The sequence below is a fragment of the Saccharopolyspora shandongensis genome, from assembly GCF_900106995.1.
Taxonomy (GTDB): Bacteria; Actinomycetota; Actinomycetes; order Mycobacteriales; family Pseudonocardiaceae; genus Saccharopolyspora; species Saccharopolyspora shandongensis.
Genome location: NZ_FNOK01000067.1, coordinates 1 through 48,447 on the forward strand (window position 1 = coordinate 1; position 48,447 = coordinate 48,447).

The 48,447-nt window shown below is 70.0% G+C and carries 49 protein-coding genes; 16 read left to right on the plus strand and 33 right to left on the minus strand.

Going from position 1 to position 48,447, the window contains the following annotated elements; genetic code table 11:
- Positions 1–291, plus strand: a 291-nt coding sequence (locus BLW84_RS39915) for a transposase (protein WP_143061270.1), incomplete at its 5' end; no start/stop codon positions are given.
- A 50-nt stretch (positions 292–341) separates the two neighbouring features.
- Here the strand turns inward: BLW84_RS39915 and BLW84_RS39920 are convergent.
- The 4 genes from BLW84_RS39920 to def all read right to left on the minus strand — a co-directional run bounded on the left by BLW84_RS39920 (position 342) and on the right by def (position 3,885).
- Entirely contained in the window at positions 342–800 is a 459-nt protein-coding gene (locus BLW84_RS39920; RefSeq protein ID WP_093276771.1) for a nucleoside deaminase, read from the minus strand.
- 205 nt (positions 801–1,005) lie between these two features.
- Complete coding sequence (locus BLW84_RS39925; protein WP_093276773.1) at positions 1,006–2,418, minus strand: RsmB/NOP family class I SAM-dependent RNA methyltransferase; 1,413 nt, start codon at positions 2,416–2,418, stop codon at positions 1,006–1,008.
- A complete protein-coding gene (gene fmt / locus BLW84_RS39930) occupies positions 2,415–3,338 on the minus strand; it encodes a methionyl-tRNA formyltransferase (protein ID WP_093276776.1) in 924 nt (307 codons plus the stop codon). Before fmt ends, BLW84_RS39925 begins: the two co-directional genes overlap by 4 nt.
- Position 3,339: 1 nt before the next feature.
- Positions 3,340–3,885: a peptide deformylase gene (def, locus tag BLW84_RS39935; RefSeq protein ID WP_093276777.1), complete on the minus strand. Its 546-nt coding sequence runs from the start codon at positions 3,883–3,885 to the stop codon at positions 3,340–3,342.
- A 150-nt stretch (positions 3,886–4,035) separates the two neighbouring features.
- Here def and BLW84_RS39940 point away from each other — a divergent pair, with 150 nt between their 5' ends.
- Together BLW84_RS39940 and BLW84_RS39945 are read left to right on the plus strand one after the other, a co-directional pair.
- The gene (locus tag BLW84_RS39940) at positions 4,036–4,929 is read left to right on the plus strand and encodes a DUF4231 domain-containing protein (RefSeq protein ID WP_177226956.1); all 894 of its coding nucleotides are present in this window, start codon (positions 4,036–4,038) and stop codon (positions 4,927–4,929) included.
- A 45-nt stretch (positions 4,930–4,974) separates the two neighbouring features.
- Positions 4,975–7,749, plus strand: coding sequence for a toll/interleukin-1 receptor domain-containing protein (locus BLW84_RS39945; RefSeq protein WP_093276782.1), 2,775 nt, complete (start codon positions 4,975–4,977; stop codon positions 7,747–7,749).
- Between the two features lie 121 nt (positions 7,750–7,870).
- On the opposite strand, the gene ggt is transcribed toward BLW84_RS39945, so the two are convergent.
- Positions 7,871–9,664: a gamma-glutamyltransferase gene (ggt, locus tag BLW84_RS39950; protein ID WP_093276860.1), complete on the minus strand. Its 1,794-nt coding sequence runs from the start codon at positions 9,662–9,664 to the stop codon at positions 7,871–7,873.
- Positions 9,665–9,840: 176 nt separating this feature from the next.
- Entirely contained in the window at positions 9,841–11,436 is a 1,596-nt protein-coding gene (locus BLW84_RS39955; protein ID WP_093276784.1) for a putative glycoside hydrolase, read from the minus strand.
- A gap of 172 nt (positions 11,437–11,608) precedes the next feature.
- Here BLW84_RS39955 and BLW84_RS39960 point away from each other — a divergent pair, with 172 nt between their 5' ends.
- Positions 11,609–12,640 (plus strand): polysaccharide deacetylase family protein, encoded by a 1,032-nt coding sequence (locus BLW84_RS39960; protein ID WP_093276863.1) that lies wholly within the window; start codon positions 11,609–11,611, stop codon positions 12,638–12,640.
- A 7-nt stretch (positions 12,641–12,647) separates the two neighbouring features.
- On the opposite strand, the gene BLW84_RS39965 is transcribed toward BLW84_RS39960, so the two are convergent.
- Together BLW84_RS39965 and BLW84_RS39970 are read right to left on the minus strand one after the other, a co-directional pair.
- Positions 12,648–13,085 (minus strand): iron chaperone, encoded by a 438-nt coding sequence (locus BLW84_RS39965; protein WP_218157661.1) that lies wholly within the window; start codon positions 13,083–13,085, stop codon positions 12,648–12,650.
- 16 nt (positions 13,086–13,101) lie between these two features.
- Positions 13,102–13,671, minus strand: coding sequence for a GNAT family N-acetyltransferase (locus BLW84_RS39970; protein WP_093276789.1), 570 nt, complete (start codon positions 13,669–13,671; stop codon positions 13,102–13,104).
- A 111-nt stretch (positions 13,672–13,782) separates the two neighbouring features.
- Between BLW84_RS39970 and BLW84_RS39975 the strand changes: the two genes are divergently transcribed.
- A complete protein-coding gene (locus tag BLW84_RS39975) occupies positions 13,783–14,265 on the plus strand; it encodes a GNAT family N-acetyltransferase (protein WP_093276790.1) in 483 nt (160 codons plus the stop codon).
- A 290-nt stretch (positions 14,266–14,555) separates the two neighbouring features.
- Positions 14,556–15,122 (plus strand): hypothetical protein, encoded by a 567-nt coding sequence (locus tag BLW84_RS46845; RefSeq protein WP_143061271.1) that lies wholly within the window; start codon positions 14,556–14,558, stop codon positions 15,120–15,122.
- 5 nt (positions 15,123–15,127) lie between these two features.
- Here the strand turns inward: BLW84_RS46845 and BLW84_RS39985 are convergent, their stop codons facing one another.
- Positions 15,128–17,155, minus strand: a complete 2,028-nt coding sequence (locus tag BLW84_RS39985) for a primosomal protein N' (RefSeq protein WP_245761714.1) — start codon at positions 17,153–17,155, stop codon at positions 15,128–15,130.
- Between the two features lie 289 nt (positions 17,156–17,444).
- On the opposite strand from BLW84_RS39985, the gene lysA reads away from it, so the two are divergent.
- From lysA to BLW84_RS40000, 3 genes are all read left to right on the plus strand, one after another.
- Positions 17,445–18,764 carry a diaminopimelate decarboxylase gene (gene lysA, locus BLW84_RS39990; protein ID WP_425441818.1) on the plus strand — a complete coding sequence of 440 codons (1,320 nt, stop codon included), beginning with the start codon at positions 17,445–17,447 and terminating at the stop codon, positions 18,762–18,764.
- Between the two features lie 87 nt (positions 18,765–18,851).
- Positions 18,852–19,934 (plus strand): substrate-binding domain-containing protein, encoded by a 1,083-nt coding sequence (locus tag BLW84_RS39995; RefSeq protein ID WP_093276800.1) that lies wholly within the window; start codon positions 18,852–18,854, stop codon positions 19,932–19,934.
- 151 nt (positions 19,935–20,085) lie between these two features.
- Complete coding sequence (locus BLW84_RS40000; RefSeq protein ID WP_245761715.1) at positions 20,086–21,171, plus strand: LacI family DNA-binding transcriptional regulator; 1,086 nt, start codon at positions 20,086–20,088, stop codon at positions 21,169–21,171.
- Here BLW84_RS40000 and BLW84_RS40005 read toward each other — a convergent pair.
- The 4 genes from BLW84_RS40005 to BLW84_RS40020 all read right to left on the minus strand — a co-directional run bounded on the left by BLW84_RS40005 (position 21,115) and on the right by BLW84_RS40020 (position 26,104).
- The gene (locus BLW84_RS40005) at positions 21,115–21,825 is read right to left on the minus strand and encodes a sulfite exporter TauE/SafE family protein (RefSeq protein ID WP_093276802.1); all 711 of its coding nucleotides are present in this window, start codon (positions 21,823–21,825) and stop codon (positions 21,115–21,117) included. The genes BLW84_RS40000 and BLW84_RS40005 overlap by 57 nt on opposite strands.
- A gap of 136 nt (positions 21,826–21,961) precedes the next feature.
- The gene (locus BLW84_RS40010) at positions 21,962–23,323 is read right to left on the minus strand and encodes an amidohydrolase family protein (protein ID WP_245761716.1); all 1,362 of its coding nucleotides are present in this window, start codon (positions 23,321–23,323) and stop codon (positions 21,962–21,964) included.
- 4 nt (positions 23,324–23,327) lie between these two features.
- Positions 23,328–24,647, minus strand: a complete 1,320-nt coding sequence (locus BLW84_RS40015; RefSeq protein ID WP_093276806.1) for a uracil-xanthine permease family protein — start codon at positions 24,645–24,647, stop codon at positions 23,328–23,330.
- Between the two features lie 497 nt (positions 24,648–25,144).
- A complete protein-coding gene (locus BLW84_RS40020; RefSeq protein WP_177226957.1) occupies positions 25,145–26,104 on the minus strand; it encodes a helix-turn-helix transcriptional regulator in 960 nt (319 codons plus the stop codon).
- Between the two features lie 61 nt (positions 26,105–26,165).
- On the opposite strand from BLW84_RS40020, the gene BLW84_RS40030 reads away from it, so the two are divergent.
- Positions 26,166–26,876, plus strand: a complete 711-nt coding sequence (locus tag BLW84_RS40030; protein ID WP_093276808.1) for an SDR family oxidoreductase — start codon at positions 26,166–26,168, stop codon at positions 26,874–26,876.
- 60 nt (positions 26,877–26,936) lie between these two features.
- Entirely contained in the window at positions 26,937–27,395 is a 459-nt protein-coding gene (locus BLW84_RS40035) for a tRNA (cytidine(34)-2'-O)-methyltransferase (RefSeq protein WP_093276811.1), read from the plus strand.
- Between the two features lie 7 nt (positions 27,396–27,402).
- On the opposite strand, the gene BLW84_RS40040 is transcribed toward BLW84_RS40035, so the two are convergent.
- From BLW84_RS40040 to BLW84_RS40100, 13 genes are all read right to left on the minus strand, one after another.
- On the minus strand, positions 27,403–28,101 hold the full coding sequence (locus BLW84_RS40040) for a YwaF family protein (protein WP_093276813.1): 699 nt from the start codon (positions 28,099–28,101) through the stop codon (positions 27,403–27,405).
- Between the two features lie 125 nt (positions 28,102–28,226).
- Positions 28,227–29,408 carry a methionine adenosyltransferase gene (gene metK / locus BLW84_RS40045; protein ID WP_093276873.1) on the minus strand — a complete coding sequence of 394 codons (1,182 nt, stop codon included), beginning with the start codon at positions 29,406–29,408 and terminating at the stop codon, positions 28,227–28,229.
- Between the two features lie 95 nt (positions 29,409–29,503).
- Positions 29,504–30,769 carry a bifunctional phosphopantothenoylcysteine decarboxylase/phosphopantothenate--cysteine ligase CoaBC gene (gene coaBC / locus BLW84_RS40050; protein WP_177226958.1) on the minus strand — a complete coding sequence of 422 codons (1,266 nt, stop codon included), beginning with the start codon at positions 30,767–30,769 and terminating at the stop codon, positions 29,504–29,506.
- Entirely contained in the window at positions 30,766–31,059 is a 294-nt protein-coding gene (gene rpoZ / locus BLW84_RS40055) for a DNA-directed RNA polymerase subunit omega (protein WP_010310991.1), read from the minus strand. Before rpoZ ends, coaBC begins: the two co-directional genes overlap by 4 nt.
- Positions 31,060–31,153: 94 nt before the next feature.
- Positions 31,154–31,756 carry a guanylate kinase gene (gene gmk / locus BLW84_RS40060; protein ID WP_093276816.1) on the minus strand — a complete coding sequence of 201 codons (603 nt, stop codon included), beginning with the start codon at positions 31,754–31,756 and terminating at the stop codon, positions 31,154–31,156.
- A complete protein-coding gene (mihF, locus tag BLW84_RS40065; protein WP_029535742.1) occupies positions 31,753–32,070 on the minus strand; it encodes an integration host factor, actinobacterial type in 318 nt (105 codons plus the stop codon). Before mihF ends, gmk begins: the two co-directional genes overlap by 4 nt.
- A 356-nt stretch (positions 32,071–32,426) precedes the next feature.
- On the minus strand, positions 32,427–33,428 hold the full coding sequence (locus BLW84_RS40070; protein ID WP_093276819.1) for an ABC-2 transporter permease: 1,002 nt from the start codon (positions 33,426–33,428) through the stop codon (positions 32,427–32,429).
- A gap of 73 nt (positions 33,429–33,501) precedes the next feature.
- On the minus strand, positions 33,502–34,278 hold the full coding sequence (locus BLW84_RS40075) for an ESX secretion-associated protein EspG (protein WP_093276821.1): 777 nt from the start codon (positions 34,276–34,278) through the stop codon (positions 33,502–33,504).
- Between the two features lie 87 nt (positions 34,279–34,365).
- Positions 34,366–35,538, minus strand: a complete 1,173-nt coding sequence (locus BLW84_RS40080; protein ID WP_245761717.1) for a hypothetical protein — start codon at positions 35,536–35,538, stop codon at positions 34,366–34,368.
- Positions 35,539–35,606: 68 nt separating this feature from the next.
- Positions 35,607–36,194, minus strand: a complete 588-nt coding sequence (locus BLW84_RS40085) for a DUF3558 domain-containing protein (RefSeq protein ID WP_245761718.1) — start codon at positions 36,192–36,194, stop codon at positions 35,607–35,609.
- A complete protein-coding gene (locus BLW84_RS40090) occupies positions 36,151–36,636 on the minus strand; it encodes a hypothetical protein (RefSeq protein WP_093276826.1) in 486 nt (161 codons plus the stop codon). The genes BLW84_RS40085 and BLW84_RS40090 overlap by 44 nt, the downstream gene beginning before the upstream one ends.
- A gap of 177 nt (positions 36,637–36,813) precedes the next feature.
- Complete coding sequence (locus tag BLW84_RS40095; protein WP_177226959.1) at positions 36,814–37,017, minus strand: DUF397 domain-containing protein; 204 nt, start codon at positions 37,015–37,017, stop codon at positions 36,814–36,816.
- Positions 37,018–37,038: 21 nt separating this feature from the next.
- Entirely contained in the window at positions 37,039–37,890 is an 852-nt protein-coding gene (locus BLW84_RS40100) for a helix-turn-helix domain-containing protein (RefSeq protein WP_093276828.1), read from the minus strand.
- A 97-nt stretch (positions 37,891–37,987) separates the two neighbouring features.
- Between BLW84_RS40100 and BLW84_RS40105 the strand changes: the two genes are divergently transcribed.
- Both BLW84_RS40105 and BLW84_RS46850 read left to right on the plus strand, forming a co-directional pair.
- Positions 37,988–38,269 (plus strand): hypothetical protein, encoded by a 282-nt coding sequence (locus BLW84_RS40105; protein ID WP_143061272.1) that lies wholly within the window; start codon positions 37,988–37,990, stop codon positions 38,267–38,269.
- A gap of 251 nt (positions 38,270–38,520) precedes the next feature.
- Complete coding sequence (locus tag BLW84_RS46850) at positions 38,521–39,252, plus strand: hypothetical protein (RefSeq protein WP_143061273.1); 732 nt, start codon at positions 38,521–38,523, stop codon at positions 39,250–39,252.
- 13 nt (positions 39,253–39,265) lie between these two features.
- Here the strand turns inward: BLW84_RS46850 and BLW84_RS40115 are convergent, their stop codons facing one another.
- From BLW84_RS40115 to BLW84_RS40125, 3 genes are all read right to left on the minus strand, one after another.
- Positions 39,266–39,796, minus strand: a complete 531-nt coding sequence (locus BLW84_RS40115) for a DUF3558 domain-containing protein (RefSeq protein WP_177226960.1) — start codon at positions 39,794–39,796, stop codon at positions 39,266–39,268.
- 118 nt (positions 39,797–39,914) lie between these two features.
- A complete protein-coding gene (locus tag BLW84_RS40120; protein WP_093276839.1) occupies positions 39,915–40,385 on the minus strand; it encodes a hypothetical protein in 471 nt (156 codons plus the stop codon).
- On the minus strand, positions 40,382–41,470 hold the full coding sequence (locus BLW84_RS40125) for a serine/threonine-protein kinase (protein WP_177226961.1): 1,089 nt from the start codon (positions 41,468–41,470) through the stop codon (positions 40,382–40,384). Before BLW84_RS40125 ends, BLW84_RS40120 begins: the two co-directional genes overlap by 4 nt.
- A 532-nt stretch (positions 41,471–42,002) precedes the next feature.
- Here BLW84_RS40125 and BLW84_RS40130 point away from each other — a divergent pair.
- Together BLW84_RS40130 and BLW84_RS40135 are read left to right on the plus strand one after the other, a co-directional pair.
- Positions 42,003–43,859 (plus strand): ABC transporter ATP-binding protein, encoded by a 1,857-nt coding sequence (locus BLW84_RS40130; RefSeq protein WP_093276843.1) that lies wholly within the window; start codon positions 42,003–42,005, stop codon positions 43,857–43,859.
- A 46-nt stretch (positions 43,860–43,905) separates the two neighbouring features.
- Positions 43,906–44,814, plus strand: a complete 909-nt coding sequence (locus BLW84_RS40135; RefSeq protein WP_245761719.1) for a serine/threonine-protein kinase — start codon at positions 43,906–43,908, stop codon at positions 44,812–44,814.
- Between the two features lie 95 nt (positions 44,815–44,909).
- On the opposite strand, the gene BLW84_RS40140 is transcribed toward BLW84_RS40135, so the two are convergent.
- From BLW84_RS40140 to BLW84_RS40155, 4 genes are read right to left on the minus strand one after another with little or no spacing between them, the layout of a single operon-like run.
- Positions 44,910–45,605 carry a hypothetical protein gene (locus BLW84_RS40140; RefSeq protein WP_143061274.1) on the minus strand — a complete coding sequence of 232 codons (696 nt, stop codon included), beginning with the start codon at positions 45,603–45,605 and terminating at the stop codon, positions 44,910–44,912.
- An 11-nt stretch (positions 45,606–45,616) separates the two neighbouring features.
- Positions 45,617–46,318 carry a hypothetical protein gene (locus BLW84_RS40145; RefSeq protein WP_093276852.1) on the minus strand — a complete coding sequence of 234 codons (702 nt, stop codon included), beginning with the start codon at positions 46,316–46,318 and terminating at the stop codon, positions 45,617–45,619.
- Entirely contained in the window at positions 46,315–47,478 is a 1,164-nt protein-coding gene (locus BLW84_RS40150) for a WXG100 family type VII secretion target (protein ID WP_093276855.1), read from the minus strand. The genes BLW84_RS40145 and BLW84_RS40150 overlap by 4 nt, the downstream gene beginning before the upstream one ends.
- Positions 47,475–47,798 (minus strand): WXG100 family type VII secretion target, encoded by a 324-nt coding sequence (locus tag BLW84_RS40155; RefSeq protein ID WP_245761720.1) that lies wholly within the window; start codon positions 47,796–47,798, stop codon positions 47,475–47,477. Before BLW84_RS40155 ends, BLW84_RS40150 begins: the two co-directional genes overlap by 4 nt.
- A gap of 398 nt (positions 47,799–48,196) precedes the next feature.
- Between BLW84_RS40155 and BLW84_RS46855 the strand changes: the two genes are divergently transcribed.
- The coding region (locus BLW84_RS46855; protein WP_218157650.1) for a transposase domain-containing protein at positions 48,197–48,447 on the plus strand (251 nt) is incomplete at its 3' end.

A 48,447-nucleotide genomic window follows, 5' to 3' on the forward strand; every position in this document is an offset into this window, starting at 1 on the left:
CAAGGCTACGAAGGCCCTCTGACCGGCCGCGACACCAAAACCATCCTCGGCCTGACGGTGGAGATCGTCTACCGCCAACCCGGCCAGAAAGGCTTCCAAGTCCTGCCCCGACGCTGGGTCATCGAACGCACCCTCACCTGGATCAGCCGACGCCGACGCTGCGCCCGCGACTACGAACGCCTCCCCCAACACCACGCCACCATGGTCCACTGGGCCGCCATCATCCACATGACCCGCCGCCTCGCACATCTACCACAACACCAACCACAAGATCCAAAACAGCCTCTATAGCAGCACAAAGCACGCACAGGCGGTCAGCGGCGGAAATGGGGCGAGCCCCGTCAGTCCGCGTCCTCGCCGATGTCCTCGTACCAGAGGCGCGGGTTGGCCTCGATGAAGTCGGCCATCAAGCGGGTGCACTCCGGGTCGTCGAGGAGCACGATCTCGACGCCGTTCTCGGCGAGCCAGTCGTGGCCGCCGTGGAAGTTCCGGGCCTCGCCGACGACGACCCGGCCGATCCCGAACTGGCGCACCAGTCCGCTGCAGTACCAGCACGGCGACAGCGTCGTCACCATCGTCGTCCCGGCGTAGGAGCGCTGCCGCCCCGCGTTGCGGAAGGCCGCGGTCTCGCCGTGCACCGACGGATCGTCGTCCTGCACCCTGCGGTTGTGCCCGCTGCCCAGCACCTGCCCATCGGCGCCGATCAGCGCCGCGCCGATGGGGATCCCGCCCTCGGCGAGCCCGGCCTTGGCCTCCGCGACCGCGACGGCCAGCCACCGCCGGTAGTCCTCTTCGGACACAACGCACCCCTCCTCGAAAACCCGCTCTCGGGATCTCCCCAATTTTAGGCAAAATCGGGGAGCCCCACCTCCACGCGGCCGGGGCAGAACGTTTCCAATTTTAGGCAAAATCGGGAACTCACTGGCCTCGCGCACCGGGCGCCGAGGGCGAAATGCTCCCAATTTTAGGCAAAATCGGGAGAGCCCCCCGGGTGCGGCGACGTTGTCACACCCGCAGCAGGGCGCAGAACATCGCGTCTGTGCCGTGGCGGTGCGGCCACAGCTGCACGCCCGGCCCGTCGCCCAGGTCCGGCACGTCCGGGAAGTACTCGCGCGCGTCCAGCTGCGTGACGCCGGTGCGGCGCACGACGTCGGACACCACGCCCTCGGTCTCCGGCAGGTGCGGCGAGCACACGACGTACGCCACCACGCCGCCCGGGCGGGTCAGCTTGATCGCCGACAGCAGCAGCTCGCGCTGCAGCTTCGTCAGCTCGCCGACGTCCGACGGCTGCCGCCGCCACCGCGCCTCCGGGCGGCGGCGCAGCGCGCCCAGCCCGGTGCACGGCGCGTCCACCAGCACGCGGTCGAAGCCCGGTTCCAGGCCCGGGTCGCGGCCGTCGGCGACGTGCACCGATACCGACAGCCCCTCGGTGGCCTTGCGCACCAGGTCCGCGCGGTGCGGCGCCTGCTCGACGGCGTCGAGCGAACCGCCGTCGAGGGTGATCAGCGATCCGAGCAGGTTCGCCTTGCCGCCCGGGCCCGCGCACAGGTCCAGCCAGCGCAGGTCCGGCCCCTCGATCTCCGGCCGGGTCACCGCGAGCGCCACCAGCTGGCTGCCCTCGTCCTGCACGGCGGCGAAGCCTTCCCGCACCGGCTCCAGGTCGCCGGGGTCGCCGGCGCCCGCCTCCAGCCGCACGCCGTAGGGCGAGTACGGCGCCGGGTCGCCGCCGGTGATCGCGGCGAGCTCGTCGGCGCTGATCTCGCCCGGGCGGGCGGTCAGGTGCACCGCGGGCCGGGCGTCGTCGGCGGCCAGCGCCGCCTCCAGCTCGTCGGGGCCGAGCGCGTCGGCGAAGGCCTGCGCGATCCACCTCGGGTGCGCGTAGCGCATCGCGAGGTGGCCGACCGGGTCCTCCGCACGTGCCGGGGCGAGCTTGTCGACCCAGCCCTGCTCGTCGAGCTCGGCGGCGCGGCGCATCACGGCGTTGGCGAAACCGGCCAGCTTGGAACCGTTTTCGAACCGCACGATGTCCACAGTGGAGGCCACGGCGGCGTGCGCCGGGATCCGGGTGCGCAGCAGCTGGTAGACGCCGAGGCGCAGCGCGTCGAGCATCTTCGGGTCCAGCTCGGCCAGCGGCCGGTTGCTGCAGTCGTCGATGACGGCGTCCAGCAGGCCCTGCGCGCGGCAGGCGCCGTAGGTCAGCTCGGTGGCCAGCGCGGCGTCCCGGCCGCTGATGCGGCGCTGCTTGAGCAGCGGCGGCAGCGCCAGGTTCGCGTACGCGTCGCGCTCCCGCACCGCGCGGAGCGTCTCCACCGCGGCGAGGCGGGCCGGGTCGACGTCCACCGGCCGGGCCGGGCCGGACTTGCGCTGCGGCGGGCGGGCCTTGGCCGGCCTCGACGGCCGGTGGCGGCGATCGTTCACTTGAGCCGTTCTCCTTGCTCGATGCGGGTCCCGCGGGCCCAGTCGGTGGCGGCCATCCGCTTCTTGCCCGCCGCCTGCACTTCGCCCAGCGCGACCGCGGACGTCCCGGTGCCGACCAGCACCCGCCGCCGCTCCACCCGGATCTCCCCGGGCGGCAGCTCGTCCTCGATGATGGACACCGGGCCGAGCTTGAACCGCTCGTCGCGCAGCAGCGCCCAGGCGCCCGGGTCCGGGGTGACCGACCGGATCAGCCGGTCCACGGCGGCGGCCGGCGCGGCGAAGTCGACCTTGGCGTCCTCGACGGTCACCTTCGGCGCGTAGCTGATGCCGTCGCCGGGCTGCTCCTCGGCGCGGAGCGTGTCGTCCTCGATGCCGTCCAAGGTGGCGGCCAGCAGCCCGGCGCCGGAGACCGCCAGCCGGTCCAGCAGCTCACCGGCGGTGTCGGTGGCGCGCACCTCCTCGGTGACCACGCCGTAGACCGGGCCGGCGTCCAGCTCGCGCACCAGCCGGAAGGTGCTGGCCCCGGTGATCTCGTCGCCGTGCCGGATGGCCGCCTGCACCGGGGCTGCACCGCGCCACGCGGGCAGCAGCGAGAAGTGCAGGTTCACCCAGCCGAACTTCGGGACGGCCAGCGCCTTCTCCCGTAGCAGCGCGCCGTAGGCCACCACCGGGCAGCAGTCCGGGGCCAGCTCCGCGAGCCGCGCCAGGAAGTCCGGGTCGGACGCGCGCGCGGGCGTGAGCACCTCGATGCCGTGCTCGTCGGCGAGCGCGCCGACCGGGGAACGCAGCAGCTTTCGACCGCGGCCGGCGGGAGCGTCCGGCCTGGTGATCACCGCGGCGACCTCGTGGCGGCCGGAGTCCAGCAACGCCTGCAGCGCGGGCACGGCGGGGGCGGGGGTGCCGGCGAAGACCACGCGCATGTCAGCGACCCCCGAACAGCGGGTGCGGGCTTTCCTTGATCACCGGCGCGTTGCCGTCGAACCACTCGGCCTTGCGGATCTCGCGCATCGCGGCCTTGCGGGTCTGCTCGTCGAGCCGGTCGACGAACAGCACGCCGTCCAGGTGATCGGTTTCGTGCTGGATGCACCGGGCGAGCAGGTCGGTGCCCTCGACCTCGACCGGTTCGCCGTGCATGTTCCAGCCGCGGGCCACCACGTTGCGGGCGCGCAGGCAGTCCCAGTACATGCCGGGGATGGACAGGCAGCCCTCCTGGCCGAACTGCTCCTCGTCGTCGATCGCGGTCCAGGTGGGGTTGATCAGGTGCCCGGCGAACCCGTCGCAGTGGTAGGTGAAGACCCGCAGGCCGACGCCCAGCTGCGGCGCAGCCAGCCCGGCGCCGCCCTGGTCCTCCATGGTGTCCCACAGGTCCTGGACGAGGATGCGCAGCTCCTTGTCGAAGTCGACCACCTCGTCGGCTTTGGTGCGCAACACGGGGTCGCCGAAGAGTCTGATCGGCTGGACGGTCACATGGGCTCCCGGAACGTCTACTACTGACGGACCCGACGAGTCTAGTCGTCACCCGGCCCGGGTCGGCGGTGCGGGAGTTCCGCTGGAATGGCCGCTTTCGGAGCGGTCCTCCGCCACGATTCACTGGGAGACCCGAGTCACGGAGCGTGCATGTCCAGTACCGATCAGCTTCAAACCCTGACCCCGGCCGACTACCCGGGGCTGTTCCAGGCGGCCGACGGCGCCTCGGTGCACCAGCAGCGCACCTTCCTGCGGGCCGTCCGCTCCCGGTTGGTGCTGACCGTTTCGGCCGCGACGTTCGCCGCGTTCGCGCTGCGCATCGGCGACTCCCAGATCGATCTGTTCGCGGTGGGCACCGCGCTGGCGTTCGTCGGCGCGATGGTGATCGAGCTGGCCATCGTGGGCACCCGGCCGGACAAGGTCTGGTACGAGGGTCGCGCGCTCGCGGAATCGGTCAAGACCCTGACCTGGCGCTACGTCTCGGGCGCCGCGCCGTTCCCGGCGGACGCCGAGCAGGCCGACGACGAGTTCATGGATCGCATCCGCATCCTGCAGCACGACATGCCGAAGGTTCCGCTGCTGCCGAGCACGGCGTCGACGATCACCGCCAAGATGCGGGCGATGCGCGCGACGCCGCTGGCCGAGCGCAAGGAGGCGTACCTGGTCGGCCGGGTGCTGGACCAGCAGGACTGGTACGCGAACAAGGCGCGCTTCCACCAGCGCAGCGCACGGGTCTTCCGGACCACGATGCTGGTCATGGAGGTGGTGGGCGTCGCGGGCGCGCTGGCGAAGGCGTTCGGGGTGGTCGACTTCGACCTGGCGGGCATCGTGGCCGCGGCGGTCTCGGCGTTCGCGGCGTGGACGGCCACCCGCCAGCACAGCGCGACGGCGACGGCGTACGTGGTGGCGTCCCACGAGCTGGCGGTGGTCCGCAACCTGCTCGACCGGGACCTGGACGAGCAGCAGTGGTCGGCGGCGGTGGTCGACGCCGAGTCGGTGATCAGCCGCGAGCACACCATGTGGCACGCCAACCGGTCCCAGTGACCGCGAACGTCCTCTTCCCGTGATCGACATCGATAAGGTCGCCATGTGACTCACATCTCAGTCGATGCGCCCGGGCACGACGCGTTCATCTCCTACAGCCACGCGGACAAGGACGTGGCAGCCGCGTTGTACAAGGGCCTGACGAGGCTCGCCAGGCCCAATTTCCGGCGCAGGGCGATGCGCGTCTTCCGCGACGCGGAAAGCCTCTCGGCGGGTTCGCTGCCGAAGTCGATCGAGCGGGGGCTGCTGGATTCGCGGTACTTCATCCTCCTGGCCTCGCCGAACGCGGCGCGTTCGGAATGGGTGCGGCGGGAGGTCGGCCTCTGGCAGGAACATCGGTCGCCGGCGAACTTCCTGATCGCGGTGGCCGGCGGCGAGGTCAACTGGGGTGACGGCGACTTCGACTGGTCGCGAACCAATGCCCTGCCGCCGGGGCTCAGCGGCTGGTTTGACAGCGAACCGCTGTGCGTGCCGTTGGCGACTGCTCGTCGGCGGGACGCATTGTCGTTGCGCCACGCCGAATTCCGCAGTGCGGTGTGCAAGCTCGTCGCGCCGGTCCGCGATGTGCCGCCCGACGAGCTGGACAGCGAGGACATCCGGCTGCACCGCCGCCGGAAGTACGTTGCGCGATCCTTGGTCGCGCTGCTGTGCCTTCTCACCCTGATCGCGGGGGTGGCTTCTATCCTGGCGGTGCAGCAACGAAATCGCGCCGAGGACCAGGCTCGGGTCGCGCTCTCCCGCGCGCTGGCGGCCGAGTCCCTGGCACAGCCGAACGCACGGCTCGCCGCCCAATTGGCGGGCGTGGCTTACAGTTCCGCTCCCACCACGCAGGCGCGCGGCGCTTTGATGGCGGTGCTGAACCGCAACCGGCGCGTGGTGTCCTTCGTCCGGCCGCCGGAGAAGGAGGTCCATGCGAACCGCCCCGCGGCCTCGCCACCGCAGTCGCACGTCAGCTTGAGCCCGGACGACTCGCTGCTCGCATTCGCGGCCGGCGAAGACGCGCGGATCTCGTTGTGGGACACCCGGCAGCGTCGGGTCATCGGCGAATTGCGACAGCCGCAGCCAGGTGTGCAGGCGCTTCAGTTCACGCCCGACGGGCGCACGCTGATCGCCCACGACGGCGGCGGGTTCCAGATCTGGGATGTCGCGACGCGCCGGCAGGTGGGCGACCTCGTCCACGAGTCGCCTTTCCCCCGCATCGCGGTGTCCCCGGACAGCTCCCTGCTCGCCGCGATCGACGGAGACGCGGGAGCGAGCACCCGGCCTCCGCAGGTGTGGGACCTGCGAACCGGTGAAGAAACCCTGCTGGCTGAGGCACCGGTCGAGGTGTCGGCACCGCTGGTCTTCACCCCGGACGGCCGGCGGTTGCTGGTCGGGCACGCGGGGTCCGGCCTCGCCGGGTCGACCATGTCCGCGCTGCTCCCGGTAGATGTCGCGACCGGGTCGTGGCTGCCGCAGGAAGCCCTCCCGGCCACCGGAGGCGAAGCCGCGGCCGGTGGCGGACTGCTGGTGGTTTCCGACGGCGAGCAGGTGCAGCTCTGGGATCTCGCGAACCGGGCGCAGGTCGCCTCGATGCACCACCCCGGCGGTGTCGACAGCGTCGCGATCTCGGCGGACGGGTCGACGGTGGCCATCGCCGACCGCTCGTTCCGCATGATCGCGTTGGACCGGAACCTGCGCAATCCGGTCCAGCTCACCGAGGAGACGACGCCGGTGCTGGGCCTGGCGCTGTCGGCGAACGGCGACCTGGTCGGGGTCGCCGCCACCGACAACGGCGTCAGCCTGCTGTCGGCGCGTTCCGATGCGCGCGTGATCTCCCAGCCGACGCAGCTCGGCGATCTCGAGCTCGAAGCGCTCGCCGTGGGCGGTCGCCGGGCGGTGGTGGCAGGTGCGGGCGGTGCGCAGGTGTGGGATCTGGCCAGCGGCACCGTCGAGCGCACGCTGCCGACCACCACCGCCCCCGGTGATATCTCCTCGTGGGAGATCCGGGTCGCGCTGAACTCGGCCGGGACTCGGCTGGCACTGCAGGTCGGCGGCCAGGCCGGGATCTGGGATCTCGACACCGGCCGGGAACTCCAGCGGTTCAGCGGCACGTACGACGCGCAGAACAGCATCTACGGGTCGGCCGGAATCCGCTTCCTGTCCGGGGACCACGCGGTCCTGGTCGACCGCGACGGCGGGCCGGAGATCGTCGACGTGAGGAGTGGCGACGTCATCGGCAAGGTCGAGGTACCCGGATTGGAAGGCGGTTTCGCCACCGACCGGGAGGGCCGCACGGTCGCCGTGGTGGAGGACGGCGTGCTGGGGATCATCGGGGTGTACCGGTGGGATGGCCAGGAGCTGAGCCGGGTGGGCGAAGTCGGCGGCGGCTTCCGGGTCCGGGATCTGGCGATCAGTCCGGACGGTGGCCGCATCGCGTTCACCGACATCGACAACCGGATCTTCCTGCGCGATCTCGACGGCACGCTCGCGACCGAGATGCAGCCGCCGGAGCTGTCCGGCGCGGGCCTGCTCACCTTCAGCCCGGACGGCGGCACCCTCATCGACGGCGACGACGCGATCCGGTTCTGGGACGTGTCGACCGGTGCCCTGATCGGGACGTGGGCGGTGGATGGTGCGAACCACGTCCACAGCACCCGGCCCGCGCTGACCGACGACGGCGACCTCGTCGTCGCCGCAACCGGCGCACCGCACCGATGGGCGGTCCGGCCGGACCAGTGGAGGACTGCCCTTTGCGCTCTCGGCGCGGGAGAATTGCAAGGCCCGGAGCGGGCTCAGCACCTCGGAGGCATCGAGGTATCACCAGCCTGCACGCCCTGAACCACGTTGTGACCACCACCGCGCCGCCACCGGAAGGCCGGATCGCAGGCCCGGGGCCGTGATCGTTTTGGGGTGCTCTAGAACCCCGAAACGATCACGGCCCCGTTCACCAGTCGCGGTGTCAGCGGACCGGGACCACCACTGCCGCCGCTCCGCCGCCGCGGCGTTCGCGTTCCGCCGCCGCGATCCAGCGGCCGTCGGGCAGTCGCTCCACCCCGGTCGCCGAGCCGATCTCAGCGGTCGTCTTGAACTGGTGGCCGATGGCCTTCAGCTTCTCCGCCTCCGACTGGGCCAGGAAGCCCGGCTCCGCCTCGGTCTGCGCCGAGTTGCGCTGCGACGCCCTGGGCTCCGCGATGGCGTCCACCAGGGACAGGCCGCGGTCCAGGCGGCCGGTGAGCACCTGCAGGACGGTGGTGATGATCGTCGCGCCGCCCGGGCTGCCCGCCGCCAGCAGCGGCTTTCCGTCCTGCAGCACGATCGTCGGGCTCATCGAGCTGCGCGGGCGCTTGCCCGGGCCCGGCAGGTTCGGGTCCGGCTGGCCCGGGGTGACCGGCGAGAAGTTGAAGTCGGTCAGCTCGTTGTTCAGCAGGAATCCACGGCCGGGCACCACGATGCCGCTGCCGCCGGTCTGCTCGATGGTCAGCGTGTAGGCCACCACGTTGCCCCAGGCGTCGGCCACGGTCAGGTGCGTGGTGTTCGGGCCCTCGTAGGGCTCGGCGCCTGCGGCGGTGCCCGCCTGGCAGCCCTGCGGGTTGTGCGGGTCGCCGGCCGCGACCGGGGTCGCCAGCACGGCGTCGTCGCTGATCAGGCAGGCCCGGGAGGCGGCGAAGTCCGCGCTGAGCAGCTCCTCGGTGGGCACGTCGTTGAACTCCGGGTCGCCCACCCAGCGGTTGCGGTCGGCGAAGCCGATCTTGCTGGCTTCCAGGAAGCGGTGCAGGTACGCGGTCTTGTCCCCGTCGGAGAGGTCGGTGCGCTCCAGGATCTTCAGCGCCTCGCCGACGGTCGTGCCGCCCGAGCTGACCGGCGCCATGCCGTAGACGTCGAGGCCGCGGTAGTTCACGTGGGTCGGCGCCTGCTCGTTCACGCCGTAGTCGCCGAGGTCGTCGGCGGTCATGCCGCCGGGGCGCACCTTGCGGTTCGCGGCCGGGTCGGCCGGCGGCTGGTTCACCGTCTTGACGACGTCCTCGCCGATCTCGCCGTGGTACAGCGCGTCGATGCCCCTGGTGCCCAGGGTGCGGTAGGTGTTGGCGAGGTCGGGGTTGCGCAGCACGCTGCCGACCTCGGGGAGCTTCCCACCGGGCAGGAACAGGTCGCGGGTCGCGGGGAACGCGCTGAAGCGCTCCTGGTTCTCGGCGGTCTGCTGGCGGAACGTCTCGTCGACGACGAAGCCCTTGCGGGCCAGCTGCTCCGCCGGGCGCAGCACCTCGGCGAGGTCCTTGGTGCCCCAGCGGTCCAGCGCCGCCTGCCAGGTCATCGGGGTGCCCGGCACGCCGACGCCGAGCCCGCTGGTGACGGCCTCGCCGAACGGGATCGGCTTGCCGTTCTCCAGGAACGAGTCCTCGCGGAGGCTGGCGGGCGCGGTTTCGCGCCCGTCGATGGTCTCGACCGCGCCGGTCTTCGCGTCGTAGTGCACGAAGAAGCCACCGCCGCCGACGCCGGCCGAATACGGCTCGGTGACGCCCAGCGCCGCCGCGACCGCGACCGCCGCGTCGGTGGCCGTGCCGCCGCGCCGGAGCACCTCGATCCCGGCCTGCGTCGCGTACGGGTCGACGCTGGACACGGCGCCTCCGTAGCCGACCGCCTCGGCCTGCTTGGGCGGTGCCGGCGGCCCGCCGGGCGCCGCCTGCGCCACCGGCGCGACCAGGGCGCACGACGTGATCGCGGCCAGGGTGAGTCGAACGGGCCTCACGGACATCGCCACCTCCAACATCGACAATGCCGCATACTCTGCACAGTCTGCGCCGCCGATACAACTGCCCCACGGCAAGCTTCTGCCGTGCTGGAGGGATATTTCGCGAGAGGTTCGCGGGCCCGGCTGCCGCCGGTGCCGGACGCCCGCACGCTGAGTGACGGTTTCGCGCGGAACCGGCGCTAGCCCGCCGGGCCCAGGGCCGCGTCGTGGTAGCGGCAGTTGGCCGCCCACAGCAGGAACGAGTTCATGCCGTTGGCCCGCGCCCCGTCGATCTGCGCCGCCACCTCCGCCGGGCCGTAGGAGACGCCGAGGCTGAAGTCCTGCAGCCACGGGATGATCTGCACGTCGGTGCCCTCGACCGCCTTGGCGAACGCCGCCAGCGAGCGCGCCACGATGTCGTAGGGCTGGGCGTTGGGGTTGCCGACGCCGAACTCGCCCGGTCCCCAGTGCGACGGGTAGACCATCGGCGAGATGTAGTCGACGAATCGCGAGATCTGCCTGATGTCCTGGGCGATCTCGGTGGGCCGGTCGACCGAGATGCCGAACACCGACGCGCCCAGCAGCGCGCCCCGCGACCGGACCTCCGGCTGGGTCTGCCGCAGGAAGTCGGCGATCGCGGCCTCCGGCGTGGTGGTCAGGCCGGGGATGCGCATCTGCTCGATGTGCCCGTCGGGCCGTCGCACGTAGTCGTAGAGGACGTCGTCGAAGCCCAGCGCGGCGGCCTCGGCGGCGATGTCGATGTTGTACCGGGTGACCACGGGGTCGGCGAAGTTGGTGAACGCGTAGCTGCCGTAGACGCCGCTGGTCCAGGGCCGCCCGTCGGCGGTCTGCACCACCCGCTCGGGGTGCCCGCCGTTCCAGGACGCCGCGCCCAGCACGGGATCCTTGAAGGCGACCAGCCTGCCGACCACCCGCACGCCCATGCCGTGCAGCTGGTCCAGCACCTGCCGGGCCTGGTAGTAGCCCTTGACGGCGCCGATCTGGTGCGCCATCGGCACCGCCGAGTCGTAGACGACCTCGCCGCTCTCGTCCTTGAGGTCCAGTTCGATTGTGTCGATCTTGCCCTGCCGGGCCATCGCGAGGACGGGTTCGCGCAGCGAGTCGCTGGTCCAGGCCAGTCCGGTCAGGTGCACCGCGCGCATCCCGGGATGTCTGATGTGGACGGTCATCGTCTTCTCTGCGCGGTTGCCCGCCGCGTCGGTCGCGACCACCTGGACCTCGCGATCGGGCCGGTCGACGACCGCGCTGAACCCGCCCTGCGGATCCGGCACCACGAGCCGCCCGGCCACGGTGACCTGCGCGGCGCCCTGCACCGTGCCGACGACCGTTACCGGCCGGTTCGGCCCGTCCGGCCGCAGCGAGTCCTCGACCTGCAGCGCCGGCGGCGAACCGTCCACTGTGAACGTCCGAGTGGTGGTGTCCGAGCCGAACCAGGACGGGCTGCGCGGCACCACGACGCGCAGCTCGTGCGGCCCGTCCGGCAGGCCCGCGGCCTGCACCGCGAGGGCACCCTGCCGGTCCGCTGCGGCGACCTCGCGGCCGTCCAGCAGCACCCGCACGCCATCGGCCGCACCGGAGCGGATCTGGATCGAACCCACCTCGGCGGGCGCGATCGGCCGGTCCGGCAGACCGGATATCTCCACGTCCTCTGTGGACATGGATCTCACCAGCAGGAAGCCCAGGAACAGCAGCGCAATGGCGCCCGCCCCGAACAACGCGAATCTGTCGGCCCGCACCGCCTTGGCGCGGGCCGCACCGGAATCAGCATCCGACATCGCTTTCGCCTCCCCGACTCCAGGCGAACTCGCGCGGCTGCACGAAATTCGTGCGTGATCAAATTGGAGCCGGCCGACGACCGGCCGCTCCACCTTCGCAGCCATGGCCCGGAAGATCAATGACCACTTGGAGTATCCCCAGCGGGAAAGCCGGTCTCTACCGTTGGAGGAGATGCGATCAGCAGTGCGGAAAGCGCGCGCCGGCGTCGTGGTGACGGCGGCGGCCCTGCTCGCGGCCTGCGGCTCCGGCCAAGGCGGCGAGATCGTCCAGCCCCAGCCCAACGCGGTCGTCCGGCCGCCGGATCCCGTCCCCCGCCCGACGCCGGAATCGGTGCGGGCGAACGAGCTCGGCGACGTCCCGGTGCTCATGTACCACCGGATCACGCCGACGCCGCGCAGCGTCTACGACCGCAGCCCGGATGACTTCCGCGCGGAGCTGGAGCGGCTCGCCGCCGAGGACTACGTGCCGGTGACGGCGACCGAGTACGCCACGGGGCGGTTCGACATCCCGGCCGGGAAGCACCCGGTGGTGCTCACCTTCGACGACGGCTCGATCAGCCAGTTCACATTGGACGGTGCCGGGGAACCGGCGGCGGGCACCGGGATCCGCATCCTGCTGGACGTCGCCGCAGCGCATCCCGGGTTCCGCCCGGTGGCGACCTGCTACGTGAACAACCCGCCGTTCGAGGAGCCCGGCGGCCGGCGCAGCCTCGGCTGGTTGCAGGAGCACGGCTTCGAGATCGGCAACCACACGCTCGACCACGAGAACCTGGGCCGGGCTTCGGATGCCGAGGTGCGGCACCAGATCGCCGGGATGCAACGGCTCATCGCGGACGCCGTCCCGGGCGCGCAGGTCCGGTCGATCGCGCTGCCGCTGGGCGTGCACCCGGACGACGAGCGCCTCGCGGGCGACGGCTCGGCGGAGGGCGTCGACTACCACTTCGACAGCGTCATGCTGGTCGGCTCGAATCCCGCGCCGTCGCCGTGGTCGGCGGATTTCGACCCGGCGAACGTGCCCCGAATCCGCTCCCAGGGCCCGGCCGGGCAGGACGCGCAGTACGGCTCGACGGCGTGGCTGGACAAGCTCGCCGCGGACCCGGGCCGCCGCTACACCTCGGACGGCGACCCGGACCGGATCTCCGCCCCGGCGGGCGGGAGCACCGGGCCTTCGGCGGCGGTCGGCGACCGGCTCTACCGGTACTGAGGGCGGTTCAGCAGATCTGACCCCGGGTCGCCGCCGTCGCGCGCAGCAGGTCGCGGAGCAGGTCGAAGTCGATCGCATCGGCCCTGCGGAAGCGCAGGCACCCCTTGCCCATGTCGTGCCCGGCGAGCCGCCGCGCGAAGGCGTCCCGAACATCGGTGCGCACGAGGTAGACGGAGATGTACTGCTTCTGACAGGCAAAAGCGATCTCGGCGGTGCCGTCGCGCTGGTACGCGGGCATCCCGTAAGCCATGACCTCGTCGAACCCGGCCAACTCGGCCTGGCACAGGGCCCGGATCTCGGACAACGCTTCCCGGCGTGCCACCGGAGCCTCGGCCAGGTAGCCGTCCACGTCGGCAGCCGAACTGCGCACCACGCCGGAAAGCCCAACCGCGAACGCGGCGGCTCGTGAGCACTTCGCGTCGCTGTGGCGATCCAGAGCACTCACCCGGCCGCACGAACGGCTACGGGTGCCGAGCCAGCCATTCCTCGCGGGTCGCGGCGTATTCGACGTCGCCGTGCTCGGCGCCCTCGATGGGGCCGTCGGGCCAGTCGTAGTCGAACGTCCGCACGTAGCGCAGGCCGACCTTCTCCATCACCCGCCACGATCCCCGGTTCACGGTCATCGCCTGCGAGAACACCCGCCGCACCCCGAGGTCGGTGAACGCCTTGCGCAGCAACGCGAAAGCGCCTTCGGTCGCGTAGCCCCGGCCCCACGCGGACCGGTGGAACCGGTACCCGAGCTCGACGTCGTCGAGCGGCCCGTCGGGAGCGGGGTGCAGCATGAGGATGCCCACGAACCGGCCGGTGGCCTTCTCGACGACCGCCCACTTCCCGAGCCCGCCGAACCGCTCGTAGTACCCGAGGTACGAGGGCAGGACCTCGTCGGCGGTCTCGGCCCGGGTGACGGGAGCGCCGCCGTTGATGTACCGCATGACCTCGGCATCGCTGTTGAGGGCGAAGACGTCGTCGACGTCGTCGAGCCCGAACTCCCGCAGCACGAGCCGCTCGGTCTCCAGCAGAACGCGCCCCATCAAGGCTCCTCTCAACCCGCGAATCCCAGCACACCCCCGAATCCCCGGCCACCGATTTTCCGGAACCCGCCGGGGGTTGCGCGGGGTCGGGGTGGTTGCCGACGATGGGGCGTGGTCGCGTTCCGGGAGGCACGGTTGCCGGACGTCGCCGCGCTGGAGGATCTCGCGCGGTCGGCGTACTCGCTCTACGCCCGGCGCATGGACCGGCCTCCGGCCCCGGTGGTCGCGGACTACTCCGCCGCGGTTCGCGAGCACCAGGTCTGGGTCGCCGAGGAAGGCGACCGAGTCCTGGGGATGCTGGTGCTCGTGCCCGAAGACGACGTGATGCTGCTGGAGAACGTCGCGGTGCATCCCGACGCCCAGGGCCGGGGACTGGGGCGCGACCTGCTGGCGCTGGCCGAGCGGGAGGCGGCGCGGCAGCGGATGACCGAGATCCGGCTGTACACCAACGAAGTCATGGCGGAGAACCTCGCCTACTACCCGCGGCACGGCTACGTGGAAACGGGCCGCGCCGAACAGGACGGCTACCACCGGGTCTTCTTCCGCAAGCCGGTGGTCGAGCGCTCCGACACCACATTCCGGGGACCTACTTGAGCCATCATGTTGGCGATGCGGCAGAATCTGCGCTCAGCCATCAACCACCCAAGAATAATTACCGTTCGAATACGCAACATTAGGCCAATCGAGTTAGATTCTTTGATCCATTCGAATGACACCCCTTTCAAGTAGACACCGACTGTAATTGAATCTGGTCCCACTTGCCGCCTGACGGCAACACAGGAATGGGGGACCAGATGGCCCGGGAGCATGTAAGCGGGTACACGACACGCAGCGGAAAGGAGGTTGGCAGCTACACCCGCCGCAAAAGATCCACGGGTGTGGTCATGGCAGGCGTTGTCGGCGGAACGATCGCGTTGGGCGGTGGTGGCACAGCATCCGTGGATGCACTGTCCGCACTACGCAGTCGGCCTACGCAAACCTCGAAAGGCACCGCCCGCAGCGTCGAAGTTCGAACGTTCGCCAGGCTGAAGGCCAAGGGGTATCAGGTCAAGTACAACTCGAGATCACAGTTCGGATCCTGCAAGAACAAGTCGTACGGTCAGGTCAAGGGCTTCTTCTCCACCCATCCTTGCCGATCGCTACATCGTTTCATGGCCGAGCTGGTTTCCCCGAGCGGCGCCTCGGTACTGGTGGCTGTTTCCGTGGTCGACATGCCCAATGCCGAGAATGCCGCCGAATTCAAGGATCTCGTGGACGTCCACGGCACCGGCAACATCCTCGAGTTGCCGAAGGAGGTGCGACGTTACCGGGCTGTGGAGTTCACCGGCTACCGCTACGGATCGCGGCAGGACGGCACGCTGGTGACCAACGTACAAGTCGAACCATTCGGCAGAAGCCGCAATGCTGTCATCGCCGCCGAGGTCCTGAGCCTGGCACTGGAAGCGGAATGATGGCCTTACAGCATTTCCAGCGGGTCCAGGCGGACCTGTAGTTCCGTGGCCTTGCGGGCCGCCCGGACCGCTTGGGCCGCGTGGAGGGAGCCCGCCAGGGCTCGGCCTTCGGCCCGGTCCACCCGGACGATCAGGCGTTCCCGCTCGGAATTGCCGTCCTCGTCGACCTGGCCCAGCGGCACCGGGCCGAGCACTTCCGCCGTCGGCGGCAGATCCGCCGAGTCCAGCAGCGCCTCGATCGCCTCCGGCGTGCCGTCCACGGCCGCGACGCGGCGGGCCGGCGGGAAGCCGAGCTCGGCGCGCTCGGCGAGTTCCAGCGAGGCGTACCACGCCGGATCCCAGCGCACCAGCGCCTGCACGGGCTGCAGCGACGAGTCAGCCATGACCACCACTCGCCCACCGTCGCGGGCGGGCCGGACCAGCGCGGCGGCCGCGAACCACAACCGGAGCGCCGTCTCGGCGGAGCGGAGCTCTGGGCGGCCCAGCAGGGTCCGGCCGTCCAGCAGCAGCGCGGCGCCGTAGCCGCCTTCGGCGACCGGCTCGGCGCCGGGAGTGCACACCACCAGCCCCGGCTTCGCGGGCACCGAGGCCAGGATCTCGCCGGCTCCGGAGGTCCGCACCGACACGTTGCTGAACGCCCGCCCGAGCTCCTCCGCGGTGCGGCTGGCGCCGACCGCTACGGCGCGCAGCCGCCGCGAACCGCACGAGGCGCACTTGAACGCCGCTTCCGCGGCTCCGCACCAGCTGCACGCCGCCGGCTTCGGCGCTCCGCCTTCGCTGCCTCCCGGCAGCGCCAGCGGCCCCGCGCACCGGCGGCACCTCGCCCGCTCGCGGCAGTCGCCGCACGCGAGCGCCGGCACGTAGCCGCGCCGCGGCACCTGGACCAGCACCGGCGCTCCCGCGGTGAGCGCGGCTCGCGCCGCTTCGAACGCCACCGAGGGCAGCCGCGCTGCGCGCGCCGCCGGGTCCCGCGCCAGCTGGGTGTCGTCCTCGCCGATCGCGGTCACCCGCGGCGCCGCTGCCCGCACGTCCGTGCGGTGCGCGACGAGTTCGTGCGCCCAGCCCGATTCGGCCAGCAGCGCCGCTTCGGCGGTGCGGGCGAAGGCTCCGACGATCAGCGCCGCGCCCGCCGCGTGCGCGCGCTGGGTGAGCACGTCGCGGGTGTGCGGGTAGGGCACCTGCGGGTAGCTGTGCAGGTCGTCGCCGTCGTCCCACACCGCCGCGAAGCCCAGGTCGTGGACCGGCGCGAACATCGCCGCGCGGGTGCCGATCACGACGCGCGCCGCGCCGCGCAGCACCGCCAGCCAGCGGCGGTAGCGCATCGACGGGGCGAGGTCGGCGGCGAGGGCGACGACGCCGTCCTCGCCGAGTAGCGCGGTGCAGGCGTCTTGCAGCCGCTGGAGGTCCCGGTGGTCGGGGACGACGATCAGCGCGCCGCGCCCGGCCGCCGCTGCCGTGGCGGCCGCTTCGGCCAGCCGGGCGGGCCAGTCCTCGCCGGGCAGCGCCTGCCAGACCGCTCGGGCCGACCGCCCCGCGTGCATTGCGTCTAAAAAGGACGGTCCGTGCTGGTAGCGGGCCCACGCCCCGGCATCGGGTCGCGGCGGTGGCGGGCCGGGTTCGCGGGGCGCCGATTTCTCGGCCCCGGCGTGCCGGGGCGGGATCGCCAGGCGCACCACGTCCGCGAGCATGCCGCCGTAGCGGGTGGCCACCGCGCGGGCGACCTCCAGCAGCTCCGGGGTCAGCACCGGCTCCGGCGACGGGATCCGCTCGACCCAGGACAGGGTGCCCTGGAAGTCGGTCGTCTCGTTTCGCTCCAGCAGGTAGCCGTCGACGAGCTTGCCCCGGAAGCGCACCCGCACCCGGCAGCCCGGGACCGCGTCGGCGTCCAGCCGGTCGGGCACCAGGTAGTCGAACGGCCGGTCTAGGTGCACCGGCAGCGGGACGTCGACGAGCACGCGGGCCACCGGGCGGGTCTCCGCCGCGGTCCGCTCTGCCGTCTCCCCCTTCCGCTTCCGGGGTTGTGCACCTGCCATGCCTCTTCTCTACCAGAGCCCCCGGACGCGCCTGTCAACAGCGCGTCAGAACGGGCGAGCCGGGCGTCAGGACCGCGCCCGGAACCACCTCGGCCCCGGTCGACCGGGCGTAGGCATGAGTAGCCCTGTGCAACCCGAGTCCTCCTCAACCGCACCTCAGGGGAACGTGACGCAAACCAGCCACAAGAAACCGCGAAACGCGGGATTGAGCTGGACGCAACCACAACTGTGAAACGCGGAGAGGCGGAACTGCATGAGCCATCCACCCCCGAGCGCCGAGGAAATCGCCGTGACTCTCGCCGAACTCCTGCCCACCTTCCGCCACAGCCTGCCCAGGAAGCTGCCCGATTCGATCTGGCCGGAGAGCGCCGTGGCGCTGCCCTCCGGCGACGTGACGGTCGGTGGCGTCTCGCTCACCGAGCTCGCCGAACGGTTCGGCACCCCCGGCTACGTGCTGGACGTGCAGGCGGTCCGCGCCCGGTGCCGCGCGTACCGCTCGATGGACGCCGAGATCGCCTTCGCGGGCAAGGCGTTCCTGTGCCGCCGGATGGCCCGGCTGCTCGCCGAGGAAGGCATGTCGCTGGACGTCTGCTCCGCGGGCGAGCTCGCCACCGCGCTCGCCGCGGGCTTCCCGGCGGAGCGGATCTTGTTGCACGGCAACGCGAAGACCGACCGGGAACTGCGGACCGCGGCGAACGCCGGGGTCGGGCGCGTGGTGGTGGACTCGCCGGCGGAGATCGACCGGATCGTCGGCGCGCAGGACGTGCTGGTCCGGGTCACGCCGGGCATCGACGGACACACCCACCGCGCGGTCGCCACCGGCGTGGAGGACCAGAAGTTCGGGCTCTCGCTGGCCGGCGGGCAGGCCGCCGCGGCGGTGGCGAAGGTCCTGCAGCGGCCCGAGCTGCGGCTGGTGGGCCTGCACTGCCACCTGGGCTCGCAGATCTCCGAGGTGGCGGGCTATGAGGAGGCGGTGCGGCGGTTGACGGCGTTCCTGGCCGAGATCGCGGTGCGCCACGGCATCACGTTGCCGCAGCTCAACATCGGCGGCGGGCACGCGGTGGCGTACCGGCCCGGCGACGCGGAGTTCGACCTGCCCGGCTTCGCCGCCCGCATCCCGCGGGTGCTGCACTACGAGTGCCGCAAGCACGGCCTCGTCGTGCCGCGGCTGACGCTGGAGCCGGGCCGGGCGATCGTGGCGCGCGCCGGGATCACGCTGTACCGGGTCGTGACGGTGAAGCACGGCAGCAGCCGGACGTTCGTCGCCGTCGACGGCGGGTTCAGCGACAACCCGCGCCCGGAGCTCTACGGCTCGCGCTACGCCGCGCGGCTGATCGGCCGGGTCGGCGCGGCCCGGGAGCGCGCGATGAGCGTCGTCGGCCGCCACTGCGAGGCCGGTGACGTGCTGATCCCGGACGCGGTGCTGCCCGTCGACATCCGCGCCGGCGACCTGCTGGCGGTGCCGTGCACCGGCGCCTACCACCACTCGATGGCCTCGACCTACAACCTGGTGTGCCGGCCCCCGGTGGTCGCGGTGGACGACGGCGCGGCCGAGCCGTGGGTCCGCCGCGAGACCGAGACCGACCTGCTGCGCCGCGACGTGGCCTGAGGCGCGAATTTTGCCCGACCAGGACCAATGACCCGGCAAAACGCCCGCCCGATGCGGCAAGGTCGCAGCCGAGGGTGAGGAGATGCGATGCCGGGACCGGTGCGGCCGGCGATCGCCGACGTGGCGCGGGTCGCCGGGGTGTCCAGGACGACGGTGTCCCACGCGCTGAACGAGATCGGCAAGGTCGAACCGCGGGAGCGGGTGGCGGACGCCGCCGCCGAACTCGGCCACCGCCCGAGCCTGCGCGCCCGGTCCCGGACCATCGGCCTGGTGTCGTCGATGCCGATCGCGGTCGCCGGCGGCCCGTCCCGGCTGGGTTTCTTCATGGAGGTCGCCGCGGCCGCCTCCGAAGCCGCGCTGGTGCACGGGTACGCGCTGGTCGTGGTCCCGCCGGTGGCAGCCGATCCGCCGCTGGACTCGCTGGACATCGATGGCGCGATCGTCGTCGAACCCGACCAGGACGACCCGGCGACGAGGCGGCTGCGGGCCAGGGGCGTGCCGGTCGTGACGCTGGGCAAGCAGCAGAGCTCCGACATCCCGCACGTCGACCTGCGGGCGCCGCTGGCCGGGCGGCTGCTGCTGGACCACCTGCGCGAGCAGGGCGCCCGCCGGATCGCCCTGATCGTCGGCGGCGGCCGCCGCAACTCGTACGTGGACATCACCGCCGTCTACCGGGAATTCGCCGACCGGCACCGGATGGAACCGGTGGTCGTCACCGCCGACGAGTCCGGCGGCGAAGCGGCCGGGTACGCCGCCTGCGCCGAGCTGCTGAACGGGCACCCGGACATCGACGCGATCTGCGCCACCGTCGACGCGTTCGCGGTGGGCGTGCTGCGGGCGCTGACCGAACACGGACTGCGCGTCCCGGCGGACGTCCTGGTCGCGACCCGCTACGACGGACTGCGCGCCCGCACCAGCACCCCGGCGCTGACCGCCGTCGACCTGCACCTCGGCCAAGCAGCGGCGAGCGCCGTCGAACTGCTGCTGGCGGGCCTGAAGCGGGAGACCGGGCCGCAGGTGATCGCCAACCCGGATCCGGTGCTGGTGGCCCGCCGCTCGACGATGCGCTCACCCGGCGAACAGCAGCGCGACGCCGGAGACGATCGCGAACAGTGGACGACTGCGCAACCGAGCAGTGGGTCCGCCGCGAGACCGAAGCGGACCTCCTGAGCCGCGACGTGCCCTGACCCACTCGGAACAATGGGAGCTCGGGTTTCCCCTGGTCAGGACCCGTGAGTACTTTTGGGTGCGATAGCGACCGAAAATACTCACGGGTCCTGACCTGGCCGGACGCAGACCCGGTCGGGCAAGATCCGCCGGGGTGCCCGAGCGTGAGGAGATGGTGATGCCGGGAGCGGCGCGGCCGACGATCGCCGACGTGGCACGGGCGGCCGGGGTGTCCCGGACGACGGTGTCCCACGCGCTCAACGGGATCGGCAAGGTCGATCCGCGGACGCGGGAGCGGGTGGCGAAGGTCGCCGCTGAGCTCGGGTACCACCCGAGCCTGCGCGCGCAGCGGTTGCGCCACGGCCAGTCCCGGACCATCGGCCTGGTGTCGTCGATGCCGGTCGCGGTGGCCGGCGGCCCGTCCCGGCTGGGTTTCTTCATGGAGGTCGCCGCGGCCGCCGCCGAGACCTCGCTGCTGCACGGGTACGCGCTGGTCCTAGTCCCGCCGGTGGAGTCCGGCACGCCGCTGGACTCCCTGGACATCGACGGCGCGATCGTCGTCGAACCCGACCAGGACGACCCGACGACCAAGCGCCTGCAGGCCCGCGGCGTGCCGATCGTGACGCTGGCCAGGCAGCCGGGCACCGACCTCCCCCACGTCGACCTGCGGGCCCGGCTGGTGGGGCGGCTGCTGCTGGACCACCTGCGCGAGCAGGGCGCCCGCCACATCGCCCTGCTCGTCGGCAGCAGCCACCGCAACTCGTACGTGGACGCGATCGACGCCTACCGGGAGTTCGCCGACCGCCACGGGATCGCACCGCTGATCGTCACGGCCGACGAATCCGGCGGCGAGGAGGCCGGGTGCGCTGCCGCCTCGGCGCTCCTGGACGAGCACCCGGAGGTCGACGCGATCTGCGCCACCGTCGACGCGTTCGCCGTGGGCGTGGTGCGGGCTCTGACCGACCGCGGGCTCCGCGTCCCGGCGGACATCATGGTGGCGACCCGCTACGACGGTCTGCGCGCCCGCACCTGCACGCCCCCGCTCACCGCCATCGACCTGCACCTCGGGCAAGCCGCAGCCGGCGCCGTCGAACTCCTGCTGGCCAATCTCAAGCAGGAGACCACGCCGCAGGTGATCACCAACCCGAAGCCCGTCCTGATCGCGCGCCGCTCGACGATGCGCTCACCCGGCGAACAGCAGCGCGACGCCGGAGACGATCGCGAACAGCTGCACCAGTAGCCGCATCAGCCGGCCGTCGAGGCGGTGGTGCACGAACCGGCTCAGGCCCGCACCCAGCGCCAGCGCGGGCAGCAGCACCGCGGCGGGCCACAGCTGGTCGGCGCCGACCTTTCCGGTGATCAGCAGCACGGCCAGCGAGATGACCTCGCCGGCGATGAAGCAGACCGCGACCGTCGAGCGCAGCACGGCGGCGGGCCGGTGCTGGTACACCAGCGCCAGCGGCGGCCCGCCCACGCCGGTGGCCGTCTCGGTGACACCGGTGATCGCCCCGGCGGCGAGGAACGCGCCCCGGCCGGGCGTGAACTTCGGCGCGAGCAGCGTGACGACGGCCGCCAGCACGGTCGAGCCGCCGACGAGCAGGTTCAGCTGGCCCACCGGGACCGCCACCAGCACCCACAGCCCGCCGAAGGTCCCGGCGAACCGGCCGGCGATGATCCACCCGGCGCCGGCCCGGTCCAGGCTGCCGCGTTCGCGCCCGGCGATGTAGAGGTTGAGCGGAATCATCAGCACCAGCAGGAAGACCGGCAGCAGCGACGGCTCCACCAGCCCGACCACCGGCGCGACGATGAGCGCGAACCCGACTCCGGTGGCGCCTTGCACGAACGCCGCCACGGCGACGGCGAGCGCCATCAGCGCCAGCACCGCGACGCTCATGCCGGTTCCGCCTCTCCGCGATTCACAGTTGTGGCTGCGTCCCGCTCAATCTCGCGTTTCGCAGTTCCTTGTGGCTGGTTCGCGTCACGTTCCCCTGAGGTGCGGTTGAGGAGGACTCGGGTTGACACAGGGCTGCTCATGCCCGCCCTCCGATTCCCGTCGACACGCGCGAGCGGTGCTCGACCGACACCGGGTGGATCCGCCGCAACGGCGCCCGCTCCACCACCTCGCGCGCCATCTTCGCAGCCTGCGCAACGAGTTCCGGGCCGTCCCAGTCGATCGGCAAGCCGCGCCACAACCGCAGCCTGCCGCCGACGAACACGGCGGCGATCTGATCGCGGTTGGCCAGCCGGACCAGCTCCCAGCTCAGGTCCCAGGACGGGCACAGCTCCGGGACCTGCAGGTCCACCACGAGGAAGTCCGCGGCCCGGCCTGCGGCGATCTCGCCGGTGAACCCGCCCAGCCCCACCGCGTCGGCACCGAGCGACGTCGCGTGCTCCAGCCAGGTCCAGCCGCCACCGCACGAGGAATCGCCGCTGGCCAAGCCGAATCCCAGCCGCTGCGCCAGCTCCGCTGCGTCCACCAGCCGGAAGGCGTCGCCGCGGGTGCCGTCGGTGCCGAGCCCGAAGCGGACCCCGAACACCGACAGCAGCTCGGCGGGCGCGACCGCGTTCCCCTTCCACCCGCTCGCAACCGGGTTGTAGCTGATCGCCGCGCCGGTGTCGGCGAGCAGCCGCACCTCGGTCGGGGTCAGCAGCGTGGCGTGCGCCGCGAGGACCTGCGGCCCCAGCGCTCCGATCTCGTGCAAGTGCTCCAGCGGCCGACGCCCGTGCGCCTCGAGCGACCGCTCGACGGAAGCCAGGTGCTCGTTGACGTGTATCTGGAACACCGCGCCCGCCTCGGCGCACAGCCGCGACACGTCCCGCAGCACGCCGTCGGGCGCGGCCTCCGGGATCGGGATCGCCAGCGACGGGTGGACCAGCGGCGAATCCGCCCAGCGCGCGAGGTGCTCCTCGTCCGGACCGTCGCACACCCGCCCGAGCACGCAGCGGATCCCGGCGTCCTGAGTCGCCGCGGCGACCACCCCGACGTCGACCGGCGCTCGGGTGCCCGCCTCGGCGATGGTGGTGAACCCGCCGCGAAGTGCTTCCAGCGCGGCGAGTTTCGCCGCGACGTAGGCGTTCTCCTCGGTCAGCGCGCCCTCCAGCGGCACCCAGATCCGGCGGAAGATCTCCGACGGCTCGCCGAAGGCCAGCGACTTGCCGAAGCTCTGCGTCAGGTGGTGGTGGGCGTCGACGAAGCCCGGCATCAGCAACCGGCCGTCCAGCCGGACCGGGTCGAGTTCCCGGTGCGCCGCAACGACTTCCGCCGCGGGGCCGACCGCGCGGAACACGCCGTCGGCGACGACCACGGCATGGTCGCGGACCGGGCCGTCGGGCAGCAGCAGGAACTCCGGCAGCAACAGGACTTCGGCGGCATCGAGCAGTTCTCGGTTCACGATCTCACTTCTCCGTTGTGGTGGACGTGGTCGAGCGGCGGAGGTAGTGGAACGCGATGTTCAGCCCCACCGCCACGAAGGCCCCGACGGCGACGCCGCTGTCGAGGAAGGTGCTCAGGCTCGACGGCAGCCGGTCGTACACGCCCGGCACGAGGATCGGCAGCAGCCCGAAGGCGAGCGCCACCGCGCAGATCACCGAGTTGGCGTGGTCGGCGAGGTCGACCTGGCGCAGCAGCTGGATCCCGAGCACGGTGATGACCGCGAACACGACGATCGCGGTGCCGCCGACCACGGCGGCCGGAATCCCGTTGATCACCTCGGCGATCGGGGTGACCACGCCGATGACCACCAGCACCACCCCGGCGACCGCCGTCACGTAGCGGCTGCGCACCCCGGTCATCCGGACGATGCCGATGTTCTCGCCGCTGGTCACCATCAGCGAGGTGCCGAAGAAGCCGCCCAGCAGCGAGATCAGCGCGTCGCCGCGGATCGTCCTGGGCACGTCGCGGCGGGGGTCTATCTCCTTGCCGACGATCTCGCCGTTGAGCACGGTCTGACCGGTCGCCTCGGCCATCGACACCAGCGCGAAGACCATCAGCGGCAGGGCGGCGAACAGGCTGAACTCCGGCGCACCGAACGGAAGGGGGTCGGGCAGGTTGAACACGCCGCCCGCGCCCACCTCGCCGAAGCTGGTGGCGCCGAGCAGCACCGCCATGCCGGTACCGGCCACGAGCCCGAGCACGACCGCCAGCTGCCGCAGCATCCCGGTCAGGAAACGCAGGAACAGCACCGTGAACGCCACGGTGGCGAAGCCGAGCAGCAGGTCGCGGGGGTTGCCGAAGTCCGGGCTGCCGGGCTTGCCGGTGACCAGCAGGCCGCCGACCTTCACCAGGTTCACCCCGACGATGACGATCATGGTGCCGATGACGACGGTCGGGAAGAACCGCAGCAGCCGGGTGAACAGCGGCAGCGCGACGAAGTAGAAGACGCCGGTGAGGATCACGGCGCCGGAAGCCGTGGGCAGGCCGTGTTCCTGGGCGATCGCCAGGAAGAGCACGACCGGTGCGCCGCCGGGCAGCATCACGAACGGCAGCCGGACGCCGAAGCGCCACGGGCCGAACGACTGCAGGAGCGTGCCCAGCCCGGCGAGCACGAACGTCGCGGACAGCAGCTTGATCGTCAGCTCGGGCGTCATGCCGAGCGTCTTGCTGACGAGGAAAACGCTGGAGATGGGGGTCGCGGCCATCACGAGCACGTGCTGCAGGCCGAACGGGAGCAGCTTGGCCAGGGGTAGGCGTTGATCGACGGGATGCGGTGTGGACACTGCGGAGCCTCCTCGCGCTGAGTCCGGGCGCTCGCCGACCGCTCCGGCGGTCGGCGCGGGACTGCCCCGGAGGCTTGAGGCGCTGTGAACGCCACGCCCACCACCAGGGCCAAACCGATTTGGCCAATCGATGCGGGAGAGTATTTGCGACACCCTCCGGCGCTGTCAAGACCACCCGCCGGGCAACTCATCACGACAAGGCACGTTCCTGCTGCTCAAGCACCCGCGAGCATTTCTTGCCGCCATAGAGCCTGTTTCCGAACTTGCTCTGCGTGGCGGTGCCGGGTAGCGGAACCTCAGGCGCCTTCTCACTGTGGGATCCGCGACTCATGAATGCGCCAATTCACCACGTCAGGGCTGTCCTCGCGAGAAAACACCTGAGAACCCGCGGCGGTGCAAGCTGCGTAGGTGGGCTAACCGCTTCAAAGACAACAACCCCGCGCTACCACACCTCACACCACGACATCCAAAACAGCCTCTCTAGCAACGAAAAGCGCTCACGGCTCCGTGACTGCGCGGGCGTAGCGGTCGGCGAGGCGGCGGGTCGCCGCGGCGAGTTCGGGTGCGTCGAGCACGTCGAAGTCGAGATCGAGGGCTCCGAGGTAGACCGCGAGCAGTTGCGGCGTGTCCGCGCCCGCGTCCAGCAGGCAGGTCCGGTCGTCGATCGGCGCGACGATCCACGTCGTCGGCGGCACCCGCTGCACGACGACCTCCGCGGGCGCATGCACGCGCACCTGGGCGCGATACGCCCACAACACCGCCGTGACACCGCGCGCGACGTACGCGGCGAAGCCGCCCTCCGGCGGCTCGCGCGGCGTGAAGCGGGGACCGGTCGGGATGCGGGGCGACAGGCGGTCGACGCGGAAGCTCCGCCAGTCCTCGCGGTCGCGGTCCCAGCCGACCAGGTACCAGCGACGACCGGTGCTGACGAGTCGATACGGCTCGACGGTGCGCAGGCTCGCGACGTCGTCGTGCGCGCGGTAGTCGAACCGCAGCTGCTCGCGGTCCCGGCACGCCCGCGCGATCGCCGTCAGCACGTCGGCGTCGACCACCGGCCCGCCGCCGGGCACCGGCACGGTGTAGGTCTGCAGCGCGTTGACGCGCTGACGCAGCCGCGACGGCAGCACCTGCTCCAGCTTGGCCAGTGCGCGAACCGACGTCTCCGCCATTCCCGACACCGTGCCGCTCGCAGCCGTGCGCAGCCCGACCGCCACCGCGACGGCTTCGTCGTCGTCCAGCAACAGCGGCGGCAGCGCCGCTCCCGCGCCGAGCCGGTAGCCGCCCGCCACGCCCGGCGTCGAATGCACGGGATAGCCGAGGCTGCGCAGGCGATCCACGTCCGCGCGGACCGTCCGGGTGGTCACGCCGAGGCGTTCGGCGAGATCTCCGCCCGGCCAGTCGCGCCGCGCCTGCAGCAGCGACAGGAGGCGGAGCAGGCGGGCCGAGGTCTCCAACATTCCTCCAGTGTCGCCGCAATCGCGGAACGAAGTCTTCCGCGATCGGCGCAATGGTGGGGCCATGAATCTCCGAGGCAAGACGGCAGTCGTCACCGGTGGCTCGCGCGGGATCGGCCGGGCGATCGTGCGGCGGTTGGCGGCGGACGGCGCGGAAGTCCTGTTCAGCTATGCGAAGGACGAGGACGCGGCGAGGGCGGTCGCCGCCGGAACCGGCGCCCGCGCGGTGCGGGCCGACATGGGTGCGGCCGAAGACCTCCGGCGGCTCTTCGACGCCGCCGGCGCGCTGGACATCTTGGTCAACAACGCCGGAATCCCTTCCACCACAACGCTTCTCGACACCTCCGAGGCCGACTACGACCGCGTCATGGCGGTCAACGCGAAGGGAACCTTCCTGGCGATGCAGCACGCGGCGCGGCGGATGGGCGACGGTGGGCGGATCGTCAGCATCTCGACGATGAGCACGGTGTGGGCCGGCCCCGGCGAATCCGCTTATGCGGCGAGCAAAGCGGCCGTCGAGCAGCTCACCCGGGTCGCGGCGAAGGAACTCGGGCCGCGCGGCATCACGGTCAACGCCGTGTCTCCCGGCCCCACCGACACCGACCTGCTGCGCGGCGCCGTCGGCGGCGACGCCCTGGCCGCCACCGCGCAGATGATCCCGCTGGGCAGGCTGGGGCAGCCGGCGGACGTCGCCGACGTCGTGGCCTTCCTGGTCGGCCCGGACGCGCGCTGGATCACCGGGCAGAACCTCCGCGCCACCGGTGGGCTGGTGTGATCGTCCGGCCGGGGGCCTCCCCGCGCTGCCGAACCGCAACCCGGTGTGAAACGATTTCGGGTGTTTCACGTGGTCTTCTACCAGCCCGAGATCCCGGGCAACGCCGGCAACGCGATCCGGATGGCGGCCGGTTCCGGCTGTGCACTGCACCTGATCGAGCCCCTCGGCTTCTCCGTGGAGGACGCGAAGCTGCGCCGAGCCGGGCTGGACTACCACGACCGGGCCGCCCTGCACGTCCACCCGGACCTCGAATCGGCCTGGCGGGCGCTGAACCCGCAGCGGGTCATCGCGTTCACCTCGAAGGCGGAGCACTCCTACGAGACGGTGGCCTACCGGCCGGGCGACGTGCTGCTCTTCGGGCCCGAGTCCACCGGGCTGCCCGAGGACGTGCTCGCCGACGTGACGCTGCGGGTCCGGATCCCGATGCTGCCGGGCATCCGCTCGATGAACCTGGCCAACTCGGCGGCCGTCGCGGTCTACGAGGCGTGGCGCCAGCAGGGCTTCGCGATGCCCTCGTGAGCCCCGCTCAGGCGCGCACGACCCGGCGCGGCGACCGGGTCCACGGCCAGGTCAGCAACGCCCAAGCGGCCAGCCCGACGATCACCTCGACGCCCAGGTACCAGGGCCAGCCGCCCATCACGTCGAGCAGCGACGGGTTGTCCGGCTTCCGGCTGACGAAGCCGTAGTTGGTCCCCGCCCGGGCGTTGAACACCAGCATCGCCGCGCCCCAGGAGAGGGTCACCGCGGCCGCGAACCAGTAACCCCGCCAGGTCGGCCGCACCCCCGCTCCCCAGGTCAGGTAGGCCGCCGCCCAGATGACCAGCAGGTGCTGACCCCAGAACTCGATGAAGTCGAACGACGGGAAGTCCGGCGCGTCCAGCGCGGGAGTGATCATCGCCTGCGGGGTCAGCGTCAGCCCCCAGTAGTAGAGCAGCGCGCAGGCGAGCGGCCGGTGCGTCCACAACGCGGGAACGGCGACGATCCAAGCGAGATCGCAGAGTTGCAGCGGCAGCGATTCGCCGATGTCCCAATGCGCGGGCAACAGCCTGTAGGTCAGCGTCACGACGCCGAATGCCAGGAGCACCAGGGCGAAGCCGCGCGTGAAGACCACGGCGGACGGCGAACCGCGCTGCCGGTGCCCGACGGCGGCGACCGCCACTGAGCCGACGACGATCAGCACCATGAGCACCCAGTGCGACGGCCCGTAGGGAACGAAGCGATCCACCGGAAACGGCCCCACTCCCCCAGGGTAGGCACGCGAAATCGCGGAAGTTCTCCGGTGTGCCGGGCCCCGACACGCCGACGGGCCGCAGTTTCAATGGAAACTGCGGCCCGTGACGGGTACCAGGGTCAGGCGTTGGCGAGGGCCTTGAGGGCCTCGGCGCGGTCCGTGCGCTCCCAGGGCAGGTCGACGTCGGTGCGCCCGAAGTGGCCGTAGGCCGCCGTCTGCGCGTAGATCGGCCGCAGCAGATCGAGATCGCGGATGATCGCCGCCGGGCGGAGGTCGAAGACCTCGTTGATCGCCGACTGGATGCGCGCCGGGTCGACGTTCTCGGTGCCGAAGGTCTCGACGAACAGGCCCACCGGGGCGGCCTTGCCGATCGCATAGGCGACCTGCACCTCGATGCGGCCGGCCAGGCCCGCCGCCACCGCGTTCTTGGCCACCCACCGCATCGCGTACGCCGCCGAGCGGTCCACCTTCGACGGGTCCTTGCCGGAGAAGGCGCCGCCGCCGTGGCGGGCCATGCCGCCGTAGGTGTCGACGATGATCTTCCGGCCGGTCAGGCCCGCGTCGCCCATCGGACCACCCACCACGAACCGGCCGGTCGGGTTCACCAGCAGGCGCGTGTCGGAGGTGTCGATGCCGAGGGACTCGATCTCCGGGCCGACCACCTTCTCCTTGATGTCGACGGCCAGCATCGAGTCCAGGTCGATGTCGGCGGCGTGCTGCGTGGACAGCACCACGGTGTCCAGGCGAACCGGCTGGTCACCGGCGTACTCGATGGTCACCTGAGTCTTGCCGTCCGGCCGCAGGTACGGCAGCACCCCGTCCTTGCGGACCCGGGTCAGCCGCCGCGACAACCGGTGCGCCAGCGCGATCGGCAGCGGCATGAACTCCGGCGTGTCGTCGCAGGCGTAGCCGAACATCAGGCCCTGGTCGCCGGCGCCCTGCTTGGCGATCTCGTCGATGACGCCCTCGACGCGGGACTCGTGCGCGACGTCGACGCCCTGCGCGATGTCCGGCGACTGGGCGCCGATCGCGACGTTCACGCCGCAGGAGTTGCCGTCGAAGCCCTTCGCGGAGGAGTCGTAGCCGATCTCCAGGATCTTCTCCCGCACGATGGTCGGGATGTCCGCGTAGGCGTCGGTGGTCACCTCGCCCGCGACGTGCACCTGACCGGTGGTCACCAGCGTCTCCACCGCCACGCGCGACCGCGGGTCCTGGGTGAGCAACGCGTCCAGGATCGAGTCGCTGATCGCGTCGCAGATCTTGTCCGGGTGGCCTTCGGTCACGGACTCACTGGTGAACAACCTGCGACCGGTGCGCAGGTCCGACTGCTGACTCACAACTCTCCCTGAAATTCCTTGAAAAGACTCACCGCAGTGGTCTGACGTGCGAGGTCAGCCTACTGCTGGGACAGCTGCCGGGTCACAGCGTCCCACAATGTGGCCGCCAGCCGGGACTTCGCGCCGAACGGGATCGGCTGCTCGGTGCCGTCGCCGCCCAGCAGCCAGCCCGAGTTGTCCTCGACCTCGAAGGCCTGCCCGTCGCCGACGGTGTTGACCACCAGCAGGTCGCAGCCCTTGCGGGCCAGCTTGGCGCGGCCGTGCTCCAGCGCGCTGGTGGTCGGATCGCCCGTCTCGGCGGCGAACCCGACGATCAGCGACGCCGCCAGCTTGTCCGCGTTCCGCGCCTCGACGAGCTCGGCGAGGATGTCCGGGTTGCGGGTCAGCGCCAGCGGCTCCGGGTCCTGATCGGTCTTCTTGATCTTGTGCCCGACCTGCGACACCGGGCGGAAGTCCGCGACCGCGGCGGCCATCACCACGGCGTCCGCGCCGTCGGACTCGGCCAGCATCACCGACCGCAGCTCCTCCGCGGTACCCACCCTGATCACCCGGACCCCGGCCGGATCGGCCAGGTCCGCGGTGTGCGCGGCGACCAGCGTGACGTCCGCGCCGCGGTGCGCGGCGACGCGCGCCAGGGCGTAACCCTGCCGGCCGGACGAGCGGTTGCCGAGGTAGCGGACGGGATCCAGCGGCTCGCGCGTGCCACCGGCGGAGATCACCACGCGGCGGCCCTCGAGGTCGCGCGGCAGCGCCCGCGGCTCGGCCAGCAGCAGCCGGGCCAGGTCGACGATCTCGGCGGGATCGGGCAACCGGCCCTTGCCGGTGTCCGCGCCGGTCAGCCGGCCGCTGTCGGGCTCGGCGACCACCACGCCGCGGCTGCGCAGCAGCGCCACGTTGTCCTGCGTCGCCGGGTGCTCCCACATCTCGGTGTGCATCGCCGGGACCATCAGCACCGGGCACCGCGCGGTCAGCAGCGTCGAGGTGAGCAGGTCGTTCGCCTGCCCGTGCGCCGCACGGGCCAGCAGGTCAGCGGTGGCGGGCGCGACGACGACGAGGTCGGCCTCCTGGCCGAGCCGCACGTGCGGGACCTCTTCGACGTCGGCGAACACGCCGGTCTCCACCGGCTGCCCGGACAGCGCCTCGAAGGTCGCGGCGCCGACGAAGCGCAGCGCGGCCTCGGTCGGGATCACCCGGACGCGGTGGCCGGACTCGGTCAGCCGCCGCAGGACCTCGCACGCCTTGTAGGCGGCGATGCCACCGCTGACGCCGAGGACCACCCGCGGGCGGTCCTGCGGCGCGGCCGCACCGCTGCTAACCGTCGTCACTCGCCTTCGGTGTGCTCGAGCACGCCCGCGTGGATCTCGCGCAGCGCGATCGACAGCGGCTTCTCCCGCGGGCCCGGCTCGACCAGCGGCCCGACGTACTCCAGCAGGCCCTCGCCGAGCTGCGCGTAGTAGTCGTTGATCTGCCGCGCCCGCTTCGCGGAGTAGATCACCAGGGCGTACTTGGAGCTGACCTGCTCGAGCAGGTCGTCGATCGGCGGGTAGGTGATGCCCTCGACGGTGTTGGTCGACGGGCTGCTGTTGAGCGCAGCCAGCGCGCTGGGGGTGCTCACGTGAGTGGCTCCTGCTCCTCGTGGATGTCTGCTGGGGCGGCAGTGACACGGCCGGCGACCCGGTCGACGCCGAGTCCGCGCGGAACGCGCGAGGTCACTGCTCGCGGCCAAGAATCAATCGTAGCAATTCGCTGGTAGCGGCCTGCACGTCGGCGTTGACGACCGACGCGTCGAACTCCGATTCGGCCGCCAGCTCCTCGCGCGCGGTCGTCAACCGCCGCTCCACGACCTCCGCGGGCTCGGTGCCGCGACCGGTGAGCCGGTCCACCAGCACCTCCCAGGACGGCGGCAGCAGCATCACCAGCTGCGCCTCCGGCATGGCCGACCGCACCTGGCGGGCGCCCTGGAGCTCGATCTCCAGCACGGCCGCCCGGCCCGCCGCCAGGGCTTCCTCGACCGGCTTGCGCGGGGTGCCGTAGAGGTTTCCCGCGTAGCGGGCGTGTTCGAGCATCTCGCCGGCGGCGATCATCCGCTCGAACTCCGCGGTCGAGACGAAGTGGTAGTGCTCGCCGTCGACCTCCCCGGCGCGGGGCGCGCGGGTGGTCGCGGACACGCTGAAGTAGATCTCCGGGGCCAGCCTGCGCACCTCGCTGAGCACGCTGGACTTGCCGACGCCGGAGGGCCCGGAAACGACGGTGAGCCGAGGCTCGCCCTGACGGACGGTCCTCGGCTCAGCGCCGGTTTGTGCGTCGATCACTCGCCGCTGAACTCGGAGAGCAGCGCCTTGCGCTGCCGCTCACCCAGCCCGCGCAGTCGACGGCTGTTGGCGATCTCCAGCCGCTCCATGATCTGCGAAGCGCGGACCTTGCCAACGCCGGGAAGGGCTTCGAGCAGGGCGGAGACCTTCATCTTGCCCAAGACCTCGTCGTTGTCGGCGGTCTCCAGGACCTCCGCCAGCGTGGTTCCACCTCGCTTGAGGCGCTCCTTGAGCTCAGCTCGGGCGCGACGGGCGGCAGCCGCCTTTTCCAGAGCTGCTGCCCGCTGCTCCTCGGTCAGCTGGGGAAGGGCCACCATGTCCTCCGTGATGTGGGGTTTCTCTTGATCGGTGCGGGCGACGGTACCGAGTCCGCTCTGCCGGGTTCCACTTGGGTCCCCGTTTTTGTGAGCAGGATTCATCCGGTTCGCCACCCAGACCCGCCTGGTTCCGCTCGTACGAGGCGCGCACGAGCACGGGGCCGTTGCCAGTACTACCAACAAAGCCGCTGAAGTGCACTAATCTCGGCCAAAACTCTTCGAATGTGTCCGATTTCCGCACAGTTGAGCCACTCCGATGGCGTCCTCGCAGGTCACACCGGGGTGAAGTGCCCCTCGTCCGCGAAGTGATCAAGAACTCGCGCGGCTTCCGCTACGCGGAAGTTCCGCAACACTCAAGCCTCGCGCCGACCGCCGGGGTGGCGGTCGCGCCAGATCCAGAAGACGACGCAGGACGCCAGCGCCCACGCGCCCAGCACCAGGAACGGGAAGACGTGCTGGTAGCCGCCGAAGTAGACGGCGGTGTGCATCGCGTTCACCGACGCCCCGGGCGGCAGCCAGGCGCCGATCAGGCCCAGCGGGGACGGCAGCAGCGGCCAGGACACCGCGCCGCCGGACGAGGGGTTGCCGAGCAGCACCATCAGACCCCAGGTCGGCACCATCGCCCACCGGCCCAGCAGCGTGTTGAACATCGTGAAGACCATCCCGGAGGTGAACATGGTCAGCGCCAGGATCAGCCAGGCCTCGACGACCGGGAAGCGGACCGCGCCCAGCAGCCAGTCCACCACGGCGATGATGGCGAAGCCGCCGAGCAGCGAGTAGGCGATCGTGAACCCGATCCGCTCGGCGGGCTTGAGCGCCTTGGCGTGCACGCTGAGCTGGATGGCGCCGACGAAGCCGATGACGATCGCGGCCAGCGTCACGTAGAACAGCGCGAGCCCGCGCGGGTCGCCGCGCTGCAACGGCTTGAGGTCGGTGACGACGATCGCCATGCCGAGACTCGCCCCGGCCTTCTGCCCCACCTGCTCCAGGAGCTGCGCGACGGACGCACCCGAAGCACTGGCCACATCGAGCCGGAACACGTCGCCGCGCAGATCGAGCACGCCGAACACGCGCTGCTCCTCCACGGCCTGCAGCGCCTCGTCGTAGTTGGACCGGTGGAGCTCGAACGCGGTGCCCGCGGCCTGCTCCATCTCGGCGACGAGCGCGGGATCGTGCCGGGTGCCGACGACGGCCAGCGGGACGCTGTGCGGCGTCGGATTGGCCATCGCGAAGGTGTAGGAGCCGGCGAACAGCGCGGCGGCCGCGGCGACGATGAGCACCAGCACGGCCGCCGGGAGCAACGGCGACTCCCGGAAGGCCCGCCAGCGCCCGCGCTGGACCCCAGTCGACGCCATGCGACGACTGTAGGTGACCAATCGCACACCGACCGGATTCCCGCGTTCGGCGAGATTCGTGGAGGTGACCGGGTCAGATGGTCTTCATGAGGTCCTGGATCCGGGTGGCCATGCGCTGCTTGTCGACCGGGGCGACCGTGGTCCAGGCTTCGGCGCTGCGCCGGCTGTTCTCGATGAGGTACCAGCCCTTGGCGGTGGCGAAGAAGTTGGTGACCATCGGCGCGCGGTGCCGCTTGCCCTGACCGTCCATGACGGACGCACCGAGCTGGGCCCACGCGATGCGCTCGCCCCCGGCCATCTCCACCAGCGTCCTCGCGTCGTCGCGCCGGATCCCCTGCCGCGCAAGGCCTTCCGCCATCGCGCGGTCGGACTTACCGGCGGCCTTGGCGGCCTGCTCCATCGCATCGCTGCGCAGCGACACACCCCGGCCCGGCCCGGCCTTGACGTCGTCGGGCAGCACGCTGAGCGCGGCCCGGACCATGGCATCGGCGGGCAAGGCCTGCAGCTGGACGCTCTGCTCGGTCTGCACCGCCAGCGTCGCGTTGTTCCGGACGTTGGCGACCAGCCCGGAAAGCTCCCGCTTCGAACCGTCGGGCTTGCGCTCGTTGAAAGTGACGTCGAAGGCCCGCTCGTAGCGCTGCAGCGGCCGGAACACGCCGTAGATGTCGTCTTCCCGCATCTCGTTGCCGAACCCGAGCGCGCGCAGCTCCTCCCACGCTCGCCGTTCGGCCTCGCGGCGCTCGGACTGCAAGATGCCTTCCGGGAGCACATTCAGCACCAACGGCTTGGTCCCCAGTTTGAAGTGCTTCCAAGCCTCGTAGAACGCCTGCTTCGACAGCTCGAATTTCACCGGATCCTCCCCAGGCCAGTACGTGGGCGGCACCGAACCGTGCCGCCCACGGCGTTTTCTGTTGTCGATTACTGCTTACTTCTGGTCTCACTCACCGAAGACGGGCGGCGCGACCTTCGGCAAGTCGTCGTCGAAGAAACCGTGATCGCCCTTGAGGTAGTCGGGGGTCTCGTGCTCCTGGTCCTCCTCGCCCTGCTTCCCCTGCGGGCGAGCACCGGCCGCACCGCCCCCCGCGGCACCGCCACGACCACCGGCACCACCGGGACCGGACCCGGGAGCGCCGCTACCGGGACCACCGATCCCGGCCCGTCCACCGGCACCAACACCGGGACCGCCGGCCCCACGACCACCGGCACCGAGACCACCCCGGCTCCCAGCACCACCGGCACCGCCACCGCGGCCGCCGGCGCCACCAGCGCCGCCACCGCGACCGCCGGCACCACCGCCGAGCCCTGGCCGACCGCCGGGACCACCAGGCACGCCCGGGCCACCAGGCACGCCGGGATAGCCCCGCCCGCCGTCGCCGACCGGAACGCGCGGCTGCGAACCGGGAGTCCGAGACGTGTCAGGCCGCTGCCACACGGGATTCGTGTTGCTGACGTAGCCGCTGCTGCTGGTATTCGTGGTGCCGGTCGTACCGGTACCCGGCGCCGGCGGCCCCATCCTGTCCGCCGCCATCGGAGTCGCCGACTGGCTGGTGGTGCTGTGCGGCGAAACCTGCGGAACACTCCCGACGTTGGGGTGCTCCGACCCAGTGACCGTGGTCCTCATACCGCCGCTCGGCGGCGGGCTGAACACCGAGCTCGCGGCAACCGTGCCCTGCGAAGCGTTGTCGTAGTTCTGGAACGCCTGCACGGCTTCCTGGCGCAGCTTCTCGTTGTGCGCCTTGGCGTCCTCGGCGTCGGTCGAGCCGGTCCATGCCTTGTCCCAGCCCTCTTCGAGCCAGCTGTCGTCCGGGACTTCCTGCTCTTCGCCCTTTCCCGGAATCGACGACTGCACCTTCGTGAACGCATCGCCCTGATCCGTCATCAGCTGTGACTGCGCAAGCGCGTTGTCAGCGGTGACCTCGGTCCAGAGCACGATCGGCATGGCCTGGTTCTGCATGGCCTCGCCGGACTCGGACTGCATGACAGCGCCGACGCTCTTCAGCTTGTCCTCAACGCGGGTCTTGAGATCTCGGAGGTACTCGTCCTCCGTCTTCCAGCCGCCGGTCTTGTCGTACAGGTTTTGAGCAGAGCCGTTGGCCACCCACTCACGCATCTGCTCCAGCGAAGCGCCCTCGAAATCTGAAGGCTCTATCTGCCGCGTATCAGTCATCCCCTGCCCCCTCACGCATTGGGAAGATTCTTAAGAGCAGCCTCAGCGAACTGCTTGGAAAGATCACACGGATTCGGATTTCCGGAAGGCGCCACGGTGTTCACGTACAGAGATCCCTGATCTGAAACGTCCAGCGCCAAAAGACAGTTGGTCTTGTTGCCGACCTGCGCAGTCGGGTAACCGGAAATATCGATCATCTGGACGCTGGACTTGCGCGCATCAGCGAACTTCTGCATGGTCTGGCTCTTGTCAGCCGACACGAAAACTATGAAGCCACCACCAGACTTACCCTGAAGGTAGTCACAGCCCGCTTTTCCGTTCGAATCGCTAGTCTCCGGTGGCTGATCAGCACCCAGAGACTTCGCTTGAGGCTCTGTGACGATCGAGCACTGATCGGCGACATCCAGCGACTTCGCCTGCGCTGAGCGATTGGACTGGGTCACTGTTGGCTCAGACGGTGCCGAACCTGTGCTCGTGGTACGCGGAGGCTCCGTCGGTCCACCACTGCAACCGGCCAACAACATGCTGGCCAGGACCGCACCAACGGCGAGCCTTTTACGCACGATTTCCTCCGAAGCTGTCCGCAGAATTTTGATCATCAGTACGCGTCTGCTTTGCACTCGCCCGCAGGTTGGCCGCTGTGCTATCGAAGGCCTCGGCGAGTTTCAGGTAGTTGTCCAGATAAGCCCTGTCGTCACCAGCCGCGACCTCTCCATAGCGGGCACTCGCCTGCGTGCTGACCGGATCGTTTCCGGGCGACTCGACGGTCGCAAGGTCGAAGATGTTCCGCTGTCGCTTTCTAAGCGCCTCTGCCTCGGCTTCGAAGAATCCAGCAATCTCATCGACCTTGTCAGGGTCGATGCGCATCGCCCCGCCCGCAGACTGCGATTGGGCAAACGCCGCCTTGTCAGCCGCACGCGCGAGAGTGGACGCAAGGGCGCCAACCGGGGCGATCCAGCCGCCTTGGTCCATCTGGTGTTGCATGTAAGCCTGGTCCGTTGCGTCGAACTGGACCTGGTTGCCTTCCCCCTCGGCAGTCACCGCTGAACTCCCCTCGTCCGCGTGCCGTCGCGACGAGGGCGACGGTCATCCACTTGCCAGCGTGGCAAACGTTAGCGCAAGTGAGCAGCTATAAGGCTGAGAGTTGATGAAGACAGACAGCGGCAACCGGGTGAATTCCCACCCGGTTGCCGCTGAGGGGTTTCGGATCAAGGTCGTCTATGCATCGAGCCGCCCCGCACGGAGCCCGTCGACGAAAGAAGCCCAGGTCGCAGCACCGAAGAGCAGTACGCCACCGTCGGGGTCCTTCGAGTCCCGCGCTGCGACAGCTCGCCCGTTGAACGCGACCTCTACACAGTTGCCATAGTTGCTACTTCGGCTGCTCTTGCGCCAGTGAAGCGTTGAGAGATCCAGTGGTGACACTGAGCTGCTCCTTGCCTGTCTTCACACCAACCCATCGGCGATGCAGTTGATGAGGTCCACCGAATCCTCGACCGACAGCGCCGCCTCTTGCAAGGATCGAAGGGCTTCCCTCGCCGCGGCCACGTGCTCGGACTCTTCAAGGAACGCGCTGCTTCCGCGATTCTCCAAGTACACAAGGCTTGCGTGCTTTTCGAAGTCAAGGATGACGAAGGGCCCAGCCATCCCCGGGTGCACACCGATTGCCGATGGCAGCACGCGCAACGTGATGTTGTCCTGGCTAGTGGCACTGACCAAGTGGCGGAGCTGGCGGAACATCACGCCTGAACCCCCAGCCGGGCGCTCCAAGATGCTCTGCTCGATGAGCACTTCTAGCAACGGTGCCGTTGGTCGGTTCAACAGGGTTTGCCGGCCGATGCGAGCCGTGACGAGAGTGTCGACCTCTGCCAAGTTCAGATCCGGGTCCGTGCCTTGCACGATCGCGGTCGCGTACTCCGGGGTCTGCAACAGGCCCGGGATGAGCATGGTCTCGTAGTTGTAGATGGCCGTGGCTTCTTTCTCGAAGCGGATCACGTCCTCCCACATTGCTGGCAAGCGTCCATCCTGGACTTGCCACCAATTCGGGTTCGCACCACTGCGTACCAGCTTCAACAGCTCTTCGCGGCGCTCTGCAGGTACCCGGTACAGACCCAGCAACGCCGACACGTCGTCGGCGTAGAGGCCCCGCTGGCCGTTCTCGATCCTGCTCAGCTTGCTCATCGAAAACCCAAGTGCCCCAGCGACTTCTTCTGCTCCCAGGCCACTTCGCAGCCTCAGTTCGCGGAGCTCGCTGGACACCCTCCGGACCCGGACCGGGACCCCGACTCGTCCGTTCATCTGGCCTCCCGCTTTCGGAATCGATCTGACCTCCCCCGACCACCATCACCGGTTGCCAGCGGGGCACGTAACCCCAGTCACTCGAAAGTATGTTTGCGTGCCCGGCTGGAAGCACTGGAAAGTCGTTGCTGCAAGGGACATTCCGATCCGGGAGGGCAGAAACATGTGCGCGAGCTGGAACATTCCGGCCGATGGGCGACGCGCCGAGGTCACCGTCACGATGCTTGTGCGCGACGAGGTCTCGATCGCCCAGGACGGCATCGAAGTCGTGGTCGCAAGGCGGCAGCTGACGGATCTCGCCGACAAGCTCTACTTCCTCGACCAGGCCTTCACCGCCGACGCCCGAGACGTCGTCGAAGCCCTTTGCGGCCAGGAATGAGCTCCAAGGTCTTCTCTCACATCTGGAGCAAACGTGCCCGGCGCCCGTTTCGGGCTCCACACGATGCAACCGATCACGGGCACATCAAGCAGGGAGGGCTTGTGCCGACTCAATCTGGGTGGAATCCGAATCCGCAGTGGGGGCCGAACCAGAGCCCTGGGGGCGGGCGGTACGCACCACCGCAGGGCCAACAACCACCACCTGTTCCAAAGCGGAGGAAGTGGCCGTACATCGCCATTCCCGCTGTCGCCTTGCTGTTGATCGTCGGTGGGTTCGTTGGGCTTCGGGTCTACTACGTGCTCGCTGTCGAGCCTCGCCAGACGAGCGCTGAATCCACTCGCGAGGCAGTTCCGACAGCACCCAAAACCGCACCCACCACCGGCGCACCGAAACCACCCAAGCCAGGTGCCCCGGTTCCCTGCGACCCGGAGCTCCCGAACTTTCAGCAATGCTTCCCGAAGGACTACAACCCCGACGCCGTGATGGGCGGTGTCGCCACGGAGGGCTGGAGTTGCCTGCGGAAGGGAGAACTAACTGAGGCTGGAAGCCGCGTATCCATGCCGCGGCTGTGCGAGACCAAGGACAACGTCGGTCAGTCCTACACCATCTGGGCGTCGATCAAATATCAGACCCACGACTTCCAGCCGACCGGCAAGCTTCGGGAGTTCAACTTGAACGTGAGCACCTCGGCCGCAGCGCACAAAGGTGAACGCACTACAGCGCAGGATCCAGCGAAAGCCCTGATCCCGGCATTCGAGATCACCGCCGAACACATCTGGCAGGGCAAGCCCGAACAACTCAAGGAAGCCACCGAAGCCTTCGCGCAACTCCAGCCCCAGTGCGCCTCCCCTGCCAGCATGACGACCGAGGGAGCGACCGCGACCATGCCGTCCGGCTACAAGATCACCTGCACCGCCATGCCGGCAGTGGGAACTGTAGACGCGACAACATACGGCATGTTGTTGCAGATCCGACCAGCCTGAACGAAATGAGCCGCTACGCGGCGGGGAGGGTTTTGAGGGCTGCTTCGGTCGTTCGCTTCGCCGCGTCGCAGCTGGTGCCGACAGCGATCGGGGCACCGGAGCGGACCAGGGCGCTGACCAGCAGGGACCCGTTGTCCGCGACGTCGACCACCAGCGTGCAGCCCGTGGGGTCGTTGACCTTCGCCGCCGGGTAGCCGCCGATGTCGAGCTTCTGGGCCTTCTGCTCGGCTTCGGTGAACTGCTGGAAGGTTCGCTTCGCGTCCACCGCGACGAAGACGCCCCAGCCGGGGCCTCCCGGGGTGCCCGACTCGTACTGGCAGCCCGGCTTGCCACCGGAGTCCGCCGGCTTCGGTTCTTGTTCCAGGCCAAGCTCTTTCGCCTGTTCCGGGGCCAGCAGCGAGCACGGGTCGCTCACTTCGAGGGATTTCGCCGCCGCGGCTCGGTTCGAACCATTCGGCGGCTGGTCGGCGGGAGCCGCGCCCGTGCTGCAGCCCGTCAGCAGAAGTCCGGCCGCGACCGCGCCGGCTGCGAGTTCCTTGCGCAAGGTCCGCCTCCCGTCCGAGGTTGTGGTGCGAGCGGAACCCTGCCACACGAGCCGAAATTGGCACAACCATTGTTCGGGATCGGAATCACCCAACGATCGGAGATCGGGAAATTCCCCGTCAGTCCTGGTTCTTACCGTTGTTCTGCCGCTGGTTTTGCCATTGCTTCCACTGTTGTTCCCATTCCTTCCGCTGCTTTTCCCAATCCTTCTGGTGCTGTTGGTTGCCCGGCCCGCGCTGGTCCTCGTCCTGCTGGACTGGCGGGGGCTCCGGGGTAACCGTCACGATCACCGGCTGCGGGGGCTCGGGCAGCGGGATGGTGCGCACGTCCTCGGCGACGCGGTCCGCCGCGGTGAGGATCACCCGGGCGTTGTCCGGCGCGAGCTTGCCCTGCGCCTGCGCGGTGGCGATCTGCCGGTTCAGCTCGGCGAGAGCGGCCTCGGCGGCGGGGCGATCGTTGCCCAGCGCGGCGGCTTTCACCGCCTCCACCTGCGCGCTGAGCTGCTGGCGGACTTGCGGATCGGCCGATTCGGGCGCGCTGCCGCAACCGGCGAGCAACAGCGCGAAAGCCGGCAGCAGAACGCGTTTCATCCTTGGACCAGCCTTTCCAAGTTGGCGAGATCCTCCGGCAAGCGCCCCACACCCGCTGGGCCCGACGCCGGTGGCAGCGTCGGCGCGACAGGCGCTTCGGGCAACGAGAAGTACGTGATCAGCGCGATCAGCAGCACCAGCAGCGCACCTCCGGCGAGCAGCAGCGGCCGCCGGTTCGGCCGCTCGGTGCGCAGTTCTTCCACCGGGAGGTGCTGCGTCATCGGCCGGTTCTGCGGCTGGGGCGGGCGCTGCGGTTCGGTGCGCGGCGCGGCCGGAATCCGCGGGATCACCTCGGTGGCCTTGCCGCTGAGCAGGTCCGCGCTCTGCGCGGCGGTGGGCCGCCGCTCGGGGTCGGCGGCGGTCATCGCCAGCAGCGCCCGGTGCAGGTGCGTCGGGATGCCGATCGGCACCTCCGGCGCGCGCACCAGCCTCGCCACGGCGCTTTCCGCGCCCGCACCGGGGTACTCGACCTTGCCCGTGACGCATTCGAGCAGCACCAGGCCGAGCGCGTACACATCCACCGGGTGGCCGACGTCACCGCCGCTGACCTGCTCCGGTGCCATGTAGGTGGCGGTGCCGACGATGATCCCGGAACTGGTCATCCGCGCTACCGCGTCGGCCAGTCGGGAGATGCCGAAATCGGTCAAGAAGGCCTTGCCGTCGCCTGCGATCAGCACGTTCGACGGCTTCACGTCCCGGTGCACGATCCCGTTGTCGTGCACGTGCGCCAGCACGGAGGCCAGCTGGCCGCCGAGGTCGGCGACCCGTTCCGGCGGCAGCGGTCCCTCGGCGATCACGTCGGACAACGCCGGACCCTCGACGAGCTCCATGATCAGGTAGAGCTCGTCCTCGCTGGCGCTGAAGTCGTGCACCGTGACCAGGCCGGGGTGGCTCAGCCCGGCCAGGATCCGGGCCTCCTCGGCGAACCGCTCCCGTCCGGTGGCATCGGTTCCGGAGCGGAAGCACTTGGCGGCGACCACGCGCTGCAACCGGGTGTCCATCGCCCGGTACACGTCTGCCATGCCACCGCTACCCAAGCGAGCACCCAACCGGTAGCGCCCACCCAGCAGAGGCACGTCGTCCATCAGTCCTCCGAACCGTCAGCTGCGAGAACGACCCTAGACGACCGCCGGCCGCCCGGGTCATCCCGGGCGAGCGACCAGGCCGGTGAACAGCGGCGACCAACCGTTCCCGATCGCAAATAGTCTTCTCGGGCGCGTAATCCGCGGGATTCGCCCCGGTGGCAGTGGCGCGATGACTGATCAACTCCGGTAGGAACCAACATCCCGCGGCGTCGGGACGAAAAAATCTGGCGTCCGAGGCGTTTGACCGCCAGGAGGACCGGAAAGCCCAGACACGGGCCCGAAAACGCTTGTCCGACAAGCGTTACCCCGGGGGGATCGGGCCCTTCCCAACAAGAAACACGACACACGAGGAGATGTCATGGTCTTCACTGGGCTCGCACCCGCGTGGGGCGGCTTTGGCGGTTTCAGCGGCCGTTGCTTCAGCAGGCGCTTCTGCAGTCGCAGATTCATCAGCATCAACAACGGGTGTTTCTGGTAACTGGACCGTTCGGCGGCGGCATCGCCAGGTGCCGCCGCCGGATGCCCTTCAACCATGGCGAACACCAACTTCTTCTCCAGAATCCGGTACCTGTTCGGGGTCGACACCAGCGGCCCCGGAGAAACGCCGGAAGCGGCGCCGCCGGTCAGCGTCCGCGAGATCTTCCGCCGCTTCTGGCCGTACCTGCGCCCCTACCGAGGGTGGCTGTGCGTGGTGATGGCGCTGATCCTGATCGCGCCCGTCCTCGACGCGGCCACCATCTGGTTCTTCAAGATCCTCGTCGACAAGGTCCTGGTGCCGCGCGACTTCAGCCTCTTCTTCGGGCTCGCCGCGGCCTACGTGGTCGTCACGCTGCTGTCCGGGCTGATCTCGTTCGGCGACCGGTACTTGTCCACCTGGTTGGCCGAGCGGTTCCTGCTCGAACTGCGCACCGACCTGTTCCGGCACCTCCACGAACTCTCCGTGGAGTTCCTGGAACGGCGCAAGATCGGCGACACCCTGTCCCGGATCACCGGCGACATCGCGGCGATCGAGAACCTGGTGCTGTCCGGGCTCACCCAGACGATCTCCTACGCGTTCAAGATCGTGCTGTTCACGGGCGCGCTGTTCGTGCTGAGCTGGCAGCTGGCCATCGTGTCCCTGGTGACCATTCCGGCCTTCTGGCTGACCGCGCGGTTCTTCTCACGCCGGATCAAAGCCGCCTCGCGCGAGAAGCGGCAGCGCACCGGATCGATCAGTTCGGTCGCGGAGGAGAGCCTGAGCAACGCCGCGCTGGTCAAGGCGTACGGACGGGAGAACTCCGAAACCGACCGCCTGCACCGCGAAAACCTCGGGAGCTTCGCCGCCGAGCTGGTCGCCACCAGGCTCAAAGCGCTGTTCGCGCCGATGGTCCAGCTCCTGGAGCTGGCCGGGGTGCTGATCATCGTGGGCCTGGGCACCTGGCAGCTGACCCAGAACACCATCTCGCTGGGCGGCTTGCTGGTGTTCCTCGGCTTCCTCAGCCAGCTCTACTCGCCGGTGCGCGGATTCGGCCAGCTCAGCAACACCGTCTTCGCGGCCGCCGCGAGCGCCGAACGCGTCATCGAGCTGCTCGACCAGCAGCCGACCGTGCATGACCCCGTCCGCCCGCGGCGACTGGACCGCGCGCGCGGCGTGGTCACGTTCGACGACGTCACCTTCCGGTACCCGCACGCGGAGCGCGATGTGCTGCAGGGGATCAGCTTCACCGCGGCGCCCGGGCAGACGATCGCCCTCGTCGGCGCCAGCGGATCGGGCAAGTCCACCACCGGAAAACTGCTGCTGCGGTTCTACGACCCGGACTCCGGCGCGATCACCCTCGACGGCACGGATCTGCGCTCGATGCCGCAGAAATCGGTGCGCCACAACGTTTCGGTGGTGCTCCAAGACGTCCTCGCGCTCGACATGAGCGTCAGGGAGAACATCCTCTGGGGGAAGCCGGACGCCACCGACGACGATGTCGTGCGCGCAGCCCGCGCCGCCGACGCGCACGAGTTCATCACCGGGTTGCCCGACGGCTACGAGACCCGGGTCGGCCCGCACGGGCGGCTGCTCTCCGGCGGGCAGCGGCAGCGGATCGCCATCGCCCGCGCGATGATCCGCGACGCCCCGATCCTGCTGCTCGACGAGCCGACGGTCGGGCTCGACGCGGCCGCGACCGCACGCGTGCTCGCGCCACTGCGCCGCCTGATGGAGGGCCGCACCACGATCGTCGTGTCCCACAACCTGATCACCGTCCGGGACGCCGACCAGATCCTGCTGCTCGACCACGGCCGGATCGCCGAAGCCGGCACGCACCCCGAGCTGATGGGCCGCGGGGGCCGGTACGCGGAGCTGTACCGGCTGCACGAACGCGATCAAGCCACTCCGGTCCCCGAACGGGAGACAGCATGACCTGCTCCCCGCGGCCGAAGCGGGGCATCCACCGATAGGAGTTTCGATGACAGCGATCAGCACCGCACCCGAGCCGACGGAATCCGCGCCGGAACCACTCCCACCGGGCTACGAGATCACTCCGGGTTACCGGGTCATCCAGCACATGCGCCGGGGACGGGAACTCGACACCTACGACGCCTGGAGCGAGCAGCGGTACTGCCGGTGCTTCATCAAGTCCGTGCGCCCGGACCTGGCGCACCACGAGGGCGTTCGGGAGAGGTTGGAGCTCGAAGGTCGCCTGCTGCTGTCGTTCACCCACCCGCACATCGTGCGGGCGTACGACCTCGTCGCCGGGGAGCACGGTCCGGTCGTGGTGCTGGAAACCCTGTCCGGGGCGACGCTTTCGCACCTGATCGAAACGCGGACCCGTCGGCTCACCGCCGCCGAGCTCGCCCACCTGGGCCAGCACCTGTGCTCGGCGATGGCGTACATGCACGACCGCGGCTACCTGCACCTCGACCTGAACCCGGGCAACATCATCGCGGACATGGGCAGGGCTCGCGTCATCGATCTCAACTTCGCCCGCCAACCCGGTCCCAGCCGCGGCAGAGCGGGAACGCCCTGCGCCATGGCGCCCGAGCAGATTCGCAGCGGAATGCTGGGCCCGGAGACCGATGTCTGGGGAATCGGCCTGGTCCTCTACGGGGCGGCGACCGGAATCCAGCCGTTCGACGTCGGAACCTCCGGCGAACCGACGAACTTCGAGTCGGTGTCGTCGTTGCAGGCGCGGTGCCCGCAGCTGACCGATCCGGCACCTCCGATCCGAACCCAGCGGCGGCTGCCCAAGGCGATGTCGACCGCGATCGACGCGTGCCTGCGCCAGGATCCGCAGCAGCGCCCGGCGGTCGCCGAACTCGCCGAAGCGCTGTCCGCAGTTGCCGATCCCGTGCCGACGCCGTGGGCGGAGTCATAGCGTCAGGTGAACAGGAAGATCACGGCGGTGAACGCGAACAACAACGCCACCAGGTAGCTCGGCTCTGACGTCCTCGCCGCGCGGTTGCACGTTGGTCAGCGGATGTTCTGGCGGATTGTTTCGGCGGTGCGTTCGGCTTCAGCGTGCTTGATGCTCAGCGACGATCCGTCCGCGAACCAGAAGCGGAGGAACCTCAACGGCTTTCCGCCTCGGCCCATCGGCACCGGGGCGATCTCCCGGATGAAGTTCATCGGGACCTCGAAACCGCACGTGACGGGGTTGTCCGGGGCGTCCCCGCCCAACGACGTCACGCCTCGAACCACCGATTTCGCCGCCCCCAGCAGGGAAAACCCCTCGGCCGGTTCCTCCGGGGCGGGCTGCTCGGTCTCGGTGTGGAGGTGCTCGGTTTCGACCACGACCCCGACCCGATGGCTGGAAACGGCGAGGAAGCTCGCGTTCCCGGCTGCGGTCAGGTTGTCGCCGAGCCGAACCGCGACCTCGGTCGGCGTCCCCGCCTGCACGAGCCCCCACAACCCGGGGTCGTGCACCAGCTCGTCGCCCATGAAGGCGCCGCTGCGCAGCGCCTTCATGGGAACCGGGCTCGTGCGGTGCTTTTCGGCCAGCTGCACGGTCGGGCCGGCCACCAAGTGCGGCACGCGGTTGACGCCCTGGATCGTGGACGCGACGTAGCCTTCGCGCTCGTCGCCGCCGAACACGTAGACGAGCTGCTCAGAGCTTTGCACCCAGTGCTTCACCAGGAGCTTCACCATCGACGAAGTACTGCGTCCCACCACGGCTCCCGTCATGCCCGGCCGTAGCTCATCGCTACCAGCCTGCGCCCGTCGTCTTCGGCCGCGGACGGGCCGATCTCCAGCGCGGAACCGTCCGCGAGCTGGATCTTCAGGTAGTGCGTCTTCCCGGCCTTGTACTCCCGGCCGAGCTTGCGGGTCATCACGTCGCACGCCGCGACGACGGATCTCGGCCATTCGCCCAGGCTTCGCACGACCGGCGGTGCCGGCCCGTCGTCGACCACCTCGGCGGGCTCGGCGGCGCTGCCGTCGTCGCCCCCGCCGGAGAGCAGCCCGGCTCCCATCCGCCGCGCGCGGCTGAACAGGGATCCCGTCTCGGCCGCGGGCGTCTCCTCGGGATCCGAAACACCGACGAGCGCCATGCGGCGGTCGGAGAGCACCCACACCGCCCGGCCGCCGTGCTGCCGGTAGACGTCGACCAGCGAGGCCGCCGCGCAGTCGGGTTGGCCACCTACCACCACGCCCGCCGGTGCGTCCTGGTAGTTCGCCTCGCTGCCGCCGAGGGCACCGTCCGCGATCTCCAGCAACGCACCGCCGACCCCACCGGCGATGCGCGAGGCGAAGCCCTTCTTCGGGTTGCCGGTCGCATCCCGGCCGGCCACCTCGAAGAGGTACTTGCCCTGCGCGTCGATCACCCAGCAGATCGGCTCACCCGGTTGCGCCCACGACTGCCGCAACGCGACGACTTCGATCACGAGAAGCCCTTCTCCTGCGCCGCTTTCCGCTCTTGTTCGTTCATCTGACCGGTCGCTTGGTCCTCACCCTTACCGTAGACGTACTCGGCTCCCTGCTCGATCGCCGCGTCCTTGGCGTTGGTCATACCCGCGTCGAAGAGGGCACCGGTGAAGCGGGTCTGGCCGCCGAGGGTGTTCGTCAGGAATCGTTGGGCCAGGTTGCCGGAGAGCGCCTCCGAACCGGTCACACCCTGCATGAACCGGTTGCCCGTGGTCGAGGCGAAGTCGTCGCCCGCCCTCGTGAGGGTGTTGAACATGGGGTTCGAGTCCAGCCTGCGCGCCACGAACTGGGAGACCTTCCCGCCGTTGCGCAGTTCGTTCATCTTGTCGATGACCTTGCGGAGCTTGCCGACCTCGCGGACCTTCTGCAGCATCTCTTCGAGGCGCTTGACCAGCTTCGCGATCTGCATCTGGATCTTGGTGACCCGCATGGTGATGCGCACGCCGGTGGAGCCGACCTGCACCGTGGTCGTCGCACCCGCGGTCGCCACCGATGCACCCGCCGTGATCCAGGACGCCGCCAGCGCCGCCAGCCACTGCACGATCAGGCCGATGACCAGTTCGGTGATGATGTCGATGACGAACTCGACGAACATGTCGAAGATGTCCGCGATCATGTCCAGCGTGCCCTTGAGGTCACGGACATCCGCGGCCAGGGCCTTCGCGCCGTCGCCGAACTCCGTCATCTGCTGCCGGAACGCGTCGCCGTCCTTGCCGACCCAGGTCTCCGCCGTGGCCTTCGCCCGCTGCGGCTCCTGCTCGGCGACCTCGTCGAGCCACTTCGCGACGTTCTCCCAGCCCTCGCCGGTGGCGCGCATCTGCTCCGGGTCGCCGATGGCGAACTCCGCGAGCTCGATCAGCGGGCTCAGCACGATCGACACCAGGAAGCCGAGGCCGTTGCTCATCAGCGACTGGCCGGGGCTGGTCAGCAGTTCCAGCTGCTCCGCGCGCGCCGAGACCATGGCCACGCCCCACTCCGGCGGCGACGAGGCGTCGTTGAGGTCCTGGCTCGTGCCGACCAGCGAGGAGCCGCGGCCGGCGGCCTGCTCGAACCAGTTCTTCGAGTTTCCGTCGCCCTTGTTCAGGCTCTGGAGGTCACCCGGTCCCTGCGGCGCGCTCATCCGCCAAGCCCCTCTCCGGCCTTCTTCAGCATGTCCGAGATCTGCTGCTCGGTCTCCGCGTAGTCCTTGACCGTCTCGTCCAGCGATTCCTTCATGTGCTGCAGGAACTCCTGCGCCTTGGACGCCAAGTCCTTGCAGGAGTCCAGGTTTTCGAAGTACTTGCTGCTCAGGCCCACGGCGTCGCCGATGGGGCCGAAGCACTCATCGTCGACCTTGGCCTGGTGGAGCAGGTCGGCGAGCTGGCCGAACTTGTCGGCCAGGCTCTCGCAGCCCTGGCCGTGGCCGGTCAATGTGCCCGGCGTCATCTTCAAATCAGTCAAGACAGCACCCCCTCAGCGCAGAAACGAGCCCGCAGAGGAGTCGTCATCGTCGGATTTCCGCTGCGGTGACTGCTTGGACGTTACGGCACCCGGAGACGGTTCCCGATGAATGGTAAGCAATTTCGCAGCCCAGAAGATATGGGGGCTTCTTCCTCAATGTTCGATTTGCCCACCACAAGACGAACAACAGCGGCATAAAACGGACAAAATTCGGCCGTCTACCTCGCGCGAATGCCGCCTCGCACTCTAAGCGCGGAGCGTACGCTCAAGGGTCCCCAGGAGCGCGCGCCGAGCACCAGGATCCACGCCTAGCCCCAATGCCGGTCGTTTAGGTCATCGCGTGGCCGGTAGCCTGCGTGCTTGTGGATCTTGAGGTAGGGGCGGGCGCGGGTGTCAGCGTGGCCGATCAGGCTGCCATCGGTGTGCTGACCCGAACGTTCCCTGTGGAATTGGTCGATCGAGTTATTGATCAGTATTGGCGTAGAGAACAGCGGACTCGCGCACTGCCTGCCCGGCTGATGTTCTACTTCACGCTTGCCTTGTGCCTGTTTCCGCACGAGTCCTACCGGTCGGCAATGAAGATCCTCATGTCGGTGTTCGGGCGGGGCGGGCAGGGTTATCGGGTGCCCACGACCGGGTCGATCGGAGC

Bases quoted from the DNA above. Each gene is read 5' to 3' on its own strand.
- fmt (WP_093276776.1), bottom strand. From the start codon at position 3,338: ATGCGCGTGGTCTTCGCCGGCACCCCCGCCCCCGCCGTGCCCGCGCTG.
- BLW84_RS39940 (WP_177226956.1), top strand. From the start codon at position 4,036: ATGTCCAGTACCGATCAGCTTCAAACCCTGACCCCGGCCGACTACCCG.
- ggt (WP_093276860.1), bottom strand. From the start codon at position 9,664: ATGTCCGTGAGGCCCGTTCGACTCACCCTGGCCGCGATCACGTCGTGC.
- BLW84_RS39955 (WP_093276784.1), bottom strand. From the start codon at position 11,436: ATGTCGGATGCTGATTCCGGTGCGGCCCGCGCCAAGGCGGTGCGGGCC.
- BLW84_RS39960 (WP_093276863.1), top strand. From the start codon at position 11,609: ATGCGATCAGCAGTGCGGAAAGCGCGCGCCGGCGTCGTGGTGACGGCG.
- BLW84_RS39970 (WP_093276789.1), bottom strand. From the start codon at position 13,671: ATGGGGCGCGTTCTGCTGGAGACCGAGCGGCTCGTGCTGCGGGAGTTC.
- BLW84_RS46845 (WP_143061271.1), top strand. From the start codon at position 14,556: ATGGCAGGCGTTGTCGGCGGAACGATCGCGTTGGGCGGTGGTGGCACA.
- BLW84_RS39985 (WP_245761714.1), bottom strand. From the start codon at position 17,155: ATGGCAGGTGCACAACCCCGGAAGCGGAAGGGGGAGACGGCAGAGCGG.
- BLW84_RS39995 (WP_093276800.1), top strand. From the start codon at position 18,852: ATGCCGGGACCGGTGCGGCCGGCGATCGCCGACGTGGCGCGGGTCGCC.
- BLW84_RS40005 (WP_093276802.1), bottom strand. From the start codon at position 21,825: ATGAGCGTCGCGGTGCTGGCGCTGATGGCGCTCGCCGTCGCCGTGGCG.
- BLW84_RS40020 (WP_177226957.1), bottom strand. From the start codon at position 26,104: ATGTTGGAGACCTCGGCCCGCCTGCTCCGCCTCCTGTCGCTGCTGCAG.
- BLW84_RS40030 (WP_093276808.1), top strand. From the start codon at position 26,166: ATGAATCTCCGAGGCAAGACGGCAGTCGTCACCGGTGGCTCGCGCGGG.
- BLW84_RS40070 (WP_093276819.1), bottom strand. From the start codon at position 33,428: ATGGCGTCGACTGGGGTCCAGCGCGGGCGCTGGCGGGCCTTCCGGGAG.
- BLW84_RS40080 (WP_245761717.1), bottom strand. From the start codon at position 35,538: ATGCGTGAGTGGGTGGCCAACGGCTCTGCTCAAAACCTGTACGACAAG.
- BLW84_RS40085 (WP_245761718.1), bottom strand. From the start codon at position 36,194: ATGATCAAAATTCTGCGGACAGCTTCGGAGGAAATCGTGCGTAAAAGG.
- BLW84_RS40100 (WP_093276828.1), bottom strand. From the start codon at position 37,890: ATGAACGGACGAGTCGGGGTCCCGGTCCGGGTCCGGAGGGTGTCCAGC.
- BLW84_RS40120 (WP_093276839.1), bottom strand. From the start codon at position 40,385: ATGAAACGCGTTCTGCTGCCGGCTTTCGCGCTGTTGCTCGCCGGTTGC.
- BLW84_RS40125 (WP_177226961.1), bottom strand. From the start codon at position 41,470: ATGGACGACGTGCCTCTGCTGGGTGGGCGCTACCGGTTGGGTGCTCGC.
- BLW84_RS40130 (WP_093276843.1), top strand. From the start codon at position 42,003: ATGGCGAACACCAACTTCTTCTCCAGAATCCGGTACCTGTTCGGGGTC.
- BLW84_RS40135 (WP_245761719.1), top strand. From the start codon at position 43,906: ATGACAGCGATCAGCACCGCACCCGAGCCGACGGAATCCGCGCCGGAA.
- BLW84_RS40150 (WP_093276855.1), bottom strand. From the start codon at position 47,478: ATGAGCGCGCCGCAGGGACCGGGTGACCTCCAGAGCCTGAACAAGGGC.